This is a genomic window from Ramlibacter montanisoli (assembly GCF_013087525.1).
GTDB lineage: Bacteria > Pseudomonadota > Gammaproteobacteria > Burkholderiales > Burkholderiaceae_C > Ramlibacter > Ramlibacter montanisoli.
Window position 1 is genome coordinate 1,625,282 of sequence record NZ_JABFCS010000001.1, and the last position, 57,671, is coordinate 1,682,952.

Consider the following 57,671-nt stretch of genomic DNA (forward strand, 5'->3'; position numbering starts at 1 on the left):
GCGGCGCATGCCCTGTTCGCGCGCGACGGCAAGCCGGTCAGCGTGATCCGCGATTCCGCCGGCTTCGTGACGCAGCGGGTGGTGGCCACCATCGTGAACATCGCCGCCGACATCTGCCAGCAGCGCATCTGCTCGCCCAGGGACCTGGAGACCGCGGTCACGCTGGGCCTGGGTTATCCGCTCGGCCCGCTGGCCATGGGCGACCGCTGGGGTCCCACCAACGTGCTGGAAGTGCTGTTCAACATGCAGACCGTCTACGGCGACCCGCGCTACCGCCCCAGCCCGTGGCTGCGCCGGCGCGGCGCGATCGGCCTGTCACTGCTGCAGGAAGAATCCTGAGATGCCGGCCGAACTGAAAAGCGCCAGCCAGGGCCGCACCATGGTCCTGACCATCAGCAACCCGGACCACCGCAACGCGCTGGGACCGGAGATCTACGCGGCCGGCGTCGAGGCGCTCAACGCCGCCGACAGCAACCCGGAGGTCGGCAGCGTGGTGATCACCGGCGCCGGCAGCACCTTCTGCGCGGGCGGCAACCTGCAGCGCCTGCTGGACAACCGGAGCAAGCCGCCCGAGGTGCAGGCGCAGTCCATCGAGGGATTGCACGGCTGGATCGAGGCGATCCGCACCTTCCCAAGCCGGTGATCGCCGCCGTGGAAGGCGCGGCCGCCGGCGCCGGCTTCTCGCTGGCGCTGGCCTGCGATTTCATCGTCGCCGCCGACAACGCCGTGTTCGTGATGGCCTACAGCAACGTCGCCCTGTCGCCCGACGGCGGCGGCACCTGGAGCCTGGCGCGGGCCCTGCCCCGCCAGCTCGTCAGCGAGCTGCTGATGTGCGGCGAACGCGTGGGCAGCGCCCGCCTGCACCAGCTGGGCCTGGTCAACCGCGTGACCGCAGCCGGCGGCGCGCTGGACGAGGCGCTGGCGCTGGCCGCGCGCCTGAACGAGCGCGCGCCGAACGCGCTGGCCAGCATCAAGCGAGCTGCTGAACGACGCGGCCACGGCCTCCCTCACCCAGCAGCTGGCCGGCGAGCGCGAGCACTTCGTGCGCAACCTCCACCACGCCAACGGTGCCATCGGCATCCAGGCTTTCCTGTCCAAGCAGCCGCCGCGCTACTCCTGAGCGGTCCCGCACGCGACAATCCACGCGGCGCCAGTCGCTCACAAGACAGACCATGGACGATCCCATTCTTACCATCGAGGAACGCGCGGCGATCAACAACGGTCGCTGGTTCTCCTCCCTCTCGCCTTCCCTTCGCCACGACATCCTCCGATGTGCCTTCGTCAAACGCTACAAGGACGGCGAGCTGATCTGCGCGCGCGGCGACCCGGCCGAAGCCTGGAGCGGTGTGGCGCGCGGCGCGGTGCGCGTGAGCTCGACCTCGATCACGGGCAAGCAGGTCACGCTGACCTACGTCGAGCCGGGGATCTGGTTCGGTGACGTCGCCATGTTCGACGGCGAGCGCCGCACGCACGACGCCTACGCGCACGGGGAGACCACCTTGATGATGGTCTCGCGCGCCGACGTGCAGAAGATCCTGTCGCAGCACGTGGAGCTGTACGAGGCGCTGCTGCGCCTGCACGCCCGCCGCATCCGCACCCTGTTCGGCCTGGTCGAGGACCTGAACACCCTGCCCTTGCGCGCGCGCCTGGCCAAGCAGCTGGCCCACCTGGTGCGCAGCTACGGCGTGCCCTCGCTGCACGACGGCCGCGAGGTGCGCATCGGCCTGCAGCTGGCGCAGGAAGAACTCGCGCAGCTGCTCGGCGCCTCGCGCCAGCGCGTGAACCAGGAACTCAAGCAGATGGAGCGCGAGGAAGTGATCCGCATCGAGCCGGGCGGCGTGGTGGTGCGCAACCGCGACGCGCTGATGCGCATCGTCGAATCGGACACCGAGCGATGAGCGACACCTACGACCATTTCATCGGCACCCGCGCGGTGTCGGACAAGCACGCCTTCGACGTCGCCGCCCTCACGGCCTGGCTGGAGAAGAACCTGGACGGCTTCCGCGGCCCGCTGACCGTGGAGATGTTCAAGGGCGGCCAGTCCAACCCCACCTACAAGCTGCTGACGCCGCAGCGCAACTACGTGATGCGCTCCAAGCCGGGGCCGGTGGCCAGGCTGCTGCCTTCGGCGCACGCGATCGAACGCGAGTTCGCGGTGATGCGCGGGCTGCACGGCACCGACGTGCCGGTGCCGCGCATGCACGTGCTGTGCGAGGACGAGTCGGTGATCGGCCGCGCCTTCTACCTCATGGAGTGCATGGAAGGCCGGGTGCTCTGGGACCAGGCGCTGCCGGGCATGACGCGCGAGCAGCGCGGCGAGATCTACGACGAGATGAACCGCGTGATCTCCGCGCTGCACACGGTGAAGTTCGCCGAGCGCGGCCTGGCCGGCTACGGCAAGCCGGGCAACTACTTCGACCGCCAGATCGGCCGCTGGAGCAAGCAGTACAAGGCTTCCACCGATGGCGCCGGCCCCATGAGCCAGCCGATCCCGGAGATGGAGAAGCTGGTCGAATGGCTGCCGGCGCACATCCCGCCGGCCGCGCGCGACGAGAGCAAGGTCTCCATCGTGCACGGCGACTATCGCCTGGACAACGTGATGTTCCACGCGACCGAGCCGCGCATCATCGCCGTGCTGGACTGGGAGCTGTCCACCCTGGGCCATCCGCTGGCCGACTTCAGCTACCACTGCATGGCCTGGCACGTCCCGCATCCCGGCCGCGGCATCGGCGGCCTGGACCACGCGGCGCTGGGCATTCCCAGCGAGGACGAGTACATCCGCCGCTACTGCGACCGCACGGGGCTGGCGACGGTGGCCGACCTGAAGGCCGACTGGAACTTCTACATGGCCTACAACCTGTTCCGCATCGCCGCCATCCTGCAAGGCATCGCCAAGCGGGTGGAGGCCGGCACCGCGTCGAGCGCGCAGGCGGTGGCCTCCGCCGCCGGCGCCCGGCCCATGGCCGAACTTTCCTGGTCCTTCGCGCAGAAGGCCTGAACCGATTCATCCCGAGGAGCAATACGCATGGACTTCGAATACTCCGACAAGACCAAGGAACTCCAGGCGCGCCTGCAGAAGTTCATGGACGAGTACATCTACCCGAACGAGGGGACGTACAAGAAGCAGCTGCAGGCCAACACGGACGCCGGCAAGCGCTGGTCGCCCATCCCGATCATCGAGGAGCTGAAGCAGAAGGCGCGCCCCGCCGGCCTGTGGAACCTGTTCCTGCCGGTCGATACCGCGCAGGCATCGGGCTACAAGGGCGCCGGGCTGACCAACCTGGAATACGCGCCGATGGCGGAGATCATGGGCCGCGTGCCATGGTCCTCGGAGGTGTTCAACTGCTCCGCACCCGACACCGGCAACATGGAGACCATCGCCCGCTACGGCTCCGACGAGATCAAGGCCAGGTGGCTCAAGCCGCTGCTGGAAGGCGAGATCCGCTCCGCCTTCGCGATGACCGAGCCTGACGTCGCGTCGTCCGATGCGACCAACATCCAGACCCGCATCGAGCGCCAGGGCGACCACTACATCGTCAACGGCCACAAGTGGTGGATCTCCGGCGCGCCCGACCCGCGCTGCAAGGTCTACATCACCATGGGCAAGACCGACCCGGAGGCGCCGCGCCATTCGCAGCAGAGCATGATCGTGATCCCGGCGGACACGCCCGGCATCCGCATCGTGCGCCCGCTGGACGTGTTCGGCTACGACGACGCGCCGCACGGCCACGCCGAGATGTACTTCGAGAACGTCAAGGTCCCGGCCGGCAACATCCTGCTGGGCGAAGGCCGCGGCTTCGAGATCGCACAAGGCCGCCTCGGCCCCGGACGCATCCACCACTGCATGCGCCTGATCGGCCTGGCCGAGCGCGCGCTGGAGCTGATGTGCCGCCGCGCGTCCTCGCGCGTGGCCTTCGGCAAGACGGTGGCGCAGCAGACGGTGACGCAGGAGCGCATCGCCGAGGCCCGCTGCAAAATCGACATGGCGCGCCTGCTGACGCTCAAGGCCGCGTGGATGATGGACCGCGCCGGCAACAAGGCTGCGCGCACCGAGATCGCGATGATCAAGGTGGTGGCGCCGAACATGGCCTGCCAGGTCATCGACTGGGCGATGCAGGTGCACGGTGGCGGCGGCGTCTCGGGCGCCTTCCGCTGGCGCAGGCCTACGCGCATGCGCGCACGCTGCGCTTCGCCGACGGCCCGGACGAAGTGCACCGCAACGCGATCGCCAAGTGGGAGCTGGGCAAGTACGGCGCCTACGGCAAGGACGCGGAACCGGCGGTGACGCGCGGGGCTTGAGCCCGGCGGAAGTGAAGGGATGTCATCCCGGGCTCGAACCGGGATCCATCCCTCGCGCTACTTCTTGAATGCCCCCAGGGCGCTCTCGCACGCGTTGACGAACACGTCGGTCGCGTGGTCCAGCGTGCTGGTCTCGGCCGGCAGGTACTGCATGCGCAGGTAGCACTTGCCGCGCACCAGCACGATCATGAAGGGCACCGTGGGCAGCGGAGCCGGCTCCGGCCAGGACATCAGCTGCTTGACCAGGTGGTCGTCGACCCAGGCCAGGGCGTGCTCGCGCGTGTCCGAGAGCACGGCGTAGCGCGTCCAGAAGGCGTTGGACGGGCCTTCCCAGCCGATCTCGTCGTACATGGCCAGCCAGCGCATCTCCTCGGGCAGGCGGGGATCGGCGGTGGTCTGCAGCGTGTCGGTGATCATGCTGTAGGCGCGCCGCTCCAGCGTCTCCTTCAGCGGCCGGTTGATGATCATCGCGCCGACCTCGTCGAACACGCCCAGCTCCGCGCGGGCGCGCAGCTCCTCGCCGGCGATGTAGTCGCGCGTGGGACGTCCCAGTTCCATCCTCCAGGTGCGTCCGCCCACCTTGCCCTGCATGGACACTGTGTTGCCCAGCGTGCCACCGGAGAAGCTCATGCCGCGCGAGGCGGCCCACTCCGACACCGGGCCATGCGAGGAGACCTGCGAAGGCATGCTCTCGCCGCGGTCCCTGGGATCGCGCTGGAAAGCCTTCTTGATACGCTCGAACATGCCGCTGGCTTTGCCCTGTAGAGTCCGCGCATTATGGGATGAAACAGGAGGTTACGGCGTGCCGACGATCGAGGTCTATTCCTGGCCGACGCCCAACGGGCACAAGGTCCACGTGATGCTGGAGGAGTGTGGCCTAAAGTACGAGGCGATCCCCGTGAACATCGGCGCCGGCGAGCAGTTCCGTCCGGACTTCCTGGCGATCAGCCCGAACAACAAGATCCCGGCCATCGTCGACCCCGAGGGGCCGGACGGACGCCCGATCTCCCTGTTCGAATCGGGCGCCATCCTCGTCTATCTCGCCGCCAAGACCGGTCGCTTCCTGCCCGCGGGCGACCGCGAGAAGTTCGAGGTGCTGCAGTGGCTGATGTTCCAGATGGGCGGCGTCGGCCCCATGCTGGGACAGGCCCACCACTTCCGCATGTACGCGCCGGAGAAGGTCCCCTACGCGATCGACCGCTACAGCAACGAGGCGCGCCGCCTTTACGCGGTGATCGACAAGCGGCTGGAAAGGAGCGAGTGGCTGGGCGGCGCGGAGTACTCGATCGCCGACATCGCCACCTTCCCCTGGTTGCGCAGCTGGCAGAACCAGGGCGTGGTGCTGGAGGAGTATCCGCACCTGGAACGCTGGTTCGACACCGTCGCCGCACGCCCCGCGGTGCAGCGCGGCGTGAAGGTGCTCGCGGACCTGCGCAAGCCGGTCACCGACGACAAGGCGCGCGAGATCCTGTTCGGCGCCACGCAGTACGCGCGCCGCTGACCCCTCGTAGGCTGGTGGTGAGCCGAAGGCGAACCCCAGCACTCAGGCCCGCAACCGCAGCAGGCTGAACGCCGACGAGAACGCGGCCAGCACCGCCGCCAGCCCGAAGGCGATGCCCACGCCCTCGCCCACGCCGGCGATGCTGAAGATCAGCCCGAGAAGCACCGCCCCCAGCGACTGGCCCGTCAGGCGCGCGGTGCCCAGCATGCCGCTGGCGGCGCCCGCGCCGCAGCGGCGGACTGGTCAGGATGATGTGGTTGTTGGGCGACTGGAACAGCCCGAAGCCCGCGCCGCACAGGCCCAGCGCCAGCGCGATCACCCAGGTCGCCGGCTGCTGCGGCAGCAGCGCAAGCAAGGCCAGGCCGGTGGCCAGCACCGCCAGCCCGATCCCACCCAGCAGGCCCCCGCGCACGCGATGGATCAGCCGCCCCGCGAGCGGCGCCACCAGCACGATGGCGGCGGGCCATGCGGTGATCAGCAGCCCGGCCTGGAAGTGGCTGCGGCCCTGCCCTTCCAGCAGCAGGAAGGGCAGCGCGATGAAGGCCAGCGTCTGCGCGGAGAACGCACTGACGGACGTGCACATCGACAGCGCGAACACCTTGATGCGCAGCAGGTCCACCGGGAACAGCGGTACCGGCTGGCGCAGCTGCCGCCGCATGTAGAACCAGCCAACCGCGACACCGGCGGCGAGCATCGCCAGCGCGATGGCCAGCACGCGCGGATCCGGCGCACCGCCGCGCCGCGCGCCGAAGGCATCGGCGGCGAGGAACACCAGCGAGAACATCGCCATGTTCAGCACCACGTCCAGCGCCTGCAGGCGCGGCGCCGAGGAGCGCACGGCGTTGAAGGGCAGCGCCCGGTGCCCGAGGAACAGCACCAGCACGCCCAGCGGCAGCTGGATCAGGAACAGCCAGGGCCAGGACGCCACCGAGAGCACGAGGGCCGCGATCGTGGGACCGGCGACCGAGGAAGACGCGACCACCACCGAGTTCAGCGCGATGCCGCGCCCCAGCACGTGGCTGGGATAGGTCAGGCGCACCAGCGCTGCGTTCACTGCCATCATGCCGGCCGCCCCCAGGCCCTGCACCGCCCGCGCGCCGGCCAGCAGCGGCAGCGTCGGCGCCAGCACGCACCCCAGCGACGCCAGCGTGAACACGGCCAGGCCCGCGAGGTACACGCGCCGGTAGCCTATGCGTTCGCCCAGGTGCGCGCAGGGCAGCAGCAGCGCCAGCGTCGCGAGCTGGTAGGCGTTGACCACCCACACGGCCGCGGCCGGCGAGGCGCCGAAGTGGCGCGTGATGTCCGGCAGGGCGAGGTTCAGGATGGTGCTGTCCAGCACCGACAGCGCGATGCCCAGGATGATGGCGGCCATCGCCCAGTAGCGCGCCGGCACCGGCAGGCCGTCGGGCGCCTCGGCCGCCATCCTCTCGTCCACCTTCTTCTGCACCGGGGGCAGTCTACCCGCGGGGACGGCACGCCGCGCCCGCGCCACTAGAATCCCTGCCTTTGCTTCCCCGCGCATCCCGCGCCCATCGCCGTACCCCCAATGTTCAAGAGCGCCTGCTTCTTCCGCATCGCGGACGACTTCGTCCTGCCCGACCCCGCCGCCCTGGAACGCGTGCTGCACAAGGCCCGCTTCGTGCCCTGCGGCCCGACGCAGCCCGAATCCACCGGCTGGGTGCCGCCGCGCGGCAACAAGAGCAAGGTGCTCGCCGAGGTCGTCGGCGGCCAGCTGATCCTGAAGCTCTGCACCGAGAAGCGTGCGGTGCCCGCCTCGGCGATCAAGTCCGCCGTGGAGGAGAAGATCGAGCGCTACAAGGCCGAGACCGGCAACGAGCGCGTGCCGTCCAAGCTGAAGAAGGAGTTCAAGGAGGAGGTGCTGCTGGACCTGCTGCCGCGCGCCTTCAGCAAGCGCGTGAACACCCTGCTCTGGCTGGACCCCAAGGGCAAGATGCTGGTGGTGGACGCCGGCAGCCTGGCGGCCGCCGACCGCATCGTGTCCTCGCTGCTGGCGGCACTGCTGGAGGTGCCCGGCGCCGCGCCCTCGCTGGACCTGCGGCTGGTGCACACGCAGAGTTCGCCTTCGGCCTCCATGGCGCACTGGCTGTCCACGCGCGAGGCGCCCTGGCGCTTCACGGTGGACCGCGACTGCGAGCTCAAGAGCGCGGACGAACAGAAGTCGGTGGTGCGCTATGCGCGCCACACGCTGGAGATCGACGAGGTCGCGCAGCACATCGCCGCCGGCAAGGTGCCGACGCAGCTGGCCCTGACCTGGAACGACCGCGTGTCCTTCGTGCTGAGCGAGGCCGGCCAGGTCCGGCGCCTGAAGATGCTGGACGTGGTGCTCAAGGAGTCGGAGGACGCGAAGACCAAGGACGACGACAACTTCGACGCCAACGCCGCGATCCTGAGGGCGAGCTATCGCAGCTGATTCCCGACCTGCTGGAGGCGCTGGGGGTGAAGCGGTGCCGGGCGCGCAGCCGGAGGCGCTGGCGGCCTGAGGATCTGGCCTGCCCGGAGGGAATCGAACCCCCGACAACCTGCTTAGAAGGCAGGTGCTCTATCCAACTGAGCTACGGGCAGAAGAGGCCCAATCGTACCCCGGCGGGGCCGAAAGGCTGCCCAGCCACTGGGCGGGTTCCGGCCATGCCGGCGCCGCTTCGGTGGCTGCCCGGGCCCAGTTCCACGCCTCTTCCAGCGCGCCGCGGCGCGAGGCGCACACGGACAGGTGCAGCCAGGCCGCCGCCCGTGTCTCGTCGTCCATCGCGGCGCGCTCCAGCCAGGGGACGGCCGCATCGGCGCGGCCCGCCGCCATTCCAGCCGGCCGATCTGCAGCGCCAGATCGGGATGGCCGCCGCCGCGCCGGCGCGACTGCGTGTCGCACACCGTCGCCTCGGCGATGCGGCCGAGCGGCGGCGTACAGCAGGCCGAGCGCGACCCACGCGGTGGCGACGCGGTCCGGCGCCGCGTCCCAGGCCGCCAGCTGGCGGTGCAGCCGCACCACGGTCGCGAGGTCCAGCTCGCGCTCGCGCACGCGCAGCGCGCCCAGGTGCCGCAGCACGTCGCCGGCGTAGTGCGGATCGAGCGTGGCGGCGCGCGCCAGCAGCAGCGAGCGTTCCTCCGCGTCGGGTGTTGCCAGCGCCAGCGTGTGGCAGGTGGCGGCGCAGCCGGGACGGTCGCCCAGCAGCGCGCTGAGCCGGGCGATGCGCGCGTCCTCCGGCAGCGGGTCGGCCTCCAGCTCCAGCAGCCGCTGCCAGTGCCGCGCGTCCTCGTCGCGGCCTTCCCACAGCGCCGCGAGCTGGTCGGCCAGGAAGCGGTGGCGCAGGGCGAGGAAGCCGGTGCCCACCGAGCGCGCGATGGTGAGGTCGCAGCTCTCGCCGAGCACCTCCTTGAGCGCCGTGACGATCACCCGCGGGCGTGCCCAGATGCGGTCGTGCGGCACCTTGACGAAATAGTCGGCATCGATGTCCACCGCAATGGCCCCGTCCAGCGGCAGCTTCGCCAGCTGCTGCCATTCCAGCACCACCAGCTCCAGTCCCATCAGGCGGCCTTCGAACCAGCCGCCGGCGGTGCGGCGGAAGGAGTCGATCTCGCGCCGGGTGACGCCCTCCATCTGGCGCAGCGCGTGCAGCGCCAGGTCCATGCGGGCCAGCACGTGCGGCGGCGCGACCCACACCAGCCGCCGCAGCACCCCAGCTGCACGGCGGCGTAGAGGAAGTCTTCGATGCCGTAGCAGGCATCGCGCAAGGGGCTCAGCGGGTGCGCGCTTTCCAGCTGCGCGAGCTCGCCCGCCGAAGCGCAGGCCCGCAGCCGCGCGATGCGCTCCGGCGCGATGAACTGCAGGTCCAGGTGCGCGTCCAGGCAGACGATGGTGGCGTCGCGCAGGCCCTGGGCCACCCAGTGCGGCAGCACCGATGCGTGTTCCTCGAACAGGGTGGCGCGGGCCATGGCTTCACGCGAGGGCGGGCTTGCGCGCCAGGAAGCGGCCGACGGTGAAGGCGCCGGATTCCGCGGCCTCGCCCAGCACCATCACGCCTTCCATGATGAAGCGGCGCATCGGGTCCAGCGTGTGGCGCATCTCCTGCTGCAGCTCGGCGCGGCCTGCGGCTTCGGTCATGAAGCCGCGCAGCAGCGCCATCTCTTCGCGCATGTCGCGCGCGAGCTCCACGGTGAAGCCGGCCTCCCCATCTCGCGCGCGTACGACGAAGGCGTCCCGAGCGCGGGGATCGCCCAGTTGGTGCAGACGCGCTGCCCCCACTGGCTGCGCAGCGGCTCCGGGCTGAGGTCGCTGGCGACCCAGTCCTCGCCCGCCAGGCGGCCACCCGGCTTGAGCACGCGCCACGCCTCGGCGAAGAAGCGGGCCCGGTCGGGGAAGTGGCAGGGCGACTCGAAGAACAGCACCGCGTCGAAGGTGGCGTCGGCGTACGGCAGGTTGCCGGCCTCGCCCTGGTCGAAGCGCACCCGCCCCGCGACGCCTTGCGCCTCGGCCGTGGCGCGCGCGATCTCCAGCTGCGCCTCGTTGGGCGACAGGCCGCGCACCCGCGCGCCGGTCAGCCGCGCGATGTGGCACGCCGGCCCGCCGACGCCGCAGCCGACGTCCAGCACCGCGGCCTCCGGCCCGAGCTCCGCGCTTTCCGCCACCAGCCGCTCCATGCGCAGCTGGTCGTGCGGTCCGATGGATCCTTCGGGCTCGTAGAAGCCGGTGTGCCAGTGGTCGCCCAGGAACTCGCGGTAGAAGGGGATGCACAGCCCGTAGTAGCTGTTGACGAGTTCAGGCGAAGCTTGCGCACCCTGGCGCAGCGCGGCCACCACGGCCTCGGCCTGCGAAGTTCCTGCGGGCGCTTTCACTTCAGCGCGGCACCGCTGGTGAACGAGGCCTTGTTCGGCAGGCCGCGCAGCTCCGGGAACTCGACGCGGCAGCGGATGCCGGCCGGCACCTTGCCGCCGGCGTTGGGCAGTTCGAGCCGCACGCCGAAAGTGCCGCTGGCCGTGTCGAACACGCTGTCGATCACGCTCACCGTCGCCGTGTAGCGGCCGCCCAGTCCTTCGGGAACGACTTCCGCCGTGCCCCTGGCCTTGAGCTTGCCGTAGGCCGCCAGCGGCAGCACCACTTCCACCCGCAGCGGCTCCACCTGCACCAGCCGCAGGATCGCCTTGCGGCCGGTGCCCGCCTCGGCGAGGTCGCCCGGGTTGAGCATGCGATCAAGCACGATGCCGTTGAAGGGGCTGCGCAGCGTGCGCCGGTTCAGCAGGTCCTGCGCATGGCGGTGCTCGTAGGAGGCGTGGTCGCGGTCCTCGCGCGCCTGGCGCAGCTCGGACTCCAGGATGCGCTTCTCCGCCTCGGCCTCGTCGCGCGCCTGCGCCGACACGAAGGCCTGCGCCTGCAGCTGCGCGGAGCGCTCCAGCTTCTTCTGCGCGTAGTCCAGCCGGTTCTGCGCCGAGGACAGGCGCCCCTGCGCCTCCGCCCGCGCCTTGGCCAACTGCACCGCGGACGCTTCCGCCGCCGATTCGAGCTGCACCAGCACCTGGCCAGCCTTGACGCGGTCGCCGCGCTGCACGTGCACCTTGTCGATCACGCCTTCGACCGAACTGCGCACGTCCACGGTCTGGTTGGGCTCGATCAGGCATTCGTACGGGTTGGCGATCGCCGCTGCCGGCAGCAGCAGCGCGGTGGCGACGGATGCGGCGCGCCGCAAGGTGGTGGATGCTGTCATTCCCCTCTCCCGGTGAAGGCCAGTGCGCGGTGCAGCTGGCGGTCCTGTTTCAGGTTGGCCTGGCGGATGGCGGCCTGGCGGCGTTCGGTGGAGCGCTGCGCCCACTTGCGCAGCGCCGCGAAGGCCAGGGACGGTATGCGGGCCTTGCGCTGCAGGCCGGCGCGCAGCAGCGCCGCGGTGCGCGGCACGCACAGTTCGAACAATTCGTCTTCCAGCGAGACGATGGCCTCGCAGCTGCCGGGATCGCCCTGGCGGGCGCAGCGGCCCACCAGCTGGCGGTCCACACGGCGCGAGTCGTGGAACTCGGTGAGGATCACGTGCAGGCCACCGCGTTCCCCACGCCTTCGCCCAGCAGGATGTCGGTGCCGCGGCCCGCCATGTTGGTGGCCACCGTGATGCGCCCGGGCACGCCCGCTTCGGCGACGACCTCCGCCTCGCCCGCATCCTGCTTGGCATTGAGCAGCGCGTGCACCAGGCCGCGCTGGCGCAGCACCGCGCTGATCTGCTCGGAGGCCTCCACCGAACGGGTGCCGATCAGCACCGGTCGACGCTGCCGCAGGGCGAGCGCCTGCGCGGTGTCCGCCACGCGCTGCCACTTCTCGGCCAGGGTGGCGCACACCGCCGTGCCGAGGTCGATGCGGCGCGAGGGCCGGTGCAGCGGCACGCGCGCCAGCTCCAGGCCGTACACGGACTTGATCTCGCCGGCGGCCTCGGCAGCGGTGCCCGTCATGCCGGCCAGGTGCACGTAGCGGCGGAACAGGCGCTGGTAGGTCAGGCGCGCCAGCGTCTCGCGCCGCGGGGTGGGCGTCACACCTTCCTTCACCTCGATCATCTGGTGCAGGCCGCGCTCCCAGGAGCGGTCCGGCATCACGCGGCCGGTGGATTCGTCGACGATCTGCACCTTGTCGTCCATCACCACGTAGTGCTGGTCGCGCCGGTACAGGTGCAGCGCGCCGAGCGCCTGCCGCAGCAGGTCCTCCCGCCCGCGCACGGAAGTCCAGGGACCGTCGCGGTCCTCGGCGAAGGCGTCCAGGCGGGCGCGTCCCTCGTCGGTCAGGTTCACGCGGTGCTCCAGCGCCTCGACCGCATAGTGCTCGCCTTCGGCCAGGCTGCGCGCCAGCGCGAGGGCGGCGCCGCTGTGCGCGGCCTCCTCCGCCACGTCGCCGGTGGCCGACAGGATCAGCGGCGTGCGCGCTCGTCGACGAACACGCTGTCGGCCTCGTCGACGATGGCGAAGTACAGGCCGCGCAGCACGGTGCCCTCGCCCGTGGCTTCGCCGGACAGCTGCACCAGCGACTGGTGCAGGCGGCTCGCCCGCCCGCGCAGCGCGACGCGGTCGCGCAGGTAGTCGAAGGCGAGTTCCTTGTTGGTCGCGTAGGTCACCGGCTGGGCATAGGCCTGCCGGCGCTGGTCGCGCTCCATGCCCTGGCGCACCACGCCGACCCCCAGGCCGAAGAAGGCGTACAGCGGCCCCATCTTCTGCGCGTCGCGTTCGGCCAGGTAGTCGTTGACCGTGATCACGTGCACCGGATAGCCCGCCAGCGCCATGGCGCAGGCCGGCAGCGTCGCGCAGAAGGTCTTCCCCTCGCCCGTGGCCATCTCCACCAGCCGGCCGCGCAGCAGCGCATAGCCGCCCATGAGCTGGGTGTCGAAATGGCGCTGGCCGAGCGTGCGCATCGCGGCCGCGCGGATCAGCGCGAAGGCCTGAGAGGTGGCGTCCACGGTGAAGCCCTCGCGCCGCAGCCGGCCGCGCAGGGCCAGCGCCCGCGCGCGCAGGGCGTCGTCGGAGAGCGCCCGTGCCGCCGGCTCGGCGGCGTTGGTGGCTTCCACCAGCCGGCGCAGTTCGCCTTCCAGCCCGGAGACGGCGCGCCGCGCGGGCGCCAGCGTGGCCTCGTGCAGCGAGCGCGCCAGGCGGTCGTGCCAGCGCGGCTCCTCCTCGGCCCGCTCGGCATAGGGGCGGCCGCCCGCGAGGGTGACGTCGGCGAACAGCGTGCCCGGCCTAGACATGGAAGTGCGACAGGAAGAGGCGGCGCGCCCCGCGCAGCCACTGGTGGCCTATGGGTTCCGGCGGGTGCTCGAAGCGGGCATGCACGCGCTGGCCGAAGAACATGGGCGCGGCGCCGCGCCCGGCCTCGGGGACGGCGATGTCGAACTGGAAGGTGCGCTCCAGCGTGCGGTCTCCGCGGCTGTCGCGCGCATCGGTGGCGAGCTGGCCCCCGCCTTCGGTGGCCAGCACCCGGCTGGGCAGGTATTCCTCGCCCGCAGGCACTTCGCGCTGCAGGCGGCCTTCCAGCACGCGGTCCGGATCGTGCGCCAGCCGCACCTGCACCGGGTGGTCGCCGCGCGCACCACGTCGACCGCATCCTGCGGCGCGACCACGCGCGCGACCAGCTGCGGCTGGTCGATGACGTAGCCGATCAGGTCGCCCTGCTTCTGGAAGCGGCCCGGCAGGTCGTGCGGCTTGGCCACCATGAAGACGCCGTCGTTGCCCGCGCGCACGGCCAGGCGCTCCAGGCGCTCGCGCAGCGTGGCCAGTTCGCTGCGCGCGGCCTCCAGCTGGTCCAGCGCGATCGCGGCCTGGCCGCGGTCGGCGCGCAACTGCGCCAGGTGCAGCGCATCGAGCTCGGCCACGCGCGCCGCGATCGCGTCGGCGCGCGACTGCAACTGCGGATTGACCACCTCCACCAGCAGGTCGCCGGCGCGCACGGTGCTGCCCGGCACGGCCACCAGGCGCTCGACGAAGCCCTCTTCCTTCGCCCGCACCATGGCCGACGACGGCAGCCATGCGACCCCTTCCACCACGGTGCGGAAGGGCGCGGGCACCACGAACAGCAACAGCAGCAGGGCGGCGACGAAGCCGGCCGTGACGGCGTTCACGCGGCCCCGCCGGGCCCGCAGGCGCGGGCTGGCGAACACGTGCTTGAGGCTTTTCACGACCGGCATCACCGCCATCGCCACCACCGCCCAGATCGCCAGCAGCACGCCGATGATGAAGAACTCCTTGGCGATGAACAGCGCGATGGCGATCGTCACGAACACCCGGTACAGCGTGGAGAGCAGCCCATAGGAAAGCAGCCAGGCCTTGTCGCGCGGCGAGGTCTCCGGCGTGTCCGCCTCCTCCACGCCGAAGGCGTAGCGCTCGACCAGGTAACCCCAGTAGCGCGTGGAGCGCTGCGCCAGGTTGGGCATCTCCAGCAGGTCCGACAGGATGTAGTACGCGTCGTAGCGCAGCAGCGGGTTGCCGTTGAAGATCAGCGTGGACACGCCCGCCACCAGCATGGTGTTGAACAGCAATGCGCGGGCGATCGAGGGTTCCACCAGCATCCAGAGATAGAAGGCGATGGCGGCGAGGAACAGCTCGACGCCCATGCCCGAGGCCGCCACCACCGCGCGGTGCAGCCGCGAGCGGAACACCGTGGAGGCCGACGCCTCGACGTAGGGCACGGGGATCAGCACCAGCATCACCACGCCGACGTCGTGCACCTCGCCGCCGCCGCGCTTCACGGCCGCGGCGTGGCCGAACTCGTGCAGCGCCTTGATCAGCGGGAAGACCAGCCACAGCAGCAGCAGGTTGCCGGTGCCCAGCACCCGGTCGGAGAAGTTGCCCGTGAGGTCGGCCCAGTGCAGCGGCAGCAGCAGCAGCGCCGGCAGCACCACCGCGAGCCAGACGATGCCGCCCCAACGGCTCCACAGCGCGTCGACCAGCGGCCGGATCCGGTTCAGGAAGGCGTCGGGATCCCACAGGTGCAGCCGGATCGCCATCGGGTTCAGATAGGAGCGCTGGCGCTGCGAGCGCTCCTGCTGCTGGCCGCGTTCGAACAGCTCGCCCACGTCGGGCGTCACGTCGCTTTGCAGCAGGTCGGCCGAATGCAGCTGGCCGAGCAGGCGGATCACCTCGTCCTGCGTGGGCGCGTCCTCGCCCAGCCGGCGGTTGGTCAGTTCCCACAGCTGCTGCACCGTGCGCTCGCCGTTCATGGCGGCGATGAAGAAGCGCGCCGCCGGGGTGAAGCGGTGCACGCGGTTCGACACCGGGTCCTGCACCAGGTACCACAGCGCGCCGCGGTACTTCATGCGGTGCAGGCGCGCGTGGCTGCGCAGGCGCGGCTGCAGCTGCGCGACGCGGTACCAGGAGCTGGACATCAGGGAATCGCTCACTGCCGTTCCCCGCTCAACCCAGCCAGCGCCAGCTGGCCATGCAGCCACTCCACCAGCGAGTGGGTCCAGATCCAGATCAGCTTGCGGTCGCCGACCTCCACCTTGCCCACCCCTTCCATGCCGGGCCGCAGCCGCGTGGTGGCCTGGTCCAGCCGGGCCTCGACCCGGAAGTAGTTGCGGCCCTCCTGCGCGGTGGAGATCGGTGTGATCTGGCGCACCGTGAAGGGCAGGCGCTCGTAGGGCATGCCCGCCAGCGCGATCTGCCCGCGCTGGCCGATCGCCAGTTCGGCGATGTCGCGCTCGTCGACGTGCAGCACCACGCGGTAGGCATCCAGCGGCGCCACCTCGAACAGCACCTTGCCCTGCTCCACCGGCGAGCCGAGCAGCTGGCTCAGGTCGCCGCTGACCACGATGCCTTCGAACGGCGCCTTGAGCGTCGCGCGCGCGAGCCGCTCTTCCACCAGCGCGAGCTGGGCCTGTGCCTGCTGCTCCTGCGCCGCTGCCACGGTCATGGCCGCGCGCTCCTGCGAAGCCGCCGCCTGCCGGTAGCGCCGCTGCATCTGCTCGGCCTCCGACAGCCACTTCACGCGTTCCAGCTTCAGTTCCCGGTCTTCCAGGCGCGCGAGCGGCTGGCCCGCGCGCACCGCGTCGCCCGCGCGCACGAAGCTTTCGCCGACGAAGCCCTGGAAGGGCGCGACCATCGCGCGCTGCACGGAGCCTTCGATCACCACCTTCGAACTCACCCGGTAGGGCCAGCTGGCGAAGCTGAAGACCAGCACGGTCGCCAGCAGCAGCAGCGAGGCCAGCTTGAGCCCGGGATGGCGCGGCCCGAACAGCGCCGCGGCACCCTGGCGCACGCCGTCGCTCGCGCGCCGCCAGGTGCTGCGCTGCTCGCGCTGCTGCAGCGCGAACACCGGCCCGAGCAGCTGTCCTATCGTCTCGCACAGCGCGAGTTCGGCCGCATCGAAGGGCCGGTCGCGCTTGCGCTCCAGCGTCAGCACGCCAACCGGGTCGCGGTCGTCCAGCAGCGGAACCGAGAGAGCACGCCGGCCTCGCTGCGCGCCGAGGACAGCGCCGCATGCGCGAGGCCGCCGACCGCGTCGGCGTCCAGGGGAGGATGCACCTGCGGCTGCCCGAGGTCCAGCACTTCGTCCATCGCCTCCGCCAGCAGGCGCACGAAGTCGCTGCGCGCGTCGAAGGTCGCGGTGTGCGAGATCGCCTGCACCTCGCAGCTGTCGTGCCGCGAGAAGCCGATGGCGACGCGCTCGCAGCCCAGGCGGCCCGCCAGTTCGTTGGCGACGGCCAGCGCCGCGGCACGCACCGGCTTTTCCTGCAGCGCGGTGGCGACGGCCTGGCTGGCCAGCGACAGCCGCTCGGCGCGCTGCTGCTCGCGGGTGACGACCTGCCGGCGGAACTGGTCCACCAGCCAGGCGCTGCCCCAGTGCAGCTGGCGCAGCACGCGCTGCACCTCGCTTTCCGGCCGCGGCTTGATCTCCAGCACCACCGCCCCGTGCAGCAGGCCGTCGACCTCGATCGGGTAGCCGACCATGAGGATGGCCGCGGTGGTCGCGGGCGAGTTGCCCTCGTGCACGATGCCGCGCCGCTCCTGCAGCGTGGCCTGGGCCGTGGGGCCCAGGTGCAGCAGGTTGTGGGAAGCGTCGGGCCAGCTCGCCGCGGGGCTGTAGCTGCCGTCCTGGCCCGGCCCCAGCAGCACGAGGCCGCCTTGCGGACGGTCCACCTGCGCGCACAACAGCGCGAGCCAGCTGCTGCAGAAATCGGCGGTGCTGGCGGGCGCGGAAAAGCGCGCCCACTGGGCGGACTCCAGCTTGGCGTGCGCGCCGTCCGCCAGGGAATAGATCGATGCTCCGGTCATCGGTACTCCGGGCGCGCGAGCGCCCGTCCTTCAACAACGGGACCCGGTCCGCGGGTCACGGGCCGGGTCTTCACTTCAGGTTGCCGCCATTCCCGCATCGCCGCGCGTGCGCCGCGCGGGTTTGGCGGCCGCGGGCTGGGTGGCGTCCTCGTCCGGACCCGTCGCCCCGGCCGGTGTGTCCGAAGGACGCGTCAGGATCAGCTTGTCCTTCACCACGCCGAAGTTGCGCATGGACTGCAGGTGCAGGTAGATCAGTTCCAGTTCGTCGGTCGCCGCCAGCTGCGACAGCGTCTCGCCCGGCAGCGCCTTGAGCTTCGCCCGGTCGACCGCCTGAAAGCCGCCCAGCGACATCTTCTCGGCTCCCAGCGTGAACTGGGCGCGCATGGGTTCGAGCAGCTTCAGCTCCACCAGCTTGCGGCAGAAGGTCTGCGTGCGCAGGAACTGCGAGCGGTACTCCTGCAGGAACTTCAGCACGTTGTCCACGTAGGGCGTCTGCTTGCCGTCGGCGGTGAACAGGGGCTGGCCCTTGCCCAGGTAGTTCAGTCCCTGGAAGGCCTCGTCCACGCACAGAGTGAAGGTCTTGCCGTCCTCGCTGGAGGAGAACACGAAGGGGTAGCGGCGCACGAAGGCCGGCAGGTAGCCGGCGCTCCAGCTGTCGTCCTCCTTCAGGTACAGGTTCTCGCCGGCGCGGGCACCGAGGATCACCACGGGGATGACCTCGCTGCCGTTCTGCGCGAACACGATCGCGTATTCCGCCGCCGCCTGCGGAAACTCCACCGCCATCAGCGGCGCCGAGTTGATGTTGCGGGCGAAGCCATAGCCCTTTCCGAGCTCGACCGACGCCTTCCCGTGGCGTCCGCTGGACACCGGGACGGCGGTTTCATAGATCAACAACTGCTTGGTCATGGGTAAAACACTCCTCTAGGTTGGCTCACACAAGGGGCTGGATCGGCCGGGTCGAAGCGCCGAGTTTCGGGGCCAGGTCCACCTGCACCTTCAGCGCCGCATTCGGATTGCGCTGCGCCTCGCTGCGGGCCAGGTGGTTGACGAAGTCCTGCTGCCAGCCGGCGGCCGGTGTGGCGGGCACGACCGGGCCGGCGTAGCTGGTGGACCAGGCGATGCTGGGCGCGGCGGCCGCCGGCAGCGTGTCGACGGCGCCGGGCTCCACCGGTGCGCGCGATGCCGCGCCGGCCGGTTGCGTCGCCAGCGGCGTCGCGGTCCGCGTGCCCAACGACAGCGTCTCGGCCATCAGGCCGGCGGCCGTGTGGTCGGCGCCCGCGGCGTGGCCCAGCTCGTGCTCCAGCACGCTCAGCAGGTCCATGCCCTCGGACGCCGGGCCGCGCGTGGCCACCAGCAGCACGCCGTCGTCGGTGTACTCGCGGTCGTCGCCCGGCGTGCGGTCGACGAACCAGCCGTGGCCGGCCGCGTTGTAGTCCACCAGGATGTGGCCATCGGCGAAGCGCGCGAGCTCCAGGCCCGGCAGGTCGGTGATGCTGACGTCCACGCTGCCGGCCGGCTGCGCCAGGTCGCCCTGGCTGTTCCAGCGGCGCAGCGCCTCCTGCACCAGCGCGCTGGTCTCGTCGACCTGCAGCGCATCGCCCTGCACCGTGCCGGTGGCTGCCGTGGCCGCAAGCACCGCCACCGGCGCCGCCGCGACGGCCGCGTCGTTGGTCTTGAGCGTGACCTTGTCGAAGCTGGCGGTGCCGCCGCGGGCGACGATCGCGAAGCTGCCGTCCACCACCACGGCGTTGTAGGCGAAGCCCACCGCCGCCTGGCCGTTGACCGTGGCGCTGACCGTGGAGCCCTTGAGGCTCACGCCCAGCGTGAAGTCCACGCCCGGGTCGATCACGCGGGCGATCGACGCGTCGATCACCGTGCCCCGCGCCGTGCGGTGGCCGATCAGGATCCGGTCGGCGGCGGCATCGGCCAGCACGAACTTGTAGTCCTGGTCGCCGTAGCGGTCGAACACGAAGCCGGCCTGGCCGCTGGTGTTGAGCGTGGCGCTGAACTCCAGCAGGGCCAGCGACTGGATCGCCGCCACCCCGAGGGTCATGCCCTGCACCGCCATGTCCGCGCCCGCCGCCGGCGTGCCGGCGTAGCGGCCGGCCGTGGCCGTCCACGTGCCGGTGCGCGGCTGGCCCTGGAAGATCGCGCCCGGGCCCGTGGTGAGCTCGTCGGTCTTGACCGTGGTGGCCTGCGGCTGCAGCACCTTGACGGCGATGTTGTCGAAGGAACCGTGGGCACTGTCGGAGCCGACGCCCACCAGGCCCCAGTTCAGGCCGTAGGAATAGCCGTCCACCACGCGCGGCGTGTAGGTCCGCGACAGGCTGGTCTTGTTGTCCACGATGATCGTGGCGGTCAGCCCGTTGACCGACAGCAGCACGTTGTAGGCGGTGTCGCCCTTCACCTGTGCCGGCGTCTGCACGTCGATGACCCAGCCGGAGGCATCGCGGTGGCCGATCACCAGCTTGTTGGTCGACACGTCGATGCCGGCGAACTTGAAGTCGTTGCGGCTGATGTAGTCGAACACCAGGTAGGAGTTGGCCTTCCAGCCGGCGATCGGCTTGTCGGCCGTCATCGTCGCCTGCACCTCGAAGTAGCCGGGCAGCGCGTCGCCGATCTGCATCACGCTCACGGCGTCGCCCACCGGCGAGGTGGCCGAGACCTGCAGCTTGCCGCCCGCGACGGACCACTTGCCGCTGTCCGCCGCGAAGCCGCTCAGCGGCACTGCCGGATCGTCGAAGCTGGCCGAGCGCAGCACGTCGCGCGGGCCGCCCTGCAGGTTGCCGGCCTGCGGGTCGCGCGGGCCGCCGGTCTGGTCCTGCCAGGCGAAGTCCTGCTGCCGCACGACACCCAGCTCGCCCTGGGGTTCGCCGTTGCGCAGCGCGTCGCCGCCGGTGTCGCCGGCACGCGTCATGTCCACGCCGTCGGAGGCCGACAAGGCATACAGGAACTCGGCCATCTGCGGCTGCAGCGTGCGCGAGACAGTGCCGATGCCGAAGGGCGCGAAGGGCACGATGAAGCTGTTGAACTCGCCCACCCAGTCGATCAGGCGGTCGCCGCCGGTGTTGCCGATCAGCACGTCGCGCCCGGCACCGCCATAGGCGCGGTCCTCGTAGCTCGGGTGCGTGTCCGGTGCGTCGTTGGTGCCGCCCGTGGTGCCGAGGTTGTCGTCCGCATTCAGCAGGTCGTTGCCCCAGCCGCCGTACAGGTTGTCGCGGCCCGTGCCGCCGACGATCCAGTCGTTGCCGTTGTCGCCGAAGATCTTGTCGTCTCCGTCGGTCTGCACCGTGCCCCAGGTGGCACTGGTGACCGAGGGTCCTTCGTTGGCGTTGAAATTCAGCAGGAAGCCATCGATCCTGCTGCGCGGCAGGTACTCGTCGTACAGCGCGAACTCGGTGGTCGTGGTGCTGTAGGCCAGCACGTTGCCCGCATTGGCCGGCTTCGCATAGAAGGCCCACTGCGCCTCGGCGCCCGACATGGCGTCGTCGCCGCTGCCACCGTGCAGGAAGTCGCTGCCCAGGCCGCCGTAGACGATGTCGTCGGCGCGGTGCGTGGACTGGCCGCCGAAGTCGTCCTGCGTGCCGTCGAAGCTCGTGTCGTAGCTGAAGGGGGTGAGGTCCACGCTCTTCTTCAGCTGGCCCGTCACGTTCAGGTCGGCCTGCTGCACGCCGCCGGGCGTGGAGATGAAGCCCTGCACCGTCGCCGCGTGCACGCCGTTCAGGTGCTCCACCGTGCCGTTGCGGCTGGTGAAGATGCGGCCGTCGTCGCCGATCACGCCGTCCTGGCCGGTGCCGCCGGAGATCCAGTCGTTGCCGTAGCCGCCGACGATGTCGTCGTCCTGGCCTTCGCCGAACACGAGGTCGCTGCCCTTCTGGGCGTAGATGAAGTCGTCGCCCGACTCGCCGTGGATCTCGTCGGCCGCGCCGATGTCGGTGGCGGCGGAGGCCGCGTTCACGTCCAGGCCGCCCGGCGTGTAGTCCAGGAGGTCCGCCGCCCGCACCACGATGCGCACGCTGCCGCGGTTCTCGGACGCCGAGCTCTGGTCGTAGGTGAAGGTCAGCGGCGTGCTCACCGTCCCGGCCACGCTGACCAGGCGGTGGATGTTGCCGTTGTCGCCCAGCAGCATGTCGCTGTCGTTGGCATGGCCGCTGGCGGCCGTGTCGCCCAGGTCCAGGCGCCCCGCGTCGCTCAGTGCGACGTCGGTGCCGGCACCGCCGAACAGCATGTCGGTGCCCGCAGCGTCGGTGCGCTGGTGGGGCGCCGTCAGGCTGAACAGGCTGGAGCTGCCGCCGACGATGTCGTCCTGGCCCAGGTTGCCGAAGATCACGTCGGCGCCGCCGTTGCCTTCGATGTAGTCGTCGCCGTCGGTGGCCAGGTTCTCCGTCGAAGCCTGCACCGACAGGGTGCCGTCGGCATTGCGCTGCGCACCGACCGTGAGGTCGATGGAACCGTCGCCCTGGATCACGTCGTTGCCCAGCTGGCCGAAGATCTGGTCCGCGTGCGCGCCCCCGGCGATGTGGTCGTTGCCGAAGTTGGACAGGCCCGCGGCTTCGGCCGCCGTGTCGTGGTTCTGCAGCTGGATGTCGAAGTCTTCCCACACCGGGGGCGTGGTGCCCGGCAGGTTGCGCGAAGCTGCGGTGACCAGCACCGTGCCCTGCGTGCCCGCGGCCGTGCCGTAGATCTGGCCGGCCTGGGTGCCGTTGAGCGTACGGTAGCGGGCGTTGGCGAAGCCGTCACCGACGCGGCGGTCCAGGACCACGTTGTCGCCGAAGACCAGGTCGCGCTCGCTGCCGCCGTCGATGCGGTCGCCGAAGGCGCCGCCGATCAGGACGTCCTCGTCCTCGTTGCCGCGGATCGTGTCTGCGCCGCCCAGCGTGTTCTGCTCGCTCGCCACGCGGACGATGGCGCCCGCCGCGTAGCTGACGCGGCCGTGGTCGCCCAGCACGATGTCGCTGCCGGTGTTGCCGGACAGGTTGTCGCCCTCGGCGCCACCCAGCACGAGGTCGTCGCCCTGGTCGCCGCTCACGGTGTCGGCGCCGCCGCCGTCGTCCGGGCTGTTGGTGAAGACCAGGTCCACGGTGGCCAGCTGGCCGTCCAGGGCCACGTGGTCGATCACCCCGTGGTCGCCGAGGATGATGTCGCCCTCGGTGCCGCCGGAGATCGTGTCGCCTCCGTTGCCGCCCAGGATGCGGTCCACGCCCTGGTCGCCGGTGATCGTGTCGGCCACGCCGTTGCCCGGCACCACCGTCGCGATGCGGGTGACGTTGCCCGTGGTCAGGATGCGCAGCGTGCCGGTGCTCTGGTCGATGCGGCCGTGGTCGCCGAAGACGATGTCGTCACCGGCGTTGCCGTGGATCGTGTCGGAGCCGGCCACCAGTCCGTCGTGGTCCGGCAGCGCGCTGGCGTTGACCGTCTCCACCGTGATCACGCGGGTGTTCACGTTGACGTTGATGCCGGAGTCGCCGTAGACGTGATCGACGCCGGACTCACCGGAGATCGTGTCGTTGCCCGAGCCGCCGAACAGGTGGTCGCCCGCCTGGCTGCCGCGGATCGTGTCGTTGCCGGCGCCGCCGTAGGCCGTGATGCTGAAACCGGACGCGGAGGCGTCGATCACGTCGTTGCCGGCGTGGTCGAAGGCGATCGCGTTGACCGACACGAAGCCGGACTCACCGCTGTAGCGCGAGCCGTCCTGCGAGGTGTCGCCGTACACCACCAGCGGCGAGCGCGCATTGCTGATGGTGAGGGTGTCGCCGGCCGTCGTGGAGGTGTTGCCGCCGCCGTGGACGACGGTGATGCCACCGTGCTGGGCGCTGGTCACCAGCGTGTCGGCGATCGAGAACTCGTCGTCGCCCTGCCCCAGGAGGACTTCCGCGACCTCGATCGAGCGGAAGGTGATCCCGCCGGAGAAGGTCTTGCCACCGGGCAGCGTGCCCACGGCCGGGAAGTATTCCGCGCCGAAGCTGAGGTCGCCCGCGATGCCCAGGCCGGACACGTTGGTGCTGTTGACGGTGTCGCCGTCGAACCATTCGCCGCGGGACATCACGCCTTCGTCGTTCGCCACGCTGGAATCGTTGCGGATGTTCAGCGTATCGATCTGCAGGTTCTCGTCGGTGTCGACAGAGATCTCCGGCAGTTCCTCGTCGGTCTCGCCGGGCAGCAGGATCGCCGTCTTGATCGAACGGTCGGCGGCCGGGTCGACGAAGCCCTCGATGAACAGCGGCCCCGCGATCGTGCTGGTCAGGTGCGGCGCGATCGGGAAGGTCTTGAGCGGCTGCACCGGCGCGGGCGGCAGCGGGTCGGCCGCGTGCACCGTGACCGTCTGCGGCAGGTACCAGTTGGCCGCGGTGAAGACCAGCGAGGTCGGCACCGTGGTCGTCAGGTCGTCCGGCAGGATCGTGATCGTCACGTCATGCGTCGGCGCCTTGGTCAGCCGCACCGAGTAGGTGTCGGACGTGGCTTCGTTCGCCAGGGTGTCGGGATCGTCCGCCACCACCAGGGTCGCGCCGTCGGTCACGTCGACCAGCACGCCGGCGCTGTCGTTGTCCACGACCTGCATGTCCATGCGCGCCGCGCCGTAGCCGGTGGCGGTGTGCTGGATGCCGGACAGCATGGTGTTCTCGACCACGCCATCGTCCACCGCCGTCACGATCATCTCGACGGGGATCATCCAGTCGTCAGCGTCGAAGGTGATGGTCTGGGTCAGCGCGTCGAAGCGCGCATCGAGGCTGGACACGGTGACCTGGCCATTGGTCGCGACGTTCACCACGACGCTGCCGGAGACCACCGGCGCGCCGAGTTGCACGGTGTAGGTGTCGGTGATGCCGGTGGTGACATCGCCCTCCAGCACGCGGTCATCGTCGCCGGTGCCGGCGACGATGATGTCGGGCCGGTCGTTGTCCTGCACCGTCACGCGCACGTTCTTGATGGCCACGTGGTTGAAGGTGGTGTCGGCGCTCTGCGCGCTGTGGCTGATGGCGTAGACACGCGGGCCTTCGCTCAGGCCGTCGTCCACAGCCTTCACCATGATCTCGCGGGCCACGGTGTCGGTGACCGTCAGGACCAGGTAGCGGCTCCAGGTCGCGCCGCCGTCGGCGGAAATCAGCATGGAGTCGCCGCCGGCGTCCTCTTCCTCCTGCGTGGTGCGCGCGGCCGACACGTTGATGTAGACCGGCTGGCCGGGCGTGGGCGTGGAAGCCAGGCGGATGGTGTAGCTGTCCACCGTCTCGCCCTCTTCGTTGACGCGCGTGCCGCCGTCGCCCTGCTCGATCACGACCTGGCCGCCCTCGGGGTTGGCCACGTTCAGGCCGACACCCGCGGCCAGCAGGCCGTCGTACGCCTCGTCGTCGGAGCTCACGGCATGGTTGATCACGCCGCTGCGGCCCTCGAGGTCGAGGCTGACGATGTCCTCGGTGACGTCGCCCGCCACGTCGAAGGTGTCGCTGCCCTTGCCGCCGATGATGGTGGTGATGACGCCTTCGCGGGTGCTCTGGATGAAGAAGTGGTCGTCGCCCTCCATGCCGTCGACGTCCAGCGCTTCCATGTTGTCGTAGCGGACGTTCAGGCCCGCGCCGAACACGCCGGTGTCGGTGATCACGAAGTTGTCGCCGAACTCGGTGCCGATGACCACGACCTTGTCGAAGCCGGCGCCGCCGTCGAGGTCCACCGGCGCGTTGATGTTGTACATCACCGTGTCGGTGCCCTCGCCGCCGATGGCCTGCGTGGTGCCTTCGGTGGAATTGCCCGTGCTGCCCACCAGAGCGAAGGCGCGGACCACGAACACGTCGTTGCCGTCGTTGCCTTCCAGGCGCAGTTCGGCCTTGTTGCTGTAGACGGTGAACTGGTCGTTGCCGGTGCCGCCGTAGCCGGTCAGCGAGAAGCTCGCGCCGCGGCTCAGGAAGCCCGCCGTCGTCTCGATGGTGGCGAAGCCGTCGCCGGCGGCCACGGTGTCGAGCGAGATCCGCTCGGAGCCGTACATCTGGCCGACCTGCACTTCGTCGTTGCCCGCGCCGGCGTCCAGCGTGGTGATCGCGGCGTTGTCGTCGACCGCGAAGAAGTCGTCGCCGCCGAAGCTGCGCACGATCAGCCGCGAGTTGATGTTCTCGTCGTAGTTGATGCGCTCGACATCGTCGTTGACCTGGTTGCGCACGTCGGCCACGCTGCCGTGCAGCAGCGCCACGAACGCAGGAGAGTTGGCGGAGGCCGGAGCGGACATGCCTTCGGTCAGCGCCTCCACCCGCCGCAGCAGGAAGACGTCGGCCTGTTCGCTGCCCTCGACGGTCAGCGTGTCCTCGCCGTCGTCCTTCGCGCCGGTGTCCAGCGCGTTCACGATGTAGTCGTGCGTGCCGCCCGCCAGGCTGCCGTGCGTGTACACGACGTAGGTGTCGGTGCCGCCGCGGCCGTCCATGTCCACGGTGTCGCGCACCAGCGCCGAAGCGGCATCGTCGATGCGGTCGCGCGTGGTGGTGAGCGTCGTCATGTGGTCGACCACCAGCAGGTCCTTGCCACCGGCCAGGCCGTCGGTGTCGCCCAGCATCCGGACGTGGCCGCTGACGGCCTCCGTCCGCAGCGTGATCGTGTCGTCCTGGCGCTCGCCGGCCAGTTCGACCTCGTTGGACGAGAGGCTGCCCTCCACCAGCAGGCTGGTGTTCACCTCGTCCACGTTGCCGGTGTCACCGGTGCCGGTGTGGATCACCAGGTGCCGGCCGGTCGCGATGCTGCTGCCGGACTGGACGTGGGCGTTGTCGCCCGCCTGGACCAGCAGGTCGCCGGTGCCCGGTGCCGTGCCCGGCGCGCTGATGCTGGCGCCGTCCTCCATGACGAAGTCGTCGCCGGCCCCCGCGTTGTCGCGAACGGACAGGATGCCGCTGCCCGTTTCGGCCGTCACCGTGCCGATGTACAGCGTGCCGGCCGTCTCGGTGATGTTGAAGCTGACGCTGGCCTCGGCGTTCAGCACGCCCTTCGCCGGGTTGGACGAATCGATCTCCAGGGCATCCAGCGGGGTGCCGATGCTGCCGCCGTTGGCGTCGAGCTCGATGTTCACGCCGGTGACGTTGTTCTCCAGGGCGCCGTTCGCGTCCAGCAGCGAGCCGTCCAGGGTCCACAGCTTGGCGTCGGTCGTCTTGCTGCGGATCTTGTCGATCCGCATCGCGCCGGCCGTCTCGATCATGAAGACCGTCGACAGGGCCACCGCATTCACGGTGCCCAGGGCGCCGGCGAAGGAGGTGTCGATGTCCAGCGCATTGCCGGCGTAGTCGCCGATCCGGCCGCCCTGGGAGTCGAGCACCAGGCTGATCGCCTCGATGTCCGCATCCGCCTCGTCGTTGCGGTCGACGATGTCGCCGTCGGCGAGGATGTCGACGGTGCCCAGGCGGGCGCGGATCAGGCCGATGTTCACGTCGCCCTGCACCGTCATCGTGACGTCGCCGCCCGTGGAAGTGAAGGTCGTGATGTTCAGCGTCTGCGGGCTGTTCAGGAAGACGTCGCCGCCGGCCTGGCCGGACAGGTCGCCGCTGACCAGCACGTCGAAGAAGTTGCCCGAGGTGCCGATGGTGCCGCCGGCCTGCAGGTCGAGGTCGCCGGTTTCCACGTTCACGATCGGCCCGGTGACGTCGTCGAGCGCGTCGAGGATGGAGCCCTGGGCGGACAGGTTGGCGCCCTGGCCCGCGTCGATGCGCTCCACGATCATGTCGCCCAGCGTCACGGCGATGTCCACGTGCGCCGGCGTGTTGACGCGCGCCACGTACAGGCTGCCGATGGCCTGGGTGCTGCCGTCGATGGTGAGGTTGCCGTTCTGCTGCTCCAGGCGGATGTCCCCGGAGGCGTCGGCGAACAGGCGGCCATTGGGGCCGACCGCGATGCGCAGCGGGTCACTGCCCTCGCCGCGGATCAGGCCGTTGCTGATGAGGGTCAGGTCGCCGAAGGTGCCGATGGCCGCGAACGGGTCGGTGCCGGCATCGATGATGCTGCCGGAGGACTTGACCAGCACATCGCCGGTGCCGCGCACGGTGCGCACCAGCAGGTCGCCCGTGCTTTCCAGGGCGACGGTGCCGTCGGCCCGCGCGACCAGCACGCCGGCCGCCTGCACGTCCACGTCGTCCTGCAGCTGCAGGGCCACGCGCTCGACGACCGACTTGTCGGCCACCAGCTGCCCGTTGAGCAGGTTCGCCGTGCTCGTGTCGTTGGTGCTGCGGTCCGCCGTCACCTTGTCCCAGCGCGATTCGTTGCCGAAGACCTCGGTGCGCAGGTTGAGGTTGCCCGAGCTGCCCAGGTACTGGTACAGGCCGTAGCTGCCCGCGCTGAACTCGACCAGCACGTAGCTGTCGTGCGCCACGAAGACGCTGTTCGGCGCCAGGGACTTGCTCGGGCCCGTGGCCACGTAGGTGATGTGCTCCCAGCGGCTCGTGTCGCCGAAGTTCTCGTGCCGCAGGTCGTCGCCAGGGGCACCGCTGGTGCCGATGAAGCGGTAGGTCGCGTACTGGGTGCCGTACACGTCGCTCGCGGTGGCGGTGGCCAGCACCTCCCTCTCCCCGTCGTCCAGGGAGCCGAAGCCGCCAGACAGGGCTATCACCTGCGCGGGCTTGCTGCGGCCGATCGAGCCGGTGCCGTTGACGGCCGTCAGCGTCACGTTGTCGCCGATGACGTTCATGCCCTCGGGCGCGGTGACCAGGGGTTCTGGCCCTGGAAGTTCGCCAGCGGGAACAGGAACTTGTACAGGCCCGGCGACACCGGGAAGTTGAACGCCGCCAGGTCGACGTCGTTCGCCAGGTCGGTGTCGTACACCTTGCCGACCAGGCGGTGGCCGGTGCCGGTCACGCCATTGGCGTCGTTCACCGTGTCCAGGCTGATCGCGATCGCGATGTCGGCCTGCGCATTGGCCAGGCTCGTGGCCAGCGACGCCGTTCCGTCGCCATTCAGGATCAGGAAGTAGTTCCCCTCTTCCACCAGCCCGGTGATCGCCTTGCCGCTCACCACGTCGTGCCGGTAGATCACCTCCTGCAGGTCCACGAGGCCGTGCCCCAGCGGCAGGTTGAAGACCAGCGTGCCGCTCACGACCGCAGTCGTCACGTGCGTGTCCACGAAGGAGATCGGCTCCAGCCCGTTGAGCTGGTTGGCGAGGTGCAGCTGCTGATCCGTCAGCGGGGTGCTGTTGACCAGCGTGCTCAGCTCGAAGCTGGAATCCAGGATGGAGCCGCTGCCGGTCGTCAGCGTCACGTCGCCGCCGCCTTCGACGGAGGCGTTGGTCGAGAACTGCAGCGCCCGCACCAGCTTCAGGTTGCCGCTGGTTTCGGTGACGTTGATGTCGTCGCCCGCCACCGCGGAGAAGCCGCCGCCGCCCGCCAGCAGGATGTCGGAGTTGATGCGCAGCGCGTTCACGCCGGTGCCGCCGATGTCGGCGCTGGCGCCGGTGGCCGAGAGTTCGACCCGGTGGCCCTGCACCAGGGTGGTGGCCGGGTCGGCCGCGGTGCGGATGCCGTCGGCGGCGATGATCGTCGTGTTGCCGCCGGTGCTGACCACCTGACCCACGCGCAGCGCGCTGGTGTTGGAGGCCTGCCCGGGCGCCAGCGCCGCCAGCGCGAGGTCGGCCACGCCGGTGATGTGGATGTCGCGGCCGGCGTGCACTTCCAGCTGGCCGACGCCGCCCTCGACCACCAGGCGCACGTCCAGGCCGGCGTCCACCGTGGGTGCATCGTTGAAGATGGCCGTGGTGGCCGTGCCCAGCACGGAGCCAAGGTCGGAATCCAGGGTGATGCTGCCGCCGTTGGCGACGCTCACGTTGCCCTGCACCAGCAGGTCGTGCTTCGACTGCACCTCGATCGTGGAACTGGTGTTGCCGGTGAACGCGACGTCGATCGCGTAGTCGGCGCGCAGCGCGTGCGTGTAGTAGTCCTTCTGGCCCTGCACCGAGGTGACTTCGGTGTGGTAGGTCTTGGTCCGCAGCCAGCCGCCGCCGGTTTCCCATTGCCGCGGCGTGATCGTGCTATTCAGGAAGTCGCTGTTGTAGTCGGCGTCGCCGGCCTGGGTGGCGGCCGGTTCCCAGAAGTTCGTGTCGCCGTAATCCTGGTTCGGCAGCACGGCCTCGCCCGTGAACTTGGGCACGTACACGGTGCCGACCACGCCGCCGATGCCGGCGCCTTCCACCCGCAGCACGCGGGTGACGCCGGTGAACACGTCCACGTCGGTGTCGGCCAGCCGCTCGTAGCGGATCAGGTAGTCGTTGCCGGCGGCGTTGGCCGGCAGCGCCGAGCCGGTGGTGGAGCCCGCGAGCGCCTCCGACTCCAGCAAGGGTGCGGCGTCGGTGAATTCGATGGTCTGCCAGACGTAGGAGTTGTCGCCCGACAGCCAGTCCTCGAAGCCGGTGTCGCCGCCGAACAGGTTGAAGGTGTTGCGCTCGTACTTGGTCACCGTGGTCTGCACGAACTCCTGGCCTTCGGTCCAGACGTAGTACAGGCCGGAGCGCGGCGTGTAGTGGGTCACGTCGCCGTCGGTGCCCTGCAGCGTGTAGGTGATCTGGCTGAATTCCTCGGTGCCGTTCACCGTGGTGCTGAGCGAGCCGTCGTAGATCGACTTGACCACGCCGCCGGCGTCGTACACGTACTCCGTCTTGGCATCGTCCGACGTGTCGGCGTTGGAGATGCGCGCGGTGTCGATGATGGTGATCTTGCCGACGCGGTTCTTGGTGGTGTCGATCCGGTTGACGATCAGCTTGTAGTCGCTGTCGTTGGTGATGTCGACGTTGGCGTAGCCGTGGGCGGCGCGGATGATGCCGCCGCCGGTGCTCAGGATCTGGCCGGCCAGGATGATGCGGCCGCCTTCCGGCACCAGGTCGTCCACCACGATGGCCTGCTGCGCGGCGTCGAAGTGCGCCCGCACCGGGATGGCCTCGGTGCCGAAGCTCACGCCGGTCAGCGGGTTGCCGTTGACGTCGATCAGCTCCTCGGTGGTGCCCGGCTCGAAGGTGCTGGCGATGTGCAGTTCGACGTTCTGCGCGCCGCTCTGGATCAGGCCGTTGATGTTCAGGAAGCGCGCCGTGATGGCGATCGTCCCCTGCGCCAGGATGCGCGCGCCGGGCGCGTTGATGGCGGCCTCCAGGTTCGTGACGCCGTCATTGACCGTCGACGCATCGCCGAACTCGAGGTGCTGCTGCAGGCCGGCCTCGTTGAAGACGAGCTGGCGCAAGGTGTCGAAGTTGACCAGCTGGCGAGGGTCGCGGCCGGTATGGAACCAGTCGTCCGAGTTGAGCGTGAAGTCCTTGGCGGCCTCGATGATCACGGGGTTGCCGCGGATCTCGCCCGAGACGGTGATGCTCGCCTCGAGGTTGCGGATCTTGACCTCGCCGGTCTCGTTCACCACGTCGCCGACGATGTACAGGTCCTGGTCGAGCGCCGGCAGCTCCAGGTCGCCCAGGTCGAAGGACCCGCTCTGGTTCTGCGTGATCTCGATCTTCTTGTCGGCGACGTTCTCGTTGCTGGTCAGCGCGACGTTGTTGAAGTACACGTTGCCCGGGGTGAGCACAGTGTACTGGCCGTTGACCGAAGTCACCACGCGGGCGTCGTTGATCACGGCGTCGTTCACGGTCATCGTGAACGGCGTGTTGTTCAGGATGTTGATCTTCGCGCCGGCGCGGGCCACGATGTCGCCGTCCGTGATGCGCGCGTTGATGCCGGCCAGCGAGCCCGCGTCGCCATCCACGAACACGGAGCCGGGCGAGGCATAGATGTTCGGCACCTCCACGAAGATGATGTCCAGTTCGCGCCGGATGGTCGGCTGGATGCCGGGGTCACCAGGTCGCCGTCTTCCAGCAGCCCGAGTTCCGCCAGCGCCTCGTCGATCAGCTCCAGCTGCACCTGGTAGCGCGCCACCGCCTCGGGATTGCTCGAATGGCTGGCGATCCATCCCATCACCTTGTCGCGCTGCTCCAGCAGCACGTTGCCCAGGTTCTTGTAGATCAGCTGCGGCGCATCGAGCTCCACCGGCTTGATCACGAAGAACTCGCCTTCCACCGCCGTGCGGATGCGGCTGGTGATGTTGCTGTCGTACACCACCACGTTGGCCAGCAGCATGGCCGTGCCGTCGTTGGCCAGCGCATCGCCCTGTTCGAGGGTGGGGCCCAGCGGGCGCCAACGCGCCGTGTTGGCGAAGTTCTCCTGCTCCAGCACCACTTCCTGCGAGAACTGGGACACCGGGATGAACTGGTAGAAGTTGCCCACGGTGCCGCCGGCGTTGGCGCCGGCCACGACCTTGATCACCGTCCCGGTGTTGATCGCGAAGGGGATGGTGGCCAGGTCCAGCGCCGCGTAGTGGTACGGGATGTCCGCGTCCAGGCCCAGCGCGGTGCGCGTCGCGGCGTCGAGCGGATCGCCGATGTTGATGCCCGAGGGCAGCAGCGAGACCGGCTTGATCTGCAGGACCGACTGGTTGTTGATGCCTGCCTCGATCTTCGCCGTCGTGGCCACGTTCACCACGTTGGTGCTGTTGGTGTTGGCGTTGTCATCCACCGACACGCCGTAGGGGATCAGGGACAGCGACAGCACGTCGCCGGACTCGTGGCCGCGGGCGTCGCCGCCAATTCCTTCGATGCTGCGCAGGTAGATGTTCTGCAGCGCCTGCACCTTGCTGTTGCCCGTCACCTGGATGTTGTTGTGCTCGTCCAGGGTCACGGCGGCGATCGGAACGCCGATCGCCGGCAGCAGCGAATACGCCTGCACGTTGGCGTTGGCATAGCCGTCGCTGATGTTCACCTGCCCGTTGGCGTCGCGGCCGGCGAACAGCTTGACGTCCTTGCCCTTGACCGTGGCGCTGTTCAGAAGGATGTCGTTGTGGGTCTCGATGTCCGTGATCGCCACCGAGCCGCCGGCGCCGGAGATCGCCACCGCGATGGTGGTGTTGACGTCGGTGCGCGCGTAGCCGTTGGACCGCGTGGTGATCTCCACGTCGCCCGCGACGCTGCGCACGGTGGCGCCGTCGATGTTGACGGTGGAGCGGGTGTCCATCGACACGTCGGACTTGCCGAGCGAGATGCCCAGCAGGCCGTAGGCTTCGGTCTCGACCTTGTCCAGCGCCTCCACGTCGGTGAAGGATTCCAGCCGCAGCAGGCCGGGCGCCGCGTTGTTGCCGGCGGAGGTGATCTTCGCGCCGCTGCCCACGTCGATGCGGGCCTGGAACTCGTTGCTGTCGGTGCCGACGTCCGTGTCGCTCAGCAGCGCGGTGACGCCGCCCAGGGAGACCGAGGCGGACGCCAGGTTGGCTTCGTTCAGGGTGTCGAAGCGGGTCTTGTCGAACGCGTTGCGGGCGCTCAGCAGGACGTTGACCGCGGTGATCTGGGCGTTGTTGCCCACGGAGATCAGCGCGTCGCCGGTCGCCTCCACGCTGGCCAGGGCGCCGCCGCCGGTGGCCAGGCCGAACTGCAGGGCCTCGGACTTCATGTCGAGGTTTTCCTGGTTCAGGGAACGCAGGCTCACGGAAGTGGCGTTGGCGATGGTCGCACCGGTTCCGATGGTGACCTGGGTGCTCTGGTCGCTGTCGACTTCCACCAGGGCGCCGGTCACGGCGATCGCGCCGCCGCCGGCGGCCTGGCCGCTGGCCCAGGCGTCGTTGGTGTTGCTGGCGTCGATGGTGACGAAGCGGGCGTGGGTGATGTCGGCGCCGTCGTCCATGCCGGCGTTCACTTCCACGACGCCGTCGCCGCGGCCGATGTCCACCTTGGTGGCCATGCCGCCGACGGCGATGCCGCCCACGGTGACGCCGTGGCCGACGGCCGTTCCCGTGTTGTGGGAGAGCGCCTGCACCGCGACATCGTTGGTGGTCGACACCGTGGACGCGCTGCCCAGGCGGGCGCTCACCGTGGTGTCGAGGTCGGTCTGCGCGAAGTTGACGCCGACGGCGATCAGGCCGCCCGCCAGCGCGAAGGTTTCGCTCTCGGCGACGTTGTCCGCATCGGCCTTGACGGTCAGCGAATTCGCCGTCACGTTGCCGTTGGACAGCACGTTGACGCTGCCGCCCACGTGGGCGTCGCTCAGGCTCAGGCCCACGCCCACCGTGCCCAGAGCCACGCCAGCGGCGGTCGACCGGGCCTCGTTGTCGGCTTCACCGGCGATGGTCACGCCGCCACCGGCGGTGATCGTGCCCGACATGGTGGCCGTCACGTTGGCTTCGGAATCCGAGAAGGCAACGGCGCCCGAGGCGCCCAGCAGGGCACCGCCGGCACCGGCGAGCGCCGTGGCGACGGCGCCGTCCCCGCCCAGGGTGTTGTAGCGGGCGCGGAAGCGCACGTTGCCGCCGCCCGTGGTGGTGTGCACGGTCGCGCCGCTGCCCAGCGTGGCGCTGACCGCGGGCGCGAGGTTGGCGAACACGAAGGAGCCGGCGAGCGAGCCGGCGCCGCCGGCGAAGCCCTGGGTCTTGCCCTCCGCGGTCATGCGCGTGTCGGCATCGACCGTGACGCTGCCCGTGGTGCGGATGTCGGCGCTGTCGCCGACTTCGGCCGTCACCTCCGGCGAGACGTTCACGAAGGCGAAGTTGATGCTGCCGGCGATCGCGCCGACGCTGATGCCGAAGGCCGTGGCCTTGGTGTCGATCGTGGAGTCGGCGTTGACCTCGACGCTGCCGACGGTGCCCACGCCCTGGCCGATCTGCGCATTGGCGCCGATGTAGGCCCGCGTTTCGGTGGCGCCGGGGTTGTCGATGCTGATCTTGGTGAAGGATGCGCCGATGGCGCCCGCGCCCGTGGCAAGGGCCGGCGTTTCGGTCAGGAAGTTCTGGTCCGTCTTCGCGTCGATGTCGATCGCTCCGGCGCGCACCACGGTCGCGCCTGCAGAAAGGCCCGCGCTGCTGGTGCTGGCGTCGTTGACCACCGACACCGCGGCGCCGACGCCGACGAAGCCGGCGGCGCCCGCCAGGGCCAGCACGTCCACGTCCTCGTCGAGGTCACTGCTCACGCGCAGGGTGCCGCCGGCACTGAGCGTGCCGCCCGCCGCCGCCGTGACGTTGGAGGCGATGTTGGTGACGCTGATGCCCGCGCCGACGCCGACCAGGCCGGCAGCGACGCCGCCGGTGACCAGGTCGACCTCCAGGTCTTCCACCGCCTGCACGCGGATGTCGCCGCCGGCCGTGGTCTTCGAATTGCTCGCGATGGTGGCCGAAGTCCCCTTGATCGCCTCAGGCCCCGCGCCCAGTGCCGAGCCGACTTCCGCGGCCGACAGGCTGTTCGCATTCAGGGTGGCGACGCTGCCATTGACGACGCCGGCCATGCGGCCGTCGCTGGTCTTGTCCGCCTCCGGATCGTTCGGCGGCGTCGGGCCGAAGGCGCCGCCCAACTGGCTGCCGACCTGGCCGGAAGCGGCCTGGCCCTGGTCCGCGGCGTCCTGGTCGGCCGTCTTCGGGCCGGAGCCAACCTGAAGCGCGTTGCCGCTGGTGCCTTCCGAGCCGTCCTCGTTGTTGTCCGAGTAGTCGGACGTCATCGCCGAGCCGATGGACCAGACGGACACCGATGCCGCCACGCCCACCACGCCGGCCGCGCCGGCCAGGACGAAGCCGTCGACCTCCTTGATGGAGGCCGCGTTCGCCTCGACGTTGTCGTTGGCGGTGACGGCGGAGCCGCCCAGGATCTGGGCGCTGGTGTCGTTGGTGAGCACGCCCACGCTGACCGCGGCGCCGACGCCGACGAAGCCGCCGGCGATCGCGCCGGCAAAGGTGGTGGCGCGCGCCTCGTTGGCGGCGCCGACGAAGACGCCCTGGCCGCTGGCGGCGTCCGCGTTCACGAAGGCGTGCCCGACGCCGCCGCCCACGGACGTGAGGTTCTTGCGGCCGGGGTCCCCGCCCGCGATGGCGTGGGCTGCCGTGTCGTACAGCGCGAAGTTGCCGCCGCCCAGGCTGCGCACGTAGTAGATCCTGCCGTCTTCCAGTCCGCCGACGGCAGCGCCGCTGCCCTTGCGGTAGGTGACGGAGTCGCCGTTGACCAGGCCGGTGCCGGTGCCGAGCGCGATGGCGTCGGTGGCGATGTCGACGTCGGTGGTGAGGAAGGCGATCGCTTCCTGGTTGATGTCGGCATCGCCGATCCAGGCCTGCGTGTCGGAGTCGACCACGCTGACCGTCACCGCGCCGGACACGCCGACGAAGCCGCCGGCGGCGGCCACGCCGATGTGCAGCAGTTCCTCGCTGGAGGTGGCCTGCACGACCAGGCCGTGCCGGGTCTCGGTGCTGAAGCCGTTGGCTGCGTCGCCGCTGGTGAGCCCGGAGGTCAGGACGCCGGAAACGCCGGCGCCGTGGCCCTTGGCGTCCACGCTGGCGAAGTCGTCCACGAAGGCCTGCGTGTCCTTGCTGATCACGGTCACGCCGACCGAGGCGCCCACGCCGACGAAGCCGGCACCGAGGGCGCCGCTGATCATCATCATGGACGTATCGTCCGAGGCGCGCACCGCCACGTCGCCGCCGGCATGCACGTCGCCCTTGATCGAAGCCTTGGTCTCGTTGGTGATCGACAGCACGCTGACGCCGCCGCCCACGCCCACGGAGCCGGCGGCGATGCCCATGCCGATCATCAGCACGTCCTCGGTGGCGTGCGCGTCCACGCTCACGTCGTTGCGCGCGCGCACGTCCGCGCCGGCGCCTATGCTGGCCGTGGTGGTCATGCCCAGCACGGTCACGTCCACGCCGGGCGCCACGCCCACGGCGCCGAAGCCGGCACCCGCGGCCAGGGCCACGTGGTGGAAGTCGCTGCCGGAGCTGACGGACACGCTCTGGCCGGAAGCCGCGCCGCTGGCGTCGGTGTTGACGTCCGCGTTGGCGCCGATGAAGGCGCTGGTATTGACGTTCACCACGTTCACCGCGGCGGCGATCGCCACGCCCACGGTGCCGCCGCCGATGCCGGCGGCATAGGTCTCGATGTCGTCGCGGCTGGTGGCGGCGATCGCCACGCCCTGCACCGTCGCGGTGTTCGCCGTCAGGTTGCGCTGGCCGGGGATCGCGGTAGTCCCGCCGGCTTCGTCGCCGTTGGAGTCGATGCCCTTCACGTTGGGCTGGTCGACCTCGCCGCCGCCCTTGAGGCTGTTCGCATCCTGGCTGACGGCGTCCTGCGCTTCCAGGAACTCGGACTTCGTCAGGACGTGGCCGGTGCCGAAGGCGGAGCTGGGCGTGCCGTCGTCGTCGGCCTGCGTCAGGTTGACACGCGTGACCAGCTTGTGGGACGTGCCGGTTCCGTCGTCGGTCAGGTTGACCCGACCGAGGGCGCCGCCGTCGCGCGCATGCTGCTTGGTGTCGTAGAAGGTGACGTCATCGCCCTGGACGCGCACGAAGTAGGCGTTGCCGTCCACCAGGCCGCCGATCGCGGTGCCGCCGCCCGCGCGGTACACCACGCGGTCGCCGGTGTCGAGGCCGTGGCTCGGGGCCAGGCTCAGGGTCTCGGCCGTGGCATCCACCCGCCCGGTGGGATCGATGCTCACGTCGCCGGCCATGGCGTTGGCCTTGGTGTTGTAGAAGCTGGCCACGCCGCCGTCGTTGCGCAGGAAGTAGCGGCCGCCGTTGTCCAGGCCGCCGACGGCGAGGTTGTTCTCGTTCTCGCCCTTGCGATAGGTCACGGCATCGCCGGTGACCAGCGGGGAGGAACCCAGGTTGACGGTATCGTTCGCCAGGTCGACATCGCCCTGGTCGAAGGTGTCGAACAAGGGCGCGCGTCGACGACGAAGCTCTCGTTGAAGGTACCGGTGTTGACCGACAGGCCGGCCGTGTTGCCGTCGCCCGTGACCTTGGCGCCCTGCCCGATGAAGGCCTGTGTGTTCTTGTTGACGACGCTGACCGTCGCCGCCGCGCCGACACCGGCGCTGCCGCCCACGGCGACCGTGGCCACCACCTTGTCCATTTCGGTGACGTCGTCCGCGGCGATCCGCACGGTGCCGCCGGCATGCACGTCGCCCGCGCCCAGCGAGGCCGGGCCGGAGTCCGGCAGGTCGCCGATGTAGGCGCGTGTCGTCATGTTCAGCACGTGCACGCTGGCGTTCACGCCGACGCCGGCGCTGCCGCCCACCGCGATGCCGGCCGCCACCGAGGTGACGTCCTCGCTGGACATCGCGTTGACGTCGATGTCGCCCTCGACATCGGCGATCACCCCGGAATCAATGAAGGCGGAGGTGTTCTTGACCAGGGAGAGCACGTCCGCGCCGACCGCAACGCCCACGGAGCCCGCGGCGCCGATGGAGCCGGCCACCGAGACGATGGTGGTGGCATCGCTGGCCTTGACCACGAGGTCGGGCACGCCGGCGGCGATCCCGTTGGTGGAATTCACGGCGGCACCGCGTCCGACGGACGCGGTGGTGGTCTCGCTCAGGACGTTGATGGTCGGGGCCACCGCCACGCCCACCGAGCTGGCGGCCGCGCCGGCCGCCGTGATGGCGATGAATTCCTCGGTGGAGACCGCCTCCACCTTCACGCCGTCGCTGCCCGCCGATTCGACCAGGTTGCCGGCGCCGATGCGCGCCTCGACCGTGTCGATGTGGACCATCGTGGTGTTCGCCACGCCGACGCCGGCGCTGCTGCCGCCGCCGATGGCGCCGCCGATCATCAGCGAGTCCAGGTCGCCCTGGGCACGGATGGTCACGTCACCGCCCGCGTCCAGGCTGGTGTCGGGGCTGTCCTCGAGGAAGGCGCGGGTCTGGGTGCTGAGCACCTGCACCGCGATCGATGCTGCCACGCCGGTGCCGCTGGTGCTCAGGCCGAAGGTGCCTGCGATGGAGGTGATGTCGTCGGCCGAGGTCGCCTCGACCGAGATGTCGTCGCCGGCGACCAGGTCCGCGCCTGCGCCCACGGAGGCCGTGGTGTCGCGCACGATGACGCCGACGTCCAGGCCGATGCCGACGCCCGCATTGCCGGTGGAGGCGGCCAGGCCGCCCGCGGCGCTGACCAGCGTCAGCGTGTCGGAGGCGGCGACCTCGATGTCGCCGCCGGTGGCGGTGACGTCCGCCAGCGTGCCGATGCGCGCGCTGGTGTCGACCAGGAAGATGTTGACGCTGCTGGAGCCGCCGACCGCATTGCCCCCGGCTGCGCCGGCGACGCCCGCGGCGAAGCTGGTGACCGCGACCGTGCCGATCACGGGCAGTTCCTCGCTCTTGGGCAGCACGGACGACGTCGCCTTGACGGAGACGGAGTCGCTGGCCGTGACCACGGCCGCATCGCCCAGCGTGGGCTTGTCGCCGATGCTGGCGCGGGTCTCCTGGTCCACGACGTTCAGGGCGATGGCGATGCCGATGCCGGTGCCGCCGCTCTGGGTGCTGATGGCCGCGCCGCCCGCGATGTTCTGGAGCTCGTTCTTGCTCTCGGCGAACACGTCCACGGAGCCGGCCGTGGCCGTCAGCGTGGCGCCGCCGGCCACGCTGGCTGCCGTGTCCTGCACGACGATGTTGATCGATACCGAGCCGCCCACGGCGGTCTGCTTGGAAGCGGCGCCCGCGAGCGCCCGGCTCTGGAATGTGTTGGTCTCGCCACTGGCCATCTTGGCCTCGACGGCGATGCTGTCGGCGCTGAGCGTCGCGTCGCCGACCTCGGCGCGGTTGTCGATCAGCGCGATGTTGAGGCTGACCGCGCCGGCCACGCCGGTGTCCGCATTGGTGTTGGTGGCCGTGGACAGGCCCTGCGCGACGGCATCCGCCACGCTGGTGGCCTGCACTTCCATCGCGCCCGTGGCGGTGATGGTCACGTTGCTGCCGATGCGCGCGGTGGTGTCGGCATCCAGGAAGTTCACCGCGACCGCGGCCGACACGGCCGGGCCGTCGCTGGAAGACCCGCCTTCGAGCTGCTGCCGTCGCTATTGCGCCCGGATTCCTTGCCGGTGTCGTCGCTGGCATCGCTGCGCGCCTTGCTCTGGGCGTCGGAGTCCGGCTTGGCCGTGGTGCCGGCGCGCGAGGTGGCATGGTCGGACTGCGCGTTGGTCTCCTGCTCGGAGTCCTTCGAGGCTTCGCCGCCCTCCTCGTCGCCGTTGGTGTCGCTGGAAGCCCCGGCGGCGCTCGCCTTGCTCAGCGCCGTCACGGTCGCCTTCGAAGCGGCCTTCACGTCGACCTCGTGGGCGCCGGTGAAGCTGCGGCCGATCTCGGCCTCGGTCTTGTTCACCGCGATGTTCAGTGACAGCGCCACGCCGACGGCGGCGTCGCTGCCGGCCGCGCTGCCGCTGCCGGTGGTCAGCACCGTGCTGTCCAGGCTGGCGGTGGCGCCGAGGTCGCCGCCGAGAGTGATGGTTCCGCCCGAGCCACTGTCCGTGCCGATGCGCGCGCGGGTGGTGTTTTCCACCACCGCGATGCCGATGGCGGCGCCGACGCTGGTGCCGCCGCCGCTGGCGCCGTTCTCCGCGAGCGTGTGCGCCGCGCTGGCGGCGTCGGCGGACACCAGGAAGTGGCCGGTGTTGCCGGACATCGTTTCGCCGTTCTGGACTTCGGCGATGGTGTCGGCCAGCAGGATGTTCAGCGCGAAGGAGGCGCCGACGCCCACGCTGCTGCCCCCGCGCCGCCGGTCACGCCGGAGGGCGCCGCGGAGACGAAGCTCTCGCTGCGGTTGGCCGCATGGATGTCCACGTCGCCGCCGTCCAGCGTCACGTTCGCTGGCGTGGCGGTCACGATGGTGCCTTCGTCGAAGCCGACAACGGCGATCGAATCGAGGTTGGCGACCGTGATCGCCACCGAGCCGGCCACGCCGATGTCGCCGCCGCTGGCGCCGGACAGCGCCTCGGCGTGCATGGTGTGCGTGCCGTCGAACAGGCGCTGGGTCGTGTTGCCGTTGGAGGTCAGCTTGATCGCCTTGCCGGCCAGCGCGTCCTCGCGCGAGGTCGCGAGCTCGGCCCGGTCCCCGTCGAGGATGATGATGTAGTAGGTGGTGCCGTCGGTGAGGCCGCCCATGGTGGCGCCGGTGCCGTTGTCGTAGCGCACGGCGTCGCCGGTGCGCAGGTTGTGCCCTGCGCCGAGGTCCACCACGCGGCGCTGGGCGGAGTCGAAGCTCACCTCGTCCTGCCCGATCAGGCCGAACAGGCCGCCGTATTCGAACTTGTGGCCGCTTCCCGTGCCCTGGTCGGTGAGGTCCACCCGGCCTACGGTGCCGCCGGCCTTGGCGCGCGCTTCGCCCTCCTCGTCGTCGGAGCCTTCGTACAGGATGACCTTGCCGCCGTCCTCGACGCGCGCGTAGTAGCTGTCGCCGTCGTCGAGACCGCCGATCTCGTTGCCGTCACCATTCTGGTAGGTGACCTTGTCGCCGGTCTTGATCGTGTGGCCCTTGCCGATGAACAGCGTTTCGGCGTCCGTGTCGACCAGGTTCACCAGGGCCGGCTCGACCTCGAGCTCGCGCTGGGCCATCTTCGCCTCGACGGTGAGGCCCGCGGCCTCGACGGTCGCGCCCGCACCCACGTAGGCCTCGTTGTGCACCGTCGCCACGTTCACCGCGACACCGACGCCGACGCCGGTGCCTCCGCTGCTGGTGACGGCGCTGCCGTCGGCCGTGGCGGTCGCATCGGTCAGGTTCGCGGCGGTCAGGATGAGCGCGCCCGAGCCATCATCGTCGCTGTCCGCGATGACGGTCCGGAATTCGGGCAGGGCCGCCCGCGAGGTGGAAGTGGCCACTGTGACGGCCACCGCGCCCGCGACGCTGACGGAGCCGCCGGACGTGTCCGAGCTGGCGGCGTCGGTCTTGTTGGTGCCGCCGTCGGTCTGCCCGCCGTTCGCGCTGGAGCGGCTGTTGGCGAAGTCTTCCTGCTTGCCGACCTTCTGGTCGGTGGTTTCCTGCGCCGGTTCGCCCTCGGCGGGCTCTTCTTCCTGTTCGCCGCCGGCGACGCTCGCACGGGCGGTGGCGCGGTTGGTGGAGATGGTGCTGGCGCCGAACTGCACGTCGCCCGCGGCCGTGATGTCGCGGCCGGTGGTGGCGATGGCGGAGTCGGTGCCGATGGAGACGGCGATCGTGATGCCCACCCCCGTGTCGCCGGACTCGGTGTCGCCCTTGGCGTCGGTGAAGACCGAGCCTTCGTGCGATGCGTCGGCATCGAGGCCGCCGCTGAGCGTGAGCGTGCCGCCCGCCAGAGCTCGGCACGGGTGTCGTTGTCGGCCACGGAAACGGCCACCACCGCGGTGATCGCGGTGTCGCCGGCGGAGCCGCCTTCCGCTTCGGTCGCCATCGCCGACTTGGACGACGCGACCATCGTGAGGTCGTTCGCGCCGCTGATCAGGACATTGCTGCCCACCACGGCGTCGGTGTCGGTCTCGCCGACGTTGACGGCGATCGAGGCGCCCACGCCGATGTCGCTGCCGCCTTCCTGCTTGGCGCCGGCCTTGACCGTGTTGGAGACGAAGTTCTCCGCCGAGAGCGACACGTCGCGGTCGGCGACGGTGCCGGTCAGCGTGAGGGTGGCGTTGTCGGCGATCTTCGCCTGGGAGCGGCTGATGCCCACGTTGATGGCCAGCGCGCCGGCCACGCCGGTCCCGGCGCCGCTGGCGCCGGAGGTGGCTTCGGCCTTGAAGCCGTGCACCTGGTCGCCGCCGTCGGCGGGCACCAGGGCCTGCACCACCACGCCGTCGGCGGTGACCGTGCTGTCGCCGAGGATGGCTTCGTTCACCACGTTGGCCACGTTGACGGAGACGGCGACACCGACACCGGTGCCGCCGTCCGCCCCTTCGCCCTCCATCGTGGTGCTTGCATCCGCGATGGCTTCCGCCCCTGCATTGTTCTCGGACTTGAGGGTCAGCACGCCGTCCGTGGAGGACGTGCCGGCCACGATGACGAGCCCGTCGTCGATCTTCGCGCGGGCCGTGGAACTCTGGATGGTGATGGCGACCGCGCCGGCCACCTGCACCTTGCTGCCGCCTTCGCCCTCGGCGGAAGCGCCGTCGGTGCTCTGCGCCGGCGAGTCGGAGCCGTTGGCCGAAGCCTTGCTGTTGGCCGCGTTGCGGTTGTCCTTGACCTGCTTGTTGACGCCGCCCTCGGTCGCATCCGGCGAGCCCTCGGCGGGCTCCTCGTCATCGCCGCCGGCCACGCTGGCCTTGGCATTGCTGGAGGTGGACGACACGCTGCGGCCGTTGAAGGCGACCAGCCCGCCCGCGCTCAGGTTGCGGGCGGTGCTGGCTTCGGCGAAGTCGGAGCCGATGCTCAGGGCCAGCGAGATGCCGACGCCAGTGTCGCCCGACTCGGTGTCGCCCTCGGCCTTGGTCTCGACGGAACCGATGTGCCGCGCCTTGACGTCGAGGTCGTCGCCGACGGTGGTCGTGGCCGCGATCAGCGGATCCAGGCTTCCCAGCTTCGCGATGGTCTCGTTGCTGGAGACCGTGACCGCGATCACCGGCGTGACGGCCGTTTCGCCCGCCGACCCGCCTTCGGCGGTGGTGGTCATGTCGTTGCGGGACGTGGCTTCCAGCGTCACGTCGTTCGCCCCGCTGAGCGTGGCGTCGACACCGAGCAAGGCATCCGTGTCGGTCTCGCCGACGTTGATGGCGATCGAGGCGCCCACGCCGATGCTGCCGCCGCCGGACTGCTTTCCCGTGGCCTTGGCGCTGTTGGTCACGCTGTTGCCGGCATTCAGCTCACGTTGCCTGCAGCGTTCAGCGTGACGGTCGCGCCGTCCGCGATCCTGGCCGCGCTGCGGCTCAGGCCCACGTTGATGGCCAGCGCGCCGGCCACGCCGGTGTCCGCGCCGCTGGAGCCGGAAGTGGCCTCCGCGCTGAAGGCATGCAGCTGGTTGCCGCCCGCCATCGGGACGCTGGCGTGCAGCACCAGGCCGTCGGCCGTGATCGTGCTGTCGCCCAGCAGCGCTTCGTTGGTCACCGTCCCCACGTTGACCGCGACGGCGATGCCCACGCCGGTGCCGGTCGGGCCGCCGCCCGCTTCGAAGCCGTGCACGCTGCCGGTCGCGGCGGTGTCGCCGATGGCGACCAGGCCGTCGGTGCCGCTGCCCTCCGCATGCGCCTTGGTGTCGAACAGCTTGGCTTCGTTGCCGTCCATGCGCACGTAATACGCCTTGCCATCCTCCAGGCCGTCGACGAGGGTGCCGCCGGGATCCTTGCGGTAGATGACCTTGTCACCGGTGCTGAAGCCGTGGCCGGCGCCCAGGTCGATGCTGTCGTTCTCGGCATCGACGATGCCGCTGGTGGTGGGATTGAATTCCACCGTGCGGGCCATGACCGTGCTGGCGTCCGCGACCGCCTCGGAGTCCGAGTTGTTCTCGGACTTCAGGGTCAGCACGCCGTCGCTGCCGACCGTGCCGGTCGCCACCGTCAGGTTGTTGTCGATGCGGGCGCGCGCCGTGGACGACTGGATGCCCACGGAGATCGCGCCGGCCACCTGCACCTTGTCGCCGCCCGCGCCCTCGGCCGACGCACCGCTGGTGCTCGGCGTGGCGGAGTCGCCGCCTTCGGCGGAGGCGCGGTTCGACGCGAGGTCGCGGTTGTCCGCCACCTGCTTGTTCACGCCGCCCTGGCTCTCCTCGGGCGAGCCTTCGGCGGGTTCGTCGGCGGAATCGCCGCCGGCCACGCTGGCCTTGGACTTCGCGCTGTTGGACGAAACGTTGCGCGCCGTCAGCGTCGCGAGGCCGCCCGCGTTCAGGTCGCGCGAGAGGGCGACCAGCGCCATGTCGGTGCCGATGCTCAGGGCCAGCGAAACGCCGACGCCCGTGTCGCCCGAGGTCGTGTCGCCTTCGGCGGAGGTCTTCACCGATCCCTGGTGGTCGGCGGTGGCCAGGAGGTCGTCTCCCAGCGTCATCGTGCCGAGCAGCGACTCGGCCTTCAGCAGCGTCTGGGTCTCGTTGTTGGAGACGCTGATCGCGACCACCGGCGTCACGGCGGTGTCGCCCGCCGCGCCGCCCTCGGCCCTGGTATCCATGTCGTTGCGCGAACCGGCCGCCAGCGTGAGGTCGCCGGCGCCGGTGAGGTTGGCATTGGTGCCCAGGAGCGCGTTGGTGTCGGTCTCGCCGATGTTCAGGGCGAAGTTGCCGCCCACGCCCACGTCCGGGCTGCCTTCCTGCTTGCCGGTGGCCTTGACTTCGCTGCGGATGAAGTTCTCGGCCTTCACCTGCACGGCGCCGGAACCGGTGATGGCCACCACCGTGCCGTCGCGGATCGCCGCGCTGGTGTCGCTGATCACCACGCCGATGGCGAGCGCACCGGCCACGCCGGTGTCGCCGCTGCTGGCACCGGCCACGGCGGAGACGGCGAAGCGGTTCAGTTTCGCCGCGCCGACTAGGCTGTGGCCGTCGGCGCTGGCACCGGCGCTCGAAAGGCTCACCAGGCCGGTGGCGCCGCCCGCCACTGCATGCTCCTTGGTGTCGTAGAGCTTGATCTTGCCGTCCGACTGCAGCGCGACGAAGTAATGGGCGTCGTCGTCGAGGCCGCCGATCTCGCTGGCGGCCAGGCCTTCGTGCTGGTAGACGACCTCGTCGCCGGTGCGGAAACCGTGCGCGCCGTCCGCGAGCGTGATCGCATCGCTGGCCACGGCGGCGGGCAGGAAGTCGAAACTGCGCGTGCCCGTCAGCGCCTGCACGTCGAGCGCACCGGCACTCACGCCGCTGCCGTCCACGTAGGCATGGTTGTCCAGCACGTCCACGCCGATCGCGACCGCGATGCCCACGCCCGTGGCGTCGTCCGCGGTGCTGCTGCCGTCGGCGCTGGTCTTCGCGTCGGTGGCGGCGGTGGAGGAGATGTCCAGCAAACCGGTGGAGGCGACGTGGCCGCTGGTGTCCACCGAGGCTTCGCTGTCCGCCAGCACCGTGCCGACCGCGACGGCTCCCGCGAACGTCACGCTGCCGCCCGCGGTGGACGCATCGTTGTTCGCCAGCGCGTCCTGCGAAGCCGTGGCGCCGTCGGAGTTGCTGCTGTCGGTGGCGCCGTCCTCGCTGGCCTTGGCCAGCACCGTCACCGTGGTCTGCGAACTGGCGTTCACCGAGACGCTGGCCGCGTCGACGGTGGCGCTGCCGCCGATGGCGGCGCGCGTGCCGGTATCCACCCAGGCCAGTGCCAGGCTGGCGCCGGCCCCGGCCAGCGTGCCGTCGGCCAGCGCCGAGGCCGTGACGACGTTGTCGGCGGACAGGTCGAAGGCGCCGGTGACGTCGATGTCGGCCGAGCCGCCGACATGCGAGTCGGCGTCGCTGAACAGGATCAACACCGCCACCGCGGCGTCGGCGTCGCCGTCGTTCTGGGACGCGATGCCCGCGAGCGAGGCCACCGCGGACACGTCGGACAGGGACGACACCGTCAGGGCGCCCGTGGCCGTGATGTCGCCGGTGGCACCGATGTTCACCTCCGCCGCGGAATTGGCGTAGATGAAGGCGAGCTGCAGGCTGCCCAGGCCCAGGCCGCCGTTGTCGATGGCTATGCTCGCCGAGGACGTGAGCTTGACGTCATGCGCGCTCAGCACGCCCAGGATGTCGATCTCCGCATCGACGTCGGCGTAGAAATCGAAGTCGAAGTCGTTGCTGGGGTCGCCCGCGACGATGGCCGCCAGCGCCTCCTCCTCCGGGGTGAGCAGGTCGTTGGCGAAACCGGTGCTCGCCTGCGTGACGCTCAACGCCAGGTCGTGCCCGCCCGTCAACGTCACGGAGGCGGTGGATGCGACCTCGATGTCGGCATTGGAGCTGACCGTGAAGTCGAATCCCAGGGAAGCGGTCCCCGAGAGGATTACCTTGTCCTTGAAGAAGTCCTGCCCGCCGCCGGCGAAGTTGATGGTGAGCGCATCGCCGGTGGGGTTCAGCAGGGCGAGGCTCGCCGTGTCGATGGTCAGCGTGTCGCTGAACATCCCCGGCAGCACCGCGCGGCTGACGTTGATCGTGTTCTCGGTGGCCGCGATGGCCGCGGAGAACACCTGGTTGGCGGTGCCCGTCTGGGTCAGGCGCACCTGCAGCCCGCCGTCGTCGACGACGCCGAGCGTGAGGTTGGTGACCAGGACATCGCCCGCGTTCGGCGCGTCGGGATAGTTGACGTTGGCGGACAGCAGCAGCCGCGGCTCGATGGCCTCCAGGGCGAAGTCGCTGCGCCGCGGGCGGCGGCGCGACGTGCGGGACGGGCCTTCAGGCTGGACGGATCCGAATGCGCCGCGGATCTGCGTGGCGATCCAGGAACGCGCGAATGCTTCGCGCACCGAACGAATCGATTGCATGGCACCCCTCAGACGGGTCGCCGGACCCGCCGAGTCTCTTGTTGATCGTCGAATCTCCCCGGCGCTGGAGTAGTTATGGGGTGCCGGATATTCGGTCGTAAAGTGTCGATGACTGGTCGACGGGAAGATTTATAGGGCAAGCACTTAAGGCTGCCTATCGCGTGCAGGGGGCACATACAACCGCGTGTTACCAGCTGCCTGTGTGCAAATACATCTCCGACACACCGTGAAAAGGCGCAGCCACGCTGGGGCAAAGGCGATGGAACGGGCCGCAACAGTCGCACGCATCTCGTAAATTAAAGAAACAAAACGACACAAACACGGTAACAATGATCCATATGGACGGTACGTGACGCAATCCGCACCCTCTCCGGAAAACCGACGCAATGACTTGACGGCGTGGAACGATTTGTTGCAACGCGTGGGCGCCGAGGGCTGGCCGCACGGACGCGAGCAGTCGTTCAAGATGGTCCAGGGAGGCCTGCTGCGGGATCGCCTGCTCCTGGGGGTGCAGCGCAGCACGATCCAACCTTCGCACTTGTGGACGCTGGCAGGCGAGCTCGGGATGCCGCCTGCGGGCCAGGAACTGCTCGCGCAGCACTGGGAGCGCGCCAACGCGGTGTTCCTCGCCACCGAGGAGAGCGACGCGGCGCGCATGTACAAGGTGTATCTGGAGTTCTGGGACGAGGCGCGGCGCGCGGTGCGCAGCGGCGCCCGCTGCGCGCAACTGCTGCACCTGGGCGTGAAGTGGAGCAGCGCACGTCCCGGCCACCACGAGGAGGCCCGCTACATGGTGCACCCGCTGCTCGGGCTGCGCGACATCCAGCGCCGCATGGCGGACGGCTACCCTGCGCAGTCGCCCGGCGCCGGCCTCGAACTCGCGCGCGCGATCGTGCGCAGGGCGGCGATGCGCAGTCCGCAGGCCGCATTCCTGTACCTCGAAGCCAGCGAAGCGGGCAATCCCCGCCGTTCGTTCGACATCAACCTGTACAAGTCAGGGTTGCGGGTGGGCGAGGTCGCCGCGGAACTGCGTTCGCTCGCGCAGCACTTCGGGATCGCGGCCGGGGACATTGAGGAACAGTTGCAGCAGCTCGGCGAACTGGCCCTCGGCCACATCTCGGGCGGGTGCGACCGGCGCGGGGCCGAGTTCCTGAGTGTCTATGCGGAGATTGCACCCCTGCCCGATGCGGCATGAGTACGAAAGGCTTTGGTCGGAGCGATAGGATTCGAACCTACGACCCTCTGGTCCCAAACCAGATGCGCTACCAGACTGCGCTACGCTCCGAAGTGCGCCATTCTACGTGGCGCCTGCCGGCGGGCCCCGGCGACCGTTGACCGGTGGCGCGTTGCGCCTCCACGTCAATCTACGGGCCGCGAATTTGTCCTGGATCAAATCCCTGCTACCTTTCCCTCCGCTTACGCATGCTTACAAGCGGCGGGGCAGACATAAGAGAGGGGGTTTCGTGAAGATCCAATGGACCATCGGCCGCAAGTTGTTCGGCCTGAGCGTTGTTGCACTGGCCTTCCTGGCCATCGTCGGAGGCACGGGCTGGCTCGCCGCCGCCAGCCAGCTGTCCACCACGTCGGAGCACCTGCTCGAAGCGCAGGAGGCTATCCGCCTGCAGATGGAAGCCGACATGGCGCACGACGCGGTGCGTGCGGATGTCTACGGCGCCCTGCTCGCCGGCCAGAAGGGGAGATCGACAGGGCCGCGGCGAACACCAAGGAGCTGGAGGAGCACGGCCGCGAGCTGGTGGACTCCCTGCAGAAGCTGGACCGCATGAACCTCGATGCCGCCACGCGGCAGGCGCTGGCGAACGTTCGGCCCCGCCTGAACCAGTACCTCGCGCAGGCGCGCAGCCTGGCCGGCGACGCGATGAAGGATTCCGTGAACTCCGGCGACCGGGTGCTGGCCTTCTCGGACTCCTTCCAGGCGCTGGAAAAGGAGATGGAGGCCTTGACGTCCCTCATCACCACCCGCTCGCAGAAGGCGCAGGCGGAAAGCGCCGCGGCGTCGAGCCGCGCGCAGGTGTCGATCGCCATCGCCCTGGCCCTGTCCGCGGCCGTCCTGCTGCAACCAGCCTCCTCATGAGCCGCAGCATCGTCGCGCGCGTGCGCCGGGCGGTGCAGATCGCCGAGACGGTGGCGACCGGCGACCTCAGCTCCCGGATCGAGGTGCAAGGCTCCGACGAAGCGGCGCAGCTGCTGCAGGCGCTCGCCAGCATGAACGGCAGCCTGGTGCAGCTGGTGGGCACGGTGCGCCAGGCCACCGACAACATCGCCGCGGGCAGCGTTCAGATCGCCAGCGGCAACCAGGACCTGAGCCAGCGGACCGAGGAACAGGCCAGCAACCTGCAGCAGACCGCTGCGTCCATGGAGCAGATCACCGCCGGCGTGCGCGCCAACGCGGACACCACGCGCGCGGCCAGCGAGATGGCGAGCACCGCCAGCCGTTCGGCCGGTGCCAGCGGGGAGGCCATGCAGAAGCTGGTGGGCACCATGTCGCTGGTAACCGCCTCCAGCAAGCGCATCACGGACATCATCGGCGTGATCGACGGCATCGCCTTCCAGACCAACATCCTGGCGCTGAATGCGGCGGTGGAAGCGGCGCGTGCGGGCGACCAGGGACGCGGCTTCGCCGTCGTGGCCACAGAGGTGCGCACGCTCGCCCAGCGCAGCGCGGCAGCCGCCAAGGAGATCAAGGCCCTGATCGAGGAAAGCGTGGGCCAGGTCACCGCCGGCGAGCGCGAGGCGCAGCTGGCCGGTGAAAGCATGGCGCAGGTGGTGCGCCAGGTGCAGCAGGTCACCACCCTGCTCTCGGAGATCAGCACCGCCACCACCGAGCAGCACAAGGGCATCTCCGAAGTGAGCGCGGCGGTGACGCAGATCGATCGCGTCACCCAGAGCAATGCGTCGCTGGTGGAGGAGGCCGCCGCGGCGGCCGAAAGCCTGAACCAGCAGGCCTCCCGGCTGGTCCAGGCGGTGTCGCTGTTCCGCACCAGCGAGCAACGGGAGTTGCTGCCGGCCTGACCGGGGTCAGAGCTTCACGTATTCGTATTCCACCGACTGCGCATTGATGCCGCGGTCCGGCGGCGCGATCCACGCCGCCATCTTGCCCGGCTCGGTGACGCGCTGCTGCAGCGACTTGACGAAGGCGATGTCCTCCGGCGTCGGCAGCCATTCGTCCTTGCGCGCCTCGAATTCGGCGGCCGTGATCGGCTGGCCCTGCGGGTCGGTGTGCAGGCCGGCCCAGGCGCCCACCTGGCGGCGGAAGCGCGTGGACGGCAGCTTGAACTCGAAGGGCACGCCGTTCTTGCGCACCAGCATGTTCCAGCGCGTCACGCCGATGTTGCAGTCCTTGGCGTATTCCAGGCGCGTGATCTCGTTGATGCCGTTGCGCACCGAGATCGCCTCGTCGCGCACGCCGCCCTTGCCGTCCGGGACCTGGATGGTCATCGACGTCCCCGACTCCACGTGGTCGGAGAACTTGGCCTCGTCGGGCCGGCCCTTGATGCCGTTGCTGAAGTAGTTGGCGGCGTTGGAGGAAGATTCCGAGCCGAACAGGTCCAGCGAGCTGGTGAACCAGAAGTTCATGAACTTCTGGATGGTGGGCAGGTCGATGGCGCCGTGCTCGCGGATGCGCTTGGCGTCGTCGGTGTCCAGCTCCTTCATCACCTCCAGCGTGCGCTTGATGACGCGGCCGACGCCGGTCTCGCCCACGAACATGTGGTGCGCTTCCTCGGTCAGCATGAACTGGCAGGTGCGCGACAGCGGGTCGAAGGCGCTTTCGGCCAGCGACTTGAGCTGGAACTTGCCGTCGCGGTCGGTGAAGTAGGTGAACATGAAGAAGGACAGCCAGTTGTCCATGGGCTCGTTGAAGGTGCCCAGGATGCGCGGCTTGTCCGGGTCGCCCGAGTGGCGCTCGAGCAGTTCCTCCGCCTCCTCGCGTCCGTCGCGGCCGAAGTAGGCGTGCAGCAGGTAGACCATGGCCCAGAGGTGGCGGCCCTCTTCCACGTTCACCTGGAACAGGTTGCGCAGGTCGTACAGCGAGGGCGCGGTGTGTCCCAGCAGCCGCTGCTGTTCGACCGACGCGGGCTCGGTGTCGCCCTGCGTGACGATCAGGCGGCGGAAGGTGGAGCGGAACTCGCCGGGCACTTCCTGCCATGCGTCCTGGCCCATGAAGTCGCCGAAGCCGATCTTGCGGCCTTCCTGCTTGTCGGCCAGGAAGATGCCCCAGCGGTATTCGGGCATCGGCGTGTAGCCGTACTGCGCCCAGCCCGAGGCGTCCACGCCGACGGCGGTGCGCAGGTACACGTCCTTCGCGTTGAAGTCGCTCGGGCCCATCTCGTCCCACCAGCGCAGGAAGGCGGGCTGCCAGTGCTCCAGGGCGCGCTGCAGCTGGCGGTTGTCGGCCAGGCTGACGTTGTTGGGGATCTTGGCCTGCAGGTCGATCGTGCTCATGTCTTAAATCCTCTTCCAGTCGAATTTCGCCTTCTTGCCCGAGCCGAACAGCTTCAGCGCGCCCTCCTCGCCCACCGCGTTGGGGCGGATGAAGATCCAGTTCTGCCAAGCGGACAGGCGGCCGAACACGCGCGTTTCCATCGTCTCGCGGCCCGGGAAGCGCAGCGAGGCTTCCATGCCGGTGAGCGCGTCCGGCGAGAGCGAGGCGCGCTCTTCCAGCATCAGGCGGATCTCGTCGTCCCAGTCGATGTCGTCGGGGTCAGCGTGACCAGTCCCAGACCCAGCGCCTGGTCGGCGCGCAGCGGACTGTCCTGCAGCCCCTGGAGTTGCGCGATGGTCTGGGCGTCCTCGTTGAAGCGGGTCTGCAGGCGCGTGAGGCCGTTGACCTCGGGATAGCGGCCGAAGTTGGCCGCGTTCAGGCGCAGCGCGGGCGCGGCGTCGGGCGCATCCGGCAGGTCCAGCATGTAGATGCGGTCGCAGGCCAGCGCCAGTTCGTACAGGGTCCCGGCGAACGCGGAGCCTTCGTCCACGAGGGCGATCAGCGAACGGCTGGTCACGTCCAGGCGGGCCAGCGTGCGGCGCAACGCACCGAGCGTCTCGCGCACCAGCCAGTGGTCCTTGTGCTTTTCCAGCGTGGCATCGGCCTGCATCACCAGCTGGGCGTCGCCGCGCGTCTTGATGACCCAGGTGCCGATCTCCAGCTCGTTGGTGCGCAGGTTCAGGATCGCGTCGTCCAGCTCGCGGGCCAGCTGCAGCGGCCACCACTTCACGCCGGCCGCGACGATCGCCTCGGGGTGGACTCGATGGCGGCCTTGGGCGCCTGCACGGTGAAGGTGGCGATGCGGGCGGCGCGGTCGATGGCGACGTCCACCAGCCCGTAGTGGTAGCCCTGCTCGTCGATCGTGGCTTTCAGCGGCGTCAACTCGATGCCCTGCTGCGGGCCGCCGCGCTTGGATTGCGCGCGCAGCGCCGCCACTTCGCTGTCCACCAGCGCGCCGAACTGCTGCGGCTTGGCATGGCCGTCGATCAGCTTCCAGTCCTTGGCGCGGTCGGCCCGCACGCCTTCGCTGGTGGTGCAGAAGATGTCCGCGAGGTCGCGGCGCACCTTGCGCTTGTCGGTCACGCGGGTGAGGCCGCCGGTGCCGGGCAGCACGCCCAGCAGCGGGACTTCCGGCAGGCTGACCGTGGACGAGCGGTCGTCCACCATCACGATGCGGTCGCAGGCCAGCGCGAGTTCGTAGCCGCCGCCGGCACAGGCGCCGGTGACCGCGGCCACCGACTTCAGGCCCTCTTGGCGCGAGGAGTCTTCCAGGCCGTTGCGGGTCTCGTTGGTGAACTTGCAGAAGTTCACCTTCCATGCGTGCGTGGACAGGCCCAGCATGTAGATGTTGGCGCCCGAGCACCAGATGCGGTCCTTGCCGCTTTCGAACACCACCACCTTCACGGCGGGATGTTCGAAGCGGATGCGGTTGAGCGCATCGTGCAGCTCGATGTCGACGCCCAGGTCATAGCTGTTGAGCTTGAGCTTGTAGCCCGGCTTGATGCCGCCGTCCTCGTCGATGTCCAGCTTGAGCCGGGCGACGTCGCCCTGCACTTCCAGCTTCCAGTGGCGGTAGCGGGACGGGTGGGTCGCGAAGCTCACCAGCTCGCGCTCCTCGCCGGCCAGCACCTGCTTGAACAGCAGGGGTTCGGTCATGGCATTCATCGGGTCTCCAGGGGTTCGCCTGCGCTGCGGGCACGGCCCGCGCCAGGTCTTTCAGGGATTGCTTGACGGTACGCGCGGCGGTGTCGATCACCGCGTCGGCACGCGCGTACAGGGCTTCGCGGCTGGCGAGGATGCGGCGGATGTCCTCCAGCGCCTCGCCCATCGCGTTCTCTCCATGCGCGGCGGTGAAGGGACGCATGTCGCCTTGGGCCACCACGCGGCTCATGTGCTCTTCGGGGCTGGCCTTGACCCAGACGCAGTAGAAGTGGTTCTGCAGCAGGTCGAAGGTCTCGCGTTCGCTCACGATGCTGCCACCGGTGGTCATCACCACGCCGTCGGCGTGTTCCTCCGCGATGCGCAGCAGCGCGCGGCGCTCGTAGCGGCGGTAGCCGGCCTGCCCGTGCAGAAGCAGGATCTCGTTCATGCTGGTGCCGGCCTCGCGCTCGATCTCGCGATCGAGTTCGATGAAGGGCACGCCGCGTTCGGCGGCCAGTTGCGCGCCCAGCGTGGTCTTGCCCGCGCCGCGCAGTCCCACCAGCGCGATGCGCTGCTCGCGGCCCTGTGCGTCGGCCAGGCCGAAGGTGGTGGCCAGCAGCGCATGGGCCTGGTCCAGCTGCGAGTCGTCCAGCCGCGCCAGCAACCCTTGCGCGCGGGCCAGCGCGGGGCGCGGCGCGTCTTGCAGCAGGTCGAGAATGGTGATGTTCAGTGCGCGCGCGGCCGCTTCCAGCGAGTTGATCGACACGTTGCCCTTGCCGGTTTCCACGTCGGCCAGGAAGCGTTCGGACAGGCCGGAATCGGTGGCGAGCTGCTTGCGGGTCATGCCGCGCCGCGCGCGCCAGGCACGCACGCGTGCCCCCAGCTCGGCGAGCGTCGCGCGGTTGTCGGTGTCGGTCATGAGCTGCATGTCGGGAGCGTTTTCTGCAGAAACCTTGCGCTGGATCAAGATTGCAGTATACTTCCCATCATCGACATGTCAAGCAGTTTACTGCATGTGATCGGAACCACATGAAGCTCAAGATCCTCGTCGGCACCATGACCAGCACGGCCGATTATGTCGCCCAGGCCATCCAGATGGATTGCGCCGACCTGGTGGATGAGATCGACATCACCATGATGGACGGAAGGGACTCTTCCGTTTTTGACGAAGATGCGCTATATCTCATCTGCACGTCCACTTATGGCTCCGGCGACGTGCCCGACAACGCGCGTGCCCTGTATGAATCGCTCGACGCCCAGCCCCGTTTCCTGGGGCATGTGCGCTACGGCGTGATCGCCCTCGGCGACCGCACCTATGCACAGACTTTCTGCTTCGGCGGCAAGAAGTTCGACGAGCGCCTGCAGGGACTGGGCGCACAGCGCATCGGCGAGCTCTGGTGCCACGACGCCAGCGCGGGGACGATGCCGGAGGAACTGGGCGCGGCATGGTGCAGGGAGTGGCTGGAGAAGGAAGCGATTCCGGTGATGCAGAAGCAGACGGCGTGAACGACGCTTCCTGAGCCGGATCGGGAAGGCCGCGAGGAGACAAGACATGCACCTGAGCCACGCCGACCACGGCGCCAGCCCGCCCCGCGTGGAAATTCCGCGCGACTACAACGCGGCGCACGACCTGCTGAAGCGCAATGCCGCGCGGCCGGACAAGGTCGCCTACATCGATGCCACCAGCGGCGCGAAGCTCACCTACGGCGAACTCGAGGACCAGGCGCGCCGCTTCGCCGCGGCGCTGCGCCACCGCGGCTTCAAGACCGAAACGCGCGTCATGCTGGCCATGCTGGACACCCTCGAGTGGCCCGTGGTGTTCCTGGGCTGCATCCTCGCCGGCGTCGTGCCGGTCGCGGCCAACACGCTGCTGACGACCAAGGACTTCGACTTCATGCTGCGCGACTCGCGCGCGCAGGCGCTTTTCGTGTCCAGGGCGCTGTTGCCCACATTCGAGCCGCTGGTGGGCAGGATCTCGACGCTGGAGCAGATGTTCGTGGCCGGCGGCGAGGGCGAGCATTCGGTGGCGCACCTGATTGCTTCCGGCAAGGCCGACAGCGAGGTGGCGGGCACCTGCAGCGACGACGTGTGCTTCTGGCTCTATTCCAGCGGTTCCACCGGCACGCCCAAGGGCACGGTGCACCTGCACAGCCACCTGGTGCAGACCGCGGAACTGTATGGCCGCGGGGTGCTGGGCATCCGCGAGAACGACGTCGTGTACTCCGCGGCCAAGCTGTTCTTCGCCTACGGCCTGGGCAACGCCCTCACCTTCCCCCTGAGCGTGGGCGCGACCACGATCCTGCTGCCCACGCGGCCGGCGCCGGCGGACGTGTTCCGCATCCTGAAGGAATACCGGCCCTCCATCTTCTACGGCGTGCCGACCCTCTACGCGGCATTGCTCGCGGATCCGAACAAGCCGAAGAAGTCCGAGATCGCGCTGCGCGTGTGCACCAGCGCGGGCGAGGCGCTGCCGGCGGAGATCGGCCAGCGCTGGACCGCCGAATACGGCTGCGAGATCCTCGACGGCATCGGCTCCACCGAGATGCTGCACATCTTCCTGTCCAACCGTCCCGGCAAGGTCCGCTACGGAACGACCGGGCAGCCGGTTCCCGGCTACGAGGTGCGCATCGTCGGCGACGACGGCCACGAGTGCGGGCCCGGCGAGATCGGCGAGCTGCAGATCAGCGGGCCGAGCGCGGCCATCATGTACTGGAACAGCCGCGCGAAGACCAAGGCGACCTTCGCCGGCGAATGGACGCGCAGCGGCGACAAGTACACGCGCGACGCCGACGGCTACTACACCTACGGCGGCCGCAGCGACGACATGCTCAAGGTCGGCGGCATCTACGTCTCGCCCTTCGAGGTCGAGGCCTGCCTGATGACGCACACGAGCGTGCTGGAGGCCGCCGTGATCGGCGTGGCGGACCAGGACGGCCTGGTGAAGCCGAAGGCCTACGTCGTGCTCAAGCCGGGACAGCAGGCGAGCGCCGAGGACCTGCAGGGGCACGTGAAGAGCCGGCTCGCGCCCTACAAGTACCCGCGCTGGATCGCCTTCGTGCCCGAGTTGCCGAAGACGGCGACGGGCAAGATCCAGCGTTTCAAGCTGCGCGCGGCGGCTGCCTGAGGGAAAGCCATGTGGCGCGGACCCGCCGCATGCCCGCACAATCCGCACGCTACGAAATCACAACGAAGGAGTGTCCATGACCACCCGCCGCCTCGTCCTCTCCCGCGGTGCCGCCCTCGTGGGTGCAGCGTCCACCGGGCTGCTGCTGCCGGAGATCGCGCGTGCCCAGTCCAACCGGATCCGCGTCGGCTTCATGCTGCCGTACACCGGCACCTTCGCGCAGCTGGGCGTCGCCATCGAGAACGGCGTGCGCATGGCGATCGGCGAAAAGGGCGGCAAGCTGGGTGGCCGCGAGATCGAGTGGTTCAAGGTGGACGACGAGTCCGAGCCGTCCAAGGGCGTCGAGAACGCCAACCGGCTGGTGCAGCGCGACAAGGTGGACGTGCTGATCGGCACCGTGCACTCCGGCGTGCAGATGGGCATCCAGCGCGTGGCGCGCGAGAGCGGCGTGCTGAGCCTGATCCCCAACGCCGGCGTGCATGCGGCCACGCGGGGCCTGTGCGCGCCCAACGTGTTCCGCACGTCCTTCACCAACAGCCAGCCGACGCTGGCGCTCGGCAAGCCCATGATGGACAAGGGCCTGAAGCGCACGGTGTGGATCACCTGGAAGTACGCGGCGGGCGACGAGGCCTTCGAGGGCTTCAAGGAAAGCTACACCAAGGCCGGCGGCACCATCGTCAAGGAACTGGGCCTGCCCTTCCCCAACGTCGAATTCCAGGCGCTGCTCACCGAGATCGCGTCGCTGCGCCCGGACGCCGTGGCCTGCTTCTTCGCCGGGGCGGCGCCGCCAAGTTCATCCGCGACTACGCGGCCGCGGGCCTGAAGGACCGCATCCCGCTGTGGGGCTCGGGCTTCCTGACCGAGGGCGTGCTGGACGCCGCCGGCCCGGCCGCCGAGGGCATCATGACCACGATGCACTATGCGGACTCGCTGGACACGCCGCGCAACCGGCAGTTCCGCACGGCCTACGCGACGAACTTCAAGATGCAGCCGGACGTGTACTCGGTGCAGGGCTACGACACCGGCCTGCTGCTGGCGCAGGGCATGGCGGCCGTCAAGGGCGACATCGGCAACAAGCAGGCGCTGTACAAGTCGCTGGAGACCCAGACCATCGACAGCCCGCGCGGCAAGTGGTCCATGAGCAAGGCGCACAACCCGATCCAGGACATCTACCTGCGCCGCGTCGAGAACAAGGACAACAAGGTGATCGGCATCGCCGCCAAGGCGCTGTCCGATTCGGGCGCCGGCTGCAAGCTGGGCTGACCCGCATTCCACCGAGACCGTGTCATGCCGGGCCTGCCCCGGCATCCATGCGCGCACGCCACCATGGATCCCGGGGCCAGCCCGGGATGACAAGCCGGTGCGCAGGCAGAATCCCGGACGGCCTGCCGACACAAGAACGATGGACTTCGCCAACTTCCTGATCCAGCTCTGAACAGCGTGCAGTACGGCCTGCTGCTGTTCATGCTGGCCGCCGGGCTCACGCTGATCTTCGGGATCATGGGCGTGGTGAACCTGGCGCACGGCAGCTTCTACATGCTGGGTGCCTATCTCGCCTGGTCGCTCGCCGCGAAGACCGGCAGCCTGCTGCTCGCGATCGTGCTGGGCACCGCGCTGTCGGTGGCCTTCGGGCTGGTGCTCGAGCGCCTGCTGTTCCGGCACTTCTACCACCGCGACCACCTGGACCAGGTGCTCCTGACCTTCGGGCTGATCTACATCTTCGAGGAGATGCGCTCCATCCTCTGGGGCGACGACGTGCACGGCGTGCC

Annotated in this window: 31 protein-coding genes, 2 tRNA genes and 8 pseudogenes (2 of these 41 running past the window's edge); 15 read left to right on the plus strand and 26 right to left on the minus strand. The window is 69.8% G+C overall.

What is annotated here, in order from left to right:
• The 5 genes and pseudogenes from HK415_RS08245 to HK415_RS08265 all read left to right on the plus strand — a co-directional run.
• On the plus strand, window positions 1-339 hold the 3' portion of the coding sequence (locus tag HK415_RS08245) for a 3-hydroxyacyl-CoA dehydrogenase (RefSeq protein ID WP_171558049.1). 1,182 nt of this gene lie to the left of the window's left edge; only the last 339 of its 1,521 coding nucleotides appear in the window; its start codon lies beyond the left edge, outside the window; the stop codon is at window positions 337-339.
• Between the two features lies 1 nt (window position 340).
• Window positions 341-1,120: pseudogene (locus tag HK415_RS08250) on the plus strand (oxepin-CoA hydrolase, alternative type).
• Window positions 1,121-1,172: 52 nt separating this feature from the next.
• Window positions 1,173-1,898, plus strand: a complete 726-nt coding sequence (locus HK415_RS08255) for a Crp/Fnr family transcriptional regulator (RefSeq protein WP_171558052.1) — start codon at window positions 1,173-1,175, stop codon at window positions 1,896-1,898.
• A complete protein-coding gene (locus HK415_RS08260; protein WP_171558055.1) occupies window positions 1,895-2,998 on the plus strand; it encodes a phosphotransferase in 1,104 nt (367 codons plus the stop codon). Before HK415_RS08255 ends, HK415_RS08260 begins: the two co-directional genes overlap by 4 nt.
• A 27-nt stretch (window positions 2,999-3,025) precedes the next feature.
• A pseudogene (locus tag HK415_RS08265) lies at window positions 3,026-4,299 on the plus strand (acyl-CoA dehydrogenase family protein).
• Between the two features lie 57 nt (window positions 4,300-4,356).
• On the opposite strand, the gene HK415_RS08270 reads toward HK415_RS08265, so the two are convergent.
• Window positions 4,357-5,043 carry a hypothetical protein gene (locus tag HK415_RS08270; RefSeq protein WP_253261813.1) on the minus strand — a complete coding sequence of 229 codons (687 nt, stop codon included), beginning with the start codon at window positions 5,041-5,043 and terminating at the stop codon, window positions 4,357-4,359.
• Window positions 5,044-5,101: 58 nt separating this feature from the next.
• Here HK415_RS08270 and HK415_RS08275 point away from each other — a divergent pair, with 58 nt between their 5' ends.
• Entirely contained in the window at window positions 5,102-5,800 is a 699-nt protein-coding gene (locus HK415_RS08275; protein WP_309246627.1) for a glutathione binding-like protein, read from the plus strand.
• 42 nt (window positions 5,801-5,842) lie between these two features.
• On the opposite strand, the pseudogene HK415_RS08280 reads toward HK415_RS08275, so the two are convergent.
• Window positions 5,843-7,223, minus strand: a pseudogene (locus HK415_RS08280) (MFS transporter).
• A 123-nt stretch (window positions 7,224-7,346) separates the two neighbouring features.
• Here HK415_RS08280 and HK415_RS08285 point away from each other — a divergent pair.
• The gene (locus HK415_RS08285; protein WP_253261814.1) at window positions 7,347-8,231 is read left to right on the plus strand and encodes a recombination-associated protein RdgC; all 885 of its coding nucleotides are present in this window, start codon (window positions 7,347-7,349) and stop codon (window positions 8,229-8,231) included.
• A 75-nt stretch (window positions 8,232-8,306) separates the two neighbouring features.
• Here the strand turns inward: HK415_RS08285 and HK415_RS08290 are convergent.
• From HK415_RS08290 to HK415_RS08385, 20 genes and pseudogenes are all read right to left on the minus strand, one after another.
• Window positions 8,307-8,383: transfer RNA gene (locus HK415_RS08290), tRNA-Arg, on the minus strand.
• Window positions 8,361-9,443, minus strand: a complete 1,083-nt coding sequence (locus HK415_RS08295; protein WP_171558062.1) for a hypothetical protein — start codon at window positions 9,441-9,443, stop codon at window positions 8,361-8,363. Before HK415_RS08295 ends, HK415_RS08290 begins: the two co-directional genes overlap by 23 nt.
• Window positions 9,341-9,748: a hypothetical protein gene (locus HK415_RS08300; protein ID WP_171558064.1), complete on the minus strand. Its 408-nt coding sequence runs from the start codon at window positions 9,746-9,748 to the stop codon at window positions 9,341-9,343. Before HK415_RS08300 ends, HK415_RS08295 begins: the two co-directional genes overlap by 103 nt.
• Before the next feature lie 4 nt (window positions 9,749-9,752).
• Complete coding sequence (locus tag HK415_RS08305; protein WP_171558066.1) at window positions 9,753-9,950, minus strand: hypothetical protein; 198 nt, start codon at window positions 9,948-9,950, stop codon at window positions 9,753-9,755.
• The gene (locus tag HK415_RS08310; protein WP_171558069.1) at window positions 9,914-10,648 is read right to left on the minus strand and encodes an SAM-dependent methyltransferase; all 735 of its coding nucleotides are present in this window, start codon (window positions 10,646-10,648) and stop codon (window positions 9,914-9,916) included. The genes HK415_RS08305 and HK415_RS08310 overlap by 37 nt, the downstream gene beginning before the upstream one ends.
• Window positions 10,645-11,514: an efflux RND transporter periplasmic adaptor subunit gene (locus HK415_RS08315; RefSeq protein WP_171558072.1), complete on the minus strand. Its 870-nt coding sequence runs from the start codon at window positions 11,512-11,514 to the stop codon at window positions 10,645-10,647. The genes HK415_RS08310 and HK415_RS08315 overlap by 4 nt, the downstream gene beginning before the upstream one ends.
• On the minus strand, window positions 11,511-11,831 hold the full coding sequence (locus tag HK415_RS08320) for a preprotein translocase subunit SecA (protein WP_171558075.1): 321 nt from the start codon (window positions 11,829-11,831) through the stop codon (window positions 11,511-11,513). The genes HK415_RS08315 and HK415_RS08320 overlap by 4 nt, the downstream gene beginning before the upstream one ends.
• Window positions 11,832-11,860: 29 nt before the next feature.
• Window positions 11,861-12,244 (minus strand): annotated as a pseudogene (locus HK415_RS26940) (preprotein translocase subunit SecA); the annotation flags it as partial.
• Between the two features lie 24 nt (window positions 12,245-12,268).
• Window positions 12,269-13,521: pseudogene (locus HK415_RS24790) on the minus strand (preprotein translocase subunit SecA); the annotation flags it as partial.
• 48 nt (window positions 13,522-13,569) lie between these two features.
• On the minus strand, window positions 13,570-15,669 hold the full coding sequence (locus tag HK415_RS08335) for a hypothetical protein (RefSeq protein ID WP_171558083.1): 2,100 nt from the start codon (window positions 15,667-15,669) through the stop codon (window positions 13,570-13,572).
• Window positions 15,666-16,670 (minus strand): efflux RND transporter periplasmic adaptor subunit, encoded by a 1,005-nt coding sequence (locus tag HK415_RS08340; protein WP_171558085.1) that lies wholly within the window; start codon window positions 16,668-16,670, stop codon window positions 15,666-15,668. The genes HK415_RS08335 and HK415_RS08340 overlap by 4 nt, the downstream gene beginning before the upstream one ends.
• Window positions 16,664-17,542, minus strand: coding sequence for an adenine nucleotide alpha hydrolase family protein (locus tag HK415_RS08345; RefSeq protein ID WP_171558087.1), 879 nt, complete (start codon window positions 17,540-17,542; stop codon window positions 16,664-16,666). Before HK415_RS08345 ends, HK415_RS08340 begins: the two co-directional genes overlap by 7 nt.
• A gap of 75 nt (window positions 17,543-17,617) precedes the next feature.
• The gene (locus HK415_RS08350; RefSeq protein WP_171558090.1) at window positions 17,618-18,448 is read right to left on the minus strand and encodes a SapC family protein; all 831 of its coding nucleotides are present in this window, start codon (window positions 18,446-18,448) and stop codon (window positions 17,618-17,620) included.
• 25 nt (window positions 18,449-18,473) lie between these two features.
• Complete coding sequence (locus tag HK415_RS08355; RefSeq protein WP_171558092.1) at window positions 18,474-28,190, minus strand: hypothetical protein; 9,717 nt, start codon at window positions 28,188-28,190, stop codon at window positions 18,474-18,476.
• A 2,950-nt stretch (window positions 28,191-31,140) separates the two neighbouring features.
• Window positions 31,141-37,200, minus strand: a complete 6,060-nt coding sequence (locus tag HK415_RS08360) for a beta strand repeat-containing protein (protein ID WP_171558095.1) — start codon at window positions 37,198-37,200, stop codon at window positions 31,141-31,143.
• Window positions 37,110-39,287, minus strand: a complete 2,178-nt coding sequence (locus tag HK415_RS08365; protein ID WP_171558097.1) for a beta strand repeat-containing protein — start codon at window positions 39,285-39,287, stop codon at window positions 37,110-37,112. Before HK415_RS08365 ends, HK415_RS08360 begins: the two co-directional genes overlap by 91 nt.
• Window positions 39,266-40,009: a hypothetical protein gene (locus HK415_RS08370; RefSeq protein WP_171558099.1), complete on the minus strand. Its 744-nt coding sequence runs from the start codon at window positions 40,007-40,009 to the stop codon at window positions 39,266-39,268. Before HK415_RS08370 ends, HK415_RS08365 begins: the two co-directional genes overlap by 22 nt.
• Complete coding sequence (locus HK415_RS08375; protein WP_171558102.1) at window positions 39,982-41,127, minus strand: hypothetical protein; 1,146 nt, start codon at window positions 41,125-41,127, stop codon at window positions 39,982-39,984. Before HK415_RS08375 ends, HK415_RS08370 begins: the two co-directional genes overlap by 28 nt.
• Window positions 41,037-43,055, minus strand: a complete 2,019-nt coding sequence (locus HK415_RS08380) for a hypothetical protein (RefSeq protein ID WP_171558104.1) — start codon at window positions 43,053-43,055, stop codon at window positions 41,037-41,039. The genes HK415_RS08375 and HK415_RS08380 overlap by 91 nt, the downstream gene beginning before the upstream one ends.
• Window positions 43,056-43,069: 14 nt before the next feature.
• Complete coding sequence (locus HK415_RS08385; protein WP_171558107.1) at window positions 43,070-46,636, minus strand: beta strand repeat-containing protein; 3,567 nt, start codon at window positions 46,634-46,636, stop codon at window positions 43,070-43,072.
• A gap of 412 nt (window positions 46,637-47,048) precedes the next feature.
• Here HK415_RS08385 and HK415_RS08390 point away from each other — a divergent pair, with 412 nt between their 5' ends.
• Window positions 47,049-47,831 (plus strand): hypothetical protein, encoded by a 783-nt coding sequence (locus HK415_RS08390; protein WP_171558109.1) that lies wholly within the window; start codon window positions 47,049-47,051, stop codon window positions 47,829-47,831.
• A 13-nt stretch (window positions 47,832-47,844) separates the two neighbouring features.
• Here the strand turns inward: HK415_RS08390 and HK415_RS08395 are convergent.
• A tRNA-Pro gene (locus HK415_RS08395) sits at window positions 47,845-47,921 on the minus strand.
• A gap of 178 nt (window positions 47,922-48,099) precedes the next feature.
• Here HK415_RS08395 and HK415_RS24795 point away from each other — a divergent pair.
• From HK415_RS24795 to HK415_RS08400, 3 genes are read left to right on the plus strand one after another with little or no spacing between them, the layout of a single operon-like run.
• Window positions 48,100-48,420, plus strand: a complete 321-nt coding sequence (locus HK415_RS24795; RefSeq protein WP_253261815.1) for a hypothetical protein — start codon at window positions 48,100-48,102, stop codon at window positions 48,418-48,420.
• Window positions 48,390-48,728 (plus strand): hypothetical protein, encoded by a 339-nt coding sequence (locus tag HK415_RS24800; protein WP_253261816.1) that lies wholly within the window; start codon window positions 48,390-48,392, stop codon window positions 48,726-48,728. The genes HK415_RS24795 and HK415_RS24800 overlap by 31 nt, the downstream gene beginning before the upstream one ends.
• On the plus strand, window positions 48,725-49,666 hold the full coding sequence (locus HK415_RS08400; RefSeq protein WP_253261817.1) for a methyl-accepting chemotaxis protein: 942 nt from the start codon (window positions 48,725-48,727) through the stop codon (window positions 49,664-49,666). The genes HK415_RS24800 and HK415_RS08400 overlap by 4 nt, the downstream gene beginning before the upstream one ends.
• 6 nt (window positions 49,667-49,672) lie before the next feature.
• Here the strand turns inward: HK415_RS08400 and boxB are convergent, their stop codons facing one another.
• The 3 genes and pseudogenes from boxB to HK415_RS08415 all read right to left on the minus strand — a co-directional run bounded on the left by boxB (window position 49,673) and on the right by HK415_RS08415 (window position 53,697).
• Window positions 49,673-51,097 carry a benzoyl-CoA 2,3-epoxidase subunit BoxB gene (gene boxB, locus HK415_RS08405; RefSeq protein ID WP_171558114.1) on the minus strand — a complete coding sequence of 475 codons (1,425 nt, stop codon included), beginning with the start codon at window positions 51,095-51,097 and terminating at the stop codon, window positions 49,673-49,675.
• 3 nt (window positions 51,098-51,100) lie between these two features.
• Window positions 51,101-52,697, minus strand: a pseudogene (gene boxC, locus HK415_RS08410) (2,3-epoxybenzoyl-CoA dihydrolase).
• Window positions 52,603-53,697: a helix-turn-helix transcriptional regulator gene (locus tag HK415_RS08415; protein WP_253261818.1), complete on the minus strand. Its 1,095-nt coding sequence runs from the start codon at window positions 53,695-53,697 to the stop codon at window positions 52,603-52,605. The pseudogene boxC and the gene HK415_RS08415 overlap by 95 nt, the downstream one beginning before the upstream one ends.
• Before the next feature lie 110 nt (window positions 53,698-53,807).
• Between HK415_RS08415 and HK415_RS08420 the strand changes: the two genes are divergently transcribed.
• The 4 genes and pseudogenes from HK415_RS08420 to HK415_RS08435 all read left to right on the plus strand — a co-directional run.
• Window positions 53,808-54,284, plus strand: a complete 477-nt coding sequence (locus HK415_RS08420; protein WP_171558116.1) for a flavodoxin domain-containing protein — start codon at window positions 53,808-53,810, stop codon at window positions 54,282-54,284.
• Window positions 54,285-54,330: 46 nt separating this feature from the next.
• Window positions 54,331-55,902: a benzoate-CoA ligase family protein gene (locus HK415_RS08425; protein ID WP_171558119.1), complete on the plus strand. Its 1,572-nt coding sequence runs from the start codon at window positions 54,331-54,333 to the stop codon at window positions 55,900-55,902.
• A 76-nt stretch (window positions 55,903-55,978) separates the two neighbouring features.
• Window positions 55,979-57,165 (plus strand): annotated as a pseudogene (locus HK415_RS08430) (ABC transporter substrate-binding protein).
• Window positions 57,166-57,304: 139 nt separating this feature from the next.
• Window positions 57,305-57,671: pseudogene (locus HK415_RS08435) on the plus strand (branched-chain amino acid ABC transporter permease) (it continues 496 nt past the right edge of the window).

Excerpts from the sequence above, each read along its gene's own strand:
- HK415_RS08350 (WP_171558090.1), bottom strand. The coding sequence starts at position 18,448 with ATGACCAAGCAGTTGTTGATCTATGAAACCGCCGTCCCGGTGTCCAGC.
- HK415_RS08425 (WP_171558119.1), top strand. The coding sequence starts at position 54,331 with ATGCACCTGAGCCACGCCGACCACGGCGCCAGCCCGCCCCGCGTGGAA.
- HK415_RS08255 (WP_171558052.1), top strand. The coding sequence starts at position 1,173 with ATGGACGATCCCATTCTTACCATCGAGGAACGCGCGGCGATCAACAAC.
- boxB (WP_171558114.1), bottom strand. The coding sequence starts at position 51,097 with ATGAGCACGATCGACCTGCAGGCCAAGATCCCCAACAACGTCAGCCTG.
- HK415_RS08400 (WP_253261817.1), top strand. The coding sequence starts at position 48,725 with ATGAGCCGCAGCATCGTCGCGCGCGTGCGCCGGGCGGTGCAGATCGCC.
- HK415_RS08315 (WP_171558072.1), bottom strand. The coding sequence starts at position 11,514 with ATGACAGCATCCACCACCTTGCGGCGCGCCGCATCCGTCGCCACCGCG.
- HK415_RS08355 (WP_171558092.1), bottom strand. The coding sequence starts at position 28,190 with ATGAACGTCATCGGCGACAACGTGACGCTGACGGCCGTCAACGGCACC.
- HK415_RS08415 (WP_253261818.1), bottom strand. The coding sequence starts at position 53,697 with ATGACCGACACCGACAACCGCGCGACGCTCGCCGAGCTGGGGGCACGC.
- HK415_RS08345 (WP_171558087.1), bottom strand. The coding sequence starts at position 17,542 with ATGACCGGAGCATCGATCTATTCCCTGGCGGACGGCGCGCACGCCAAG.
- HK415_RS08295 (WP_171558062.1), bottom strand. The coding sequence starts at position 9,443 with ATGGACCTGGCGCTGCACGCGCTGCGCCAGATGGAGGGCGTCACCCGG.
- HK415_RS08385 (WP_171558107.1), bottom strand. The coding sequence starts at position 46,636 with ATGCAATCGATTCGTTCGGTGCGCGAAGCATTCGCGCGTTCCTGGATC.
- HK415_RS08305 (WP_171558066.1), bottom strand. The coding sequence starts at position 9,950 with ATGCGCGAAGAGATGGCGCTGCTGCGCGGCTTCATGACCGAAGCCGCA.
- HK415_RS08285 (WP_253261814.1), top strand. The coding sequence starts at position 7,347 with ATGTTCAAGAGCGCCTGCTTCTTCCGCATCGCGGACGACTTCGTCCTG.
- HK415_RS08300 (WP_171558064.1), bottom strand. The coding sequence starts at position 9,748 with ATGGCCCGCGCCACCCTGTTCGAGGAACACGCATCGGTGCTGCCGCAC.
- HK415_RS08260 (WP_171558055.1), top strand. The coding sequence starts at position 1,895 with ATGAGCGACACCTACGACCATTTCATCGGCACCCGCGCGGTGTCGGAC.
- HK415_RS08270 (WP_253261813.1), bottom strand. The coding sequence starts at position 5,043 with ATGTTCGAGCGTATCAAGAAGGCTTTCCAGCGCGATCCCAGGGACCGC.
- HK415_RS08420 (WP_171558116.1), top strand. The coding sequence starts at position 53,808 with ATGAAGCTCAAGATCCTCGTCGGCACCATGACCAGCACGGCCGATTAT.